Source organism: Clostridium sp. AF19-22AC, assembly GCF_003479085.1.
Lineage (GTDB): Bacteria > Bacillota > Clostridia > Lachnospirales > Lachnospiraceae > Faecalicatena_A > Faecalicatena_A orotica.
Map to the genome: position 1 here is coordinate 1 of NZ_QUGN01000002.1, position 57,671 is coordinate 57,671.

Below are 57,671 nucleotides of genomic sequence, written 5' to 3' on the forward strand. Positions count from 1 at the left end.
CCGGGGAATAGGGGAGTGGAATTTAAAATTTCATTTTAGGAATAGGAAAGAGTAATAAAAAAGGTATTGCAAAAAATTGTCGGATATGATAAGATAAAATTCGGTTTGAAGAGCAGAAGGATTTCTGCTTCTTACAGACCGGGTAAGCGGCTGTGGCGGAATGGCAGACGCACAAGACTCAAAATCTTGCGGGGGTGACCTCGTGTGGGTTCAAGTCCCACCAGCCGCATAAGAGCGTGAAACTGAGTGAATCAGGTTTCACGCTTTTTGTGATTTTATACAGTTTATATTTTGAAGCGGATGGGGAAGATAAGATATCATGGCAGCAGAATAGGAGAGACGGATGATGAATGAAAAAGTATATGAATTCGATGCAATATTAAAGAAAGTGCCTGATATCGACGGCGCATATATTGATTTTCCTTATGATGTCAAAGAAGAATTCGGCAGGGGCAGGGTTAAGGTCCGGGCTACTTTTGACGGAGTGCCATATGATGGAAGTTTAGTCAGAATGAAGACGCCGAACCACATCATAGGTGTAAGGAAAGATATTAGACAAAAAATAGGGAAACAGCCGGGAGATATGGTACATGTAACGATATGTGAACGGATAACAAGTATTTAGAAAAACATCTAAATACTTGTTGATTTTTTGTGCCTGTTATGATATAAAGTAATTAGAAAGATTTCTAAATAGATTTTCTGAGAAAAAGGAGGGATGCAGATGAGCTTTGCGGAAACATTTAAGGCACTCTCTGATCCTGTCCGGCGGGAGATTCTGGTACTGCTTAAGGACGGAACCATGCCGGCAGGAGAGATCGCAAGTCATTTTGAGATGACGGGAGCAACAATTTCTTACCACCTCAGTGTGCTGAAAAAGGCGGATCTTGTAAGTGAGACAAAGATAAAGAACTATATTTATTATGAATTAAATACGTCTGTTGTGGAGGAAATTATGCTTTGGCTGTCGGAACTGAAAGGAGAGAATTGACATGAAGGAATACAAAAAACAAATCATAATAACAAGCGTGATTACGATTCTCCCGATGCTGGCCGGGATACTGCTCTGGGGCAGGATGCCTGATAAGGTTGCTGTCCACTGGGGGATGGATAATGTGGCGAATGGATGGGCAGGCAAGGCAACGGCGGTATTTGGAATGCCGGTGTTCCTGCTGGCAGTACAGCTGATCTGCGTTTTTGCGACATTAAACGATCCAAAGAAACAGAATGTCGGCCCTAAATTACTGAAATTGATCTTTTGGTTTATACCGATTATATCCTGGGTATGCTGCGGAACAATTTACATGACCGCTGTCGGTATAAAAGTGAATGTAGGATTGTGGGCGAATCTGCTCATCGGAATCTTTTTTGCTGCACTCGGAAATTATATGCCAAAAGGAAAACAGAGCTACACGGTGGGGATGAAACTTCCCTGGACACTTAACAGTGCTGAAAACTGGAACCGTACATCCAGATTCACTGGTAAGCTCTGGATAGCAGGTGGCATCTGTTTCCTGCTGAATGCCTTCTTACAGATAGGAAAACTAATTTTCCCCCTGCTTATACTTCTGGTGCTGATTCCTGCCATTTATTCCTATACACTTTATAAAAAAGGAATATAGAAAAAATTAAAAAATTTGGTTGACATTTTCAAATAACCTGTATATAATAAAGCATAATTTAATAAGCTAAACCGTTGAAGCGGAGATAAAAACATATCGTGCATTCACAGAGAGCCTGAGGTGGTGGGATTCAGGTAAACGCAGTTTGTTAAATGGACCGCTGAGGGCATGGGGGAAAGGCATAACTGCCGAGTATAGCATGACGTATGGGCGTACGTAAGTCGCCGGAGATATGATAGTATCTTGCTAAGTGCACAGAATTAGTCTGTGAATCAAGGTGGCACCGCGAATTGATGATTCAATCCGTCCTTGACATTACATGAATTGCGTAATGTCATGGGCGGATTTTTTGTTATTAAAAAAATACTCTTAAAATTCTACTATGTTCAAAAAACAGAGGGCCTTAAACACTGAATGACGATACGATAAGATTGCTTATTAAATAAAAAGGAATCTCTGACAAGTGTAAGATACGTTTAGGTACAGGGCAATCTTCACTTAGGTACAGGGCAAAACTTAATTAGGGACGTAGTAAACCTAAGAAATATTACGTCCCCAGAAAGGAGAACTATATGACTTATCCAGATTTGAAACAGGCAATTGAGTTAGCGGCAGCAGGGGATTTTCGCACGATGCCGGTCAGTATGGAGATGTTTTCTGATATGTATACTCCCATCAGTGTTTTGAGGAAGTTGAAGAATGTCAGTGAACACTGTTATATGCTGGAGAGCGCGGAGGATGCGAAGCGATGGGGGCGTTATAGTTTTCTGGGCTTTGAACCAACGATGGAAATCAGCTGCCGGAACGGGAGGCTCTGTATTAAGAATGGCGATGTTACAGAGGTTGAGACCGCCAGACCGGGAGAATATATCCGAAAGGTGATCCGGGACCACGGGGCGCCGAAGGTGGAAGGGCTTCCTTCTTTTACGGGAGGTCTTGTAGGATATTTTTCTTATGATTATATCAAGTATGTGGAACCAACACTGAAGCTGGATGCGAAGGATGAGGCGCATTTCAGGGATGTGGATCTGATGCTGTTTGATCAGGTAATTGCGTTTGACCACCTTAGGCAGAAAATTGTTTTTGTTGTGAATATGCCTTTGAATGGAAATCTTGAAAACGAGTATGAGAAAGCATGCGAAAGACTGGAGAGACTGAAAGAAATCGTGCAGGCTGGGGAAATGAAAGAGCATGTTCCGCTGCATCTGAAAAGTGGTTTTCAGCCGCATTTTACGAAAGAAAAATACTGCGGCATGGTTGAAACTGCGAAGCAGCATATCTATGAGGGGGATATTTTTCAGGTTGTTCTGTCGAACCGGCTGGAGGCGGAGATGGAAGGCAGTATTCTGGATGTCTACAGAGTGTTAAGAAGCACGAATCCGTCCCCGTATATGTTCTATTTTTCCAGTAATGATATTGAAATTGCAGGTGCATCGCCGGAGACGCTTGTGAAATTGGAGGATAAAACGCTCCATACGTTTCCTCTGGCTGGGACACGAAAGAGAGGAGAGACGATTTTGGAGGACATCAGGCTGGAAAAAGAACTGCTGGCGGATGAAAAGGAACTGGCGGAGCACAATATGCTGGTGGATTTAGGGAGAAACGACATCGGGAAGATCAGCAGGATTGGCACGGTGCAGCTTGAAAAATACCAGAGCATTGAACGCTTTTCCCATGTGATGCACATCGGCTCTACGGTCAGCGGAGAAATCAGGGATGATAAAGATTTCATGGATACGGTCGATGCAATTCTCCCGGCCGGGACTTTGTCGGGCGCTCCAAAAATCAGGGCATGTGAGATTATTAATGAGTTGGAGGATCTGAAACGTGGAATTTACGGAGGTGCAGTCGGGTACATTGACTTCACCGGAAATCTGGATACCTGTATAGCGATCCGCATGGCCTATGCAAAGGGCAGCAAGGTATATGTGTGTTCCGGCGCCGGAATCGTGGCAGACAGTGAGCCGGAGATGGAATATCAGGAGTGCATCAATAAGGCAAAAGCGGTGACAAACGCGATCGAAAGAGCGGGAGAGGGGATGGAAGAATGATATTACTGATAGATAACTATGACAGTTTTTCTTTTAACCTGTACCAGCTTCTTGGGGCGGAATGCAAAGATATACAGGTGATCCGTAACGATGAAAAGACGGTAGGGGAAATACGGGAGATGAACCCGGATTATATCGTGCTTTCCCCGGGGCCGGGAAGACCGGAAGACGCAGGAGTCTGTGTGGAAGTGGTGAAGCAGTTATACAGGGAAATCCCTGTTTTGGGTGTATGTCTTGGACACCAGTCCATCTGCCAGGCATTCGGGGCAGAAGTGACATACGCGAAGGAACTGATGCACGGAAAGACATCAAAGGTATGTTTAAACAGAGAGAGCAGATTGTTCAGAGGAATGAAGGAGCAGATTCCTGTTGCCAGATACCATTCCCTTGCAGTCAGTGAAGAAGGGTTTCCATGCATGCTGAAAGTGACTGCAAGGACAACGGACGGGGAAATTATGGCAGTTGAACATAAAGAATATCCGGTATACGGACTCCAGTTCCACCCAGAGTCCATTCTGACGCCGGACGGTTCTGAAATCATACACAACTTTTTAAATATAGAAAAGAAAAGCGGAAAGGAAGTAAGACATGATGATTAAAGAGGCAATTTTAAAGCTGGCAAAAAGAGAAAACCTGACCTATGGGGAGGCATATCAGGTGATGGATGAGATCATGAGCGGGGAGGCGAGCGATGTACAGATGAGTTCCTACCTGACAGCCATGAGCTTAAAGGGGGAGACAATTGATGAAATCACAGCATCCGCCGCTGATATGCGTGAACACTGTGTGAAACTGCTCCATAACGTGGATGCACTGGAAATCGTCGGCACCGGGGGAGACGGAGCCAATTCCTTTAACATTTCCACGACATCCGCACTTGTCATTGCAGCGGCAGGTGTGCCTGTAGCAAAACACGGAAACAGGGCGGCATCCAGTAAATGTGGTGCGGCAGATGTTCTGGAAGAGTTAGGGGTAAAGATCAACATTCCACCGGAAAAGAGTGCGAAGCTTCTGGAAAAAATCGGAATTTGCTTCTTGTTTGCCCAGAATTATCATATAGCAATGAAATATGTGGCCCCTGTCAGAAAGGAACTGGGAATCAGAACCATTTTTAATATCCTCGGACCACTTGCCAATCCGGCAGGCGCTAATATGGAAGTCATGGGTGTATATGAAGAGGCACTTGTAGAGCCGCTGGCAAGGGTATTATCCAAACTGGGGGTAAAAAATGCGATGGTTGTATACGGTCAGGACCAGCTGGATGAAATCTCCATGAGTGCCCCCACAACCGTTTGCGAGATCAAGGACGGGGAGTTCCATTCATACACCATCACCCCGGAAGAGTTTGGCTTCCGTCGCAGTGATAAAAACGAACTGTTGGGTGGAACACCAAAGATGAATGCAGAAATCACAAGGGCGATTCTGAATGGAAAAGAAACCGGTGCAAAACGAAGCGCCGTGTTGCTGAATGCCGGAGCGGCCCTGTATGTGGCCGGAAAGGCAGATACGCTCAAAGATGGCGTCAGACTTGCCGGAGAAACTATCGACAGCGGGAAGGCACTTCAGAAACTGGAAGAGTTCATTCGCTGTTCCAATGAAGAAGACTAGAGGTGGCTGATATGATACTGGAGGAAATAGCAGAAAAAACGAGGGAAAGAATCCAAAAAAGGAGGCAGCAGGTTTCCGAAGAAGAATTGAAGGAAAAGGCATACCTGCTGGCCGGGACAGAGAAGGAAAGAAACGGGGGGATATTTCCCTTCCCGTTCGAGAAGGCACTGGCCCGGGAAGGTATCTCTTTTATATGCGAAGTAAAAAAAGCGTCACCCTCCAAAGGTGTGATTGCAGAAGAATTTCCTTACAGGGAGATAGCAAGAGAATACGAGCAGGCAGGCGCATCTGCACTCTCCGTGCTGACAGAACCGTTTTATTTCCAGGGAAGCGACGATTATCTGAAAGAGATAGAGCGTGTGGTTAATATTCCAATCCTGAGAAAAGATTTTACAGTAGATGCGTATATGCTGTATGAGGCAAAGTGTATCGGGGCATCCGCAGTCCTGCTGATCTGCGCCATATTAGATGACAGGCAGCTTATGACATATATGGAAATAGCACAGGAACTGGGACTGTCCGCTCTGGTAGAGGCGCATACAGAGGAAGAAGTAAGAAGGGCACTGGCATGCGGGGCCAGAATTATCGGTGTCAACAACCGGGACCTGAAGACATTCCAGGTTGATATCCATACGAGTGAGCGGCTCAGAAGACTGGTGCCCAAAGACGTACTGTATGTATCCGAAAGCGGAATCAAATCGCCGGAAGATGTCAGACGCCTGAAGGAAAACGGAACAGATGCCGTGCTGATCGGAGAAACACTGATGCGGTCAGACAATAAGAAAAAAATGCTGGGTGAATTTCGTGGATAATGGAAGAACCGCAAAGGGGTCTGACCCCTCTGCAGGAGGGTCAGACCCCTTTGCGGTCCATATTCAGAATATTCTGATTTTAGTAGTCAGGGAGGCTTTATGAAGATTAAGATTTGCGGCTTGAGCCGCCCGGAAGATATTGATGCGGTGAATGGAAACCGCCCGGATATGATTGGATTTGTTTTTGCCCCGAAAAGCCGGAGGTATGTCTCTCCCCAGACGGCCCTTGAGTTAAAAAATCGGCTGGATCAGGGGATTCGCGCGGCGGGCGTGTTTGTGGATGAGACACTGGAGAATATTGTGGATCTGGTGCAGAAGCAGGTGATCGATCTTGTACAGCTCCACGGCTCAGAGAGTGTGGCGTTCATGGAGAAGTTAAAGTACCGCTGTGATGTCCCTGTGGTGAAGGCAGTTTCTATGACAGGGGACCGCTTTTCGCAGGAACTCCGTATGTGGGATGCAAGCCGGGTTGATTTTCTGCTATTGGACAGCGGGGCAGGAGGGACTGGGCAGCAGTTTGATTACGGCAGGATTACACGGGTTGAAAAGCCTTTCTTCCTTGCAGGAGGGCTGACCCCGGAAAACGTGGCCGAAGCGGCTCTCAAGGTGCACCCTTATGGTGTGGATATGAGCAGCGGGGTAGAGACAGATGGGAAAAAGGATAGGAAAAAAATAGAAGAAGCAGTCAGGAGGATTCGAAATGTCGAAAGGAAGATACGGTGAATTCGGAGGGCAGTACATCTCCGAAACATTAATGAATGAATTGATTCATCTGGAGGAACAGTACGAGTATTACAAAAAGGACCCACAGTTCAAACAAGAACTGAAAAAATTACTGAATGAGTATGCAGGACGCCCGTCTCTCTTGTATTATGCGGAGAAGATGACGAAGGATCTGGGCGGGGCGAAAATCTACCTGAAACGGGAGGATTTAAACCACACAGGCTCCCATAAAATCAATAATGTGCTCGGTCAGGTGCTTCTCGCGAAAAAGATGGGTAAGACCCGCGTGATTGCTGAGACCGGTGCAGGACAGCACGGGGTAGCCACGGCGACGGCTGCAGCGCTTCTTGGGATGGAATGTGAAGTGTTCATGGGAAAAGAGGATACAGACCGTCAGGCGCTGAATGTATACAGGATGGAACTCTTAGGGGCAAAAGTCCATGCAGTGACCAGCGGCACCCAGACACTGAAAGATGCAGTCAATGAGACGATGCGTGAGTGGACGAACCGGGTATCCGATACGCATTATGTGTTAGGTTCCGTTATGGGGCCGCACCCTTTCCCAATGATCGTCAGAGACTTCCAGAGCGTCATCAGCCAGGAGGCAAGGGCCCAGATTTTATCTGCGGAAGGAAAACTCCCGGCGGCAGTGCTTGCCTGTGTTGGAGGCGGCAGCAATGCGATGGGAATGTTCTACAACTTTATCAGGGATGAGAGTGTGAGGCTGATCGGCTGTGAGGCGGCCGGAAAGGGAATCGACACAGACCAGCATGCGGCTACGATGGCAAAAGGGACACTGGGTGTATTCCACGGGATGAAATCCTATTTCTGTCAGGATGAGTACGGGCAGATTGCCCCGGTATACTCCATTTCCGCTGGTCTGGACTATCCGGGGATCGGACCAGAACATGCCTACTTAAGAGATTCCGGCCGTGCCGAGTATGTGCCGGTGACGGATGACGAGGCAGTCGAATCATTCGAGTATCTGGCAAGAACAGAGGGCATCATCTGTGCGATTGAGAGTGCACATGCAATCGCATATGCAAGAAAAATCGCACCGCTGATGGGGAAAGATGAGTCTATGATCATCTGTCTGTCAGGACGCGGAGACAAAGATGTTGCGGCAATCGCAAGATATAAGGGGGTAGATATTCATGAGTAAGATAAAAAATGCATTTGCCGGCGGAAAAGCATTCATAGCATTCCTGACAGCGGGCGACCCATCAGCCGAAAAAACAGCAGACTACATTCTGGCAATGGAAGAAGCCGGTGCAGATCTGATTGAAATCGGAATCCCGTTTTCCGATCCTACGGCAGAGGGGCCAGTCATACAGGAAGCGAACATCCGCGCATTAAGAAAGGGAATGACGACGGACGGCGTCTTCGGTATTGTGGAGGAAGTGCGCAGGAAAAGCCAGATCCCGCTTGTCTTTTTGACCTACTTAAACCCGGTTTTCCATTACGGGTACGAGGCGTTTTTCGAAAAATGTGAGGAACTGGGAGTGGACGGCATCATCATCCCGGACCTCCCCTACGAGGAAAAGGGGGATCTTGCTGAAATCGCTAAAACCCACGGGGTAGATGTGATTTCCATGATTGCACCGACATCCAGACAGCGGATACAGATGATTGCAAAAGAAGCAAAGGGCTTTCTGTATATCGTATCATCGATGGGCGTGACCGGCGTGAGAAACAATATCGAGACCGATATCCCGGCCATCGTTTCTTCTATTAGAGAAGTGACCGATATTCCGGCAGCAGTCGGGTTCGGCATCAGCACGCCCGATCAGGCAGAAACAATGGCTGCTGCCTCCGACGGGGCAATCGTCGGCAGCGCGATCGTGAAATTAATAGAGAAACATAAAGACCATGCCGAAGAAGCACTGCGGGAATATGTAAAAACAATGAAAGCGGCCGTAAAAAGCGCAGAGTAATGAAATGCGGAATCCATTCCCGGCAGATTAGGATGAAACAAAAAGGGATTGCCTGAAAGTCATGACAAACATTTCAGCAATCCCTGGCTGCTCTATAAGAGAGAGAATAAAAAAGTTTTAAAAACGTGACAGCAGTTCCGCAATCCTGCTTATTCTGTCATCTGCCTGAGGAACCTCACCGAAGCCATATTCCGCGAAGATAAAAGGAATCCCGGCCTCTTGGCATGCCTGGTAATCCCCCAGGGTATCCCCCACATAAACAACATCCTTCAGCCCGTGGCGGCCCATCAGTGTCAGGATTGTCTGGCCTTTGGAAGTAAGTGTGTCACCGAAACAGAGATGGTCCTTAATTACATCCTCAAGGCCGGAAGTCTTCATAAACACTTCGATATAGCCGCACTGACAATTGCTGACGATATAAAGATCCGTTTTTTCAGAAAGAGCCCGCAGCGTTTCAGCAACGCCTTCGTACAGAATCCCGGGCTTTGTCTCCAGAAGCTTATTTTCATACTCAAAACAGAGATCTCCGAGTTTCTGCTGCTCTTCTTCGGAGAGCTCGGGGAAAACGGCATCGTATATTTCATCCATTGGTTTTCCAAACAAATTTTTCAGCATATCACCGTCAATCCTGACATCCAGATTGGAGTGCGCGGCAATAGCCTGATTCCATGATTCGGCTACAGTATCCGTGGAATTCCACAGTGTGCCGTCTACATCAAAAATAATTCCGTCCATATAGATTCGATTCCTTTCTGTCACTAAAATTGAATGGTACTGTGTGCAGGGAAAAGCATTCTGCAGCACCTATTAAAAAATCTACTTTTCATCATAACATAAAAATGGCCTTTTAAAAAGAAAGATTTTAGTGTATACTCTAATATGATAATGTCAGGGTCAAAAGGATTTTGCCCCCAACATCATATGATTAATGAAGATTTCCGGTAAAGTACAGGTACCGGATAATGGAGAATAAAGAAGATGAGAGAAAAGATAGTATTGATAGATGGCCACAGCATTTTAAACAGAGCGTTCTATGGGGTACCGGACCTGACGAATTCGGAAGGACTCCATACGAACGCTATTTATGGTTTTTTAAATATCCTGTTCAAGATTCTGGACGAGGAGAAACCGGAGTATCTCACGGTGACATTTGACGTACATGCCCCCACATTCCGCCATGAGATGTATGCGGAATATAAGGGGACGAGGAAGCCGATGGCGGAGGAACTCAGACAGCAGGTTCCCGTGATTAAGGAAGTGCTCAGGGCAATGGATGTCGAGATCATCGAGAAAGCAGGTCTGGAAGCAGACGACCTTCTCGGAACGATCTCCAGAATCTGCGAGGAAAAAGGGATGGACGTTGCGATTATATCAGGTGACAGGGATACCCTGCAGCTGGCAACAGAGCATGTCAAGATCCGCATTCCGAAGACAAAGCAGGGCAGGACAGAGGTTGAGGATTACTATGCTTCGGATGTAAAAGACAAATACGGGGTGACCCCGGTTGAGTTTATTGATGTTAAAGCACTGATGGGAGATGCATCCGACAATATCCCGGGTGTTCCGGGAGTCGGGGAAAAGACAGCGACAAAGATCATCATGGAGTACGGGAACATCGAGAATGCGTATGCCCATGCTTCGGAGCTAAAACCGCCCAGAGCCAGCAAGAACCTGCAGGAATACTGGGACCAGGCGTGCATGAGCAAGACACTGGCTACGATCAATACCCATGCGGACATCGAGTTCCATCTGGAAGCCGCAAAACACGGCGACCCGTATACAAAAGAGGCGCACGATTATTTTCAGAAATTACAGTTTAAAAATCTCCTGAGCCGTTTTGATGTCGAGGCATCCTCCAATAAAATCGAGTCCCATTTTAAAGAGATTACCGAAAAAGACAGGGCAGAGAAAGTCTTTAAGGAGGCAGAAAAGGCCAGTACAGTGGGAGCGGCACTGACAGAAGATAACGGGAATGTACTTCCGCTGTTTGCGCACGCATCCGGCTATGGGAGGCTGACTATTGCATATGGAAAGGACAAGATCTATTCTATCGTCTGCGGCCCTGATATGGAGATGGATTATCTCTTTGAAAGGCTGGCGCATCTTGCAGAAAACGTGCAGACATTTTCTATGTTTGATTTGAAAAAATATCTTCCGGTTGTTAAAATAACAAAGCAGGAGAACTGTTTTGATGCGACTGTGGCCGCCTATCTTTTAAATCCTCTGAAGAACGATTACACATATGAGGATGTGGCCAGAGAACAGTTAAACCTGATGATAGATGAGAAGGCTGACCCGATGACAAAAGCCTGCTACGAGGCTTATACGGCATATGCCGCTGCAGGCTCCCTGACGGAGAAAATGCAGGCAGAGGGGATGTACCATCTCTTTACAGATATTGAAATGCCGCTTGTATTTACCTTATTCGATATGGAACAGGCGGGAATACAGGTTGAGGCAGAGGCGCTGAAGTTTTACGGGGAACAGCTTGGCGCACGTATCGTAGAACTGGAAAAAGAGATTTATGAAATGGCGGGGGAAACATTTAACATTAACTCGCCAAAGCAGCTTGGTGTCGTTTTGTTTGACCATATGCAGCTTCCGAACGGGAAGAAGACAAAGACAGGATACTCCACGGCCGCTGATGTGCTTGACAAACTGGCACCGGATTATCCTGTTGTGGAAAAGGTGCTGGAGTACCGGCAGCTATCCAAACTGAAGTCAACCTATGCGGACGGACTGGCGGTATATATATCCTCCGATGGCAGAATCCACGGAAAATTCAACCAGACAATCACGGCTACGGGACGGATCAGCAGCACGGAACCCAATCTGCAGAACATTCCGGTGAGAATGGAACTGGGGCGCCTGATCAGAAAGGTATTCGTACCGAAGGAGGGCTGTGTCTTTATTGATGCCGATTATTCCCAGATCGAACTGCGTATACTGGCCCACTGTTCCGGGGACGAGCAGTTGATCCAGGCATACAAAGAGGCAAGGGATATTCACCGGATGACGGCATCACAGGTATTCCACACACCATTTGATGAGGTGACCGACCTGCAGCGCAGGAATGCGAAGGCAGTAAATTTTGGGATCGTATATGGGATCAGCTCCTTCGGACTGAGCCAGGATTTGAGTATCACGAGGAAAGAGGCTGCCCAGTATATCGAGAATTACTTTGAAACCTATCCGGGCATCAAACGTTTTCTGGATGATACCGTGGCCCACGCCAAAGAAGAGGGCTATGTAGTAACGCTTTTCGGCAGGAGAAGACCCGTGCCGGAGCTGAAATCAAGTAATTTTATGCAGCGCAACTTCGGAGAGCGTGTTGCCATGAACGCCCCGATTCAGGGATCTGCGGCGGATATCATGAAAATTGCCATGATCGGGGTAAACAAGGAGCTGAAAGAAAAGGGCCTGAAGTCAAAACTGATCCTGCAGGTACACGATGAGCTTTTAATCGAGGCTGACAAGGAAGAGCTTGAGACTGTACAGGAGATTCTGAAACGGCAGATGGAACAGGCCGCAGATCTGGATGTGCCCCTGATCGTGGACATGCACACAGGTGAGAACTGGTATGAAGCAAAATAAACATCATTTTGCGGCCGCAGGCAGTGCAGGAGAACGCATATGAAAGTCTTAGGAATCACAGGAGGTGTAGGCTCGGGAAAGAGTGAGGTCCTGCACTATTTAGAGAAAGAATACAAGGCGGTTGTCTGCCAGCTGGACGAGGTAGCCAAAGAACTCCAGAAGCAGGGCGGCATATGTTATCAAAAGATTATAGAAGCGTTTGGAACCGGAATTCTGGGTGAGGACCGGGAACTGGACAGGCAGAAGCTGGCCTCCATTATTTTCCGGGATGAGGAAAAACGGAAGATTTTAAACGAGATCGTCCATCCTGAGGTAAAACGCTGGGTGGAACGGGATATGATAGAAAAAGAAGAGAGGAAGGTGCCGCTTTACGTGATTGAGGCGGCCCTTCTGCCGGAAGCAGGTTATGAAGACATCTGTCCGGAGTTATGGTATATTTATGCACGGGAAGACGTCAGGAGGAAAAGATTAAAAGATTCCAGGGGGTATTCCGATGAAAAAATCAGCCATATGATGGCGGCCCAGTCCAGTGAGGATGTGTTCCGCCAAGCCTGCAGGACGGTGATTGACAACAGCGGGACATTTGAAGATACAAAGAAACAAATAGGAGAAAGAATATGAGATTATGCAGCATTGCGAGCGGCAGCAGCGGGAACTGTATTTACGTGGGAAGTGACCAGACACACCTGCTCGTAGACACGGGGATCAGTAAAAAAAAGATTGATGCCGGCCTGAAAGAACTGGATATTAAAGGAGATGAACTGAAAGGGATTCTCATTACCCATGAGCATTCGGACCATATACAGGGACTGGGCGTTTTTAGCCGGAAATATGAGATTCCGATCTATGCAACACCGGGAACAATCGCGGGAATCCGGTCCTACGGCCCGCTGGGGAAGATGCCGGAAGGACTTCTCAACCCGATCCATACGGATGAAAGTTTCACACTGGGGGATATTACCATAGATCCGTTCCGTATTTCGCATGATGCAAACGAGCCGTCCGGCTACAGGATGAACTGTGGGGGCAAATCGGTTGCAGTGGCGACGGACCTGGGAATTTATGATGAATACACGGTAGAAAAGCTCCAGAATCTGGATGCAGTGCTTCTGGAGGCAAACCATGACATACATATGCTGGAAGTCGGTTCCTACCCATATTACCTGAAACGGAGGGTAATGGGAGATAAAGGGCATTTATCGAATGAATTGTCAGGACGGCTTCTTTGTGATATACTACATGATAATTTGAAGCACATCGTGCTTGGACATCTCAGCAAGGAGAACAATTATGCGAAGCTTGCCTATGAGACAGTGAAACTGGAAGTAACTCTCGGCGACAATGATTACCGTGGTGAAGACCTCGATATGGCGGTTGCCAACAGAGATATGATTTCAGAGATTATTACCGTTTAAATGCTTAGGAGGAAGAGAAAATGAAGAAGTGTATTGTAACAGTTTTAGGAAAAGATACGGTGGGAATTACTGCAAAGGTATGCACATATCTGGCAGAACATAAGATCAACATTCTGGATATCTCCCAGACGATCATCCAGGGATATTTTAATATGATGATGATCGTGGACGTGACCAGCCTCGAGAAAGATTTCAAACTGGTCTGCGATGAGATGGAAGCACTCGGTGAGGAGATCGGTGTAAATATCCGCTGTCAGAGAGAAGAGATATTTGAGAAGATGCACAGACTGTAAGAGGAAACTGATAAGAAGTGTAGAATGCGAGGATAAAGTACTATGATTAACATGTATGAAGTGTCTGAAACCAATAAAATGATTGAGCAGGAGAATCTGGATGTCCGTACCATCACTCTGGGGATCAGCCTGCTTGACTGTATCGACTCTGATCTTAACGAACTGAACCGTAAGATATATGAAAAGGTTACCGGGCTGGCGAAGAACCTGGTATCTACAGGAAATGACATTGAAAGGGAGTTTGGCATCCCGATTGTAAATAAAAGAATCTCCATCACCCCGATCTCGCTGATAGGTGCCGCGGCATGCAAGAGCCCGGAAGACTTTGTGACGATTGCAAAGACACTGGACCGCGCGGCAAAAGAGGTGGATGTCAATTTTATCGGCGGATATTCCGCACTTGTTTCCAAAGGAATGACAAAAAGTGATGAGAACCTGATCCGTTCAATCCCTCAGGCCCTGGCAGTGACAGAGAGAATCTGCAGTTCTGTCAATGTAGGTTCCACAAAAACAGGAATCAACATGGATGCAGTGCGCCTGTGCGGGCAGATTGTGAAGGATACGGCCGAGGCAACGAAAGAAAATGATTCTTTAGGCTGCGCAAAGCTCGTGATTTTCTGTAATGCACCGGATGATAACCCGTTCATGGCTGGTGCGTTCTTAGGTGTTACAGAGGCGGATGCGGTTATTAATGTTGGTGTCAGCGGTCCCGGAGTTGTCAAAAAGGCTCTGGAAAAAGTACGTGGAAAGGGGTTCAAAGAACTCTGTGAGACGATCAAAAAGACTGCCTTCAAGGTAACCCGCGTCGGCCAGCTTGTTGCAGGGGAAGCGTCCAAGAGACTGGGTGTCCCATTCGGAATCGTAGACTTGTCCCTGGCCCCGACTCCGTCAGTGGGAGACAGTGTGGCAGAGATTCTTGAGGAGATCGGTCTGGAGAGAGTTGGTGCACCCGGAACAACAGCGGCGCTGGCCATGCTCAATGACCAGGTGAAAAAGGGCGGCGTTATGGCGTCTTCCTACGTGGGCGGCTTAAGCGGTGCATTTATCCCGGTCAGTGAAGACCAGGGCATGATTGACGCGGTTAATGTAGGCGCCCTGACGCTTGAAAAGCTGGAGGCCATGACATGCGTATGCTCTGTCGGATTAGATATGATAGCAATTCCGGGGAAAACAACAGCAGGTACCATTTCCGGCATCATTGCGGATGAGATGGCGATCGGTATGGTGAACCAGAAGACGACGGCAGTACGCCTGATCCCGGTAATCGGAAAAGATGTGGGAGAGACAGCAGAGTTCGGCGGCCTCCTCGGTTATGCTCCGATCATGCCGGTAAACGAATTCAGTTGTGAGGAGTTTATAGGCAGGGCAGGCAGAATCCCTGCACCAATACACAGTTTCAAAAACTAAAACAGGGGAAATAATTATTTATGAAGAAAATTGCCATTGTAACAGACAGTAATAGTGGAATTACACAAAAACAGGGAAAAGAGATGGGAATCTATGTCCTGCCGATGCCATTTTTCATTGACGGCGAACTGTTTTTAGAAGATATCACTCTTTCTCAGGAAGAGTTTTATCAAAAGCTTGGCGACGATTCCGATATCTCCACATCTCAGCCGGCTCCGGGGGACCTTCTGGATCTTTGGGATAAACTGCTCAAGGAACATGATGAGGTGGTGCATATCCCGATGTCCAGCGGTTTAAGCGGAAGCTGTGAAAACGCAGTTATACTTTCAGCAGATTATGAAGGCCGGGTACAGGTCGTTGACAACCAGAGGATTTCTGTCACACAGGTACAGTCGGTTCTTGACGCACTCAAACTGAGGGAGGAAGGAAAATCTGCCCTTGAGATCAAACAGATTTTGGAAAAGGAAAAACTGGAAGCCAGCATCTATATTACAGTGGATACTTTGAAATATCTGAAGAAGGGCGGAAGGATCACACCTGCCGCTGCGGCACTCGGTACAGTGCTGAACCTGAAGCCGGTCCTGCAGATCCAGGGAGAAAAACTGGACGCTTTCGCGAAGGTGAGAGGATGGAAGGCGGCAAAGCGCACCATGCTCAAAGCGATCGAAACAGATTTGAAGGAACGTTTTGCAGGAAAGGAAGACCAGATGGTTCTGGGAATGGCTTATACCTGTGGCAAAGAAGAGGCACAGGCATGGAAGCAGGAAATCCATGAGAGGTTTCCACAGTATGAGATTATTGAGGGACCGCTATCCTTAAGCGTAGCCTGCCATATCGGGGCAGGGGCAATGGCGGTGACCTGTATGAAGCGGTTATAAAGACAGTACTGATTCAAAAAGAAAAAGGTGCCGGGGCCTGAATCATTCTTGCCCCGGCACCTTTTTTTGCACGGCCGGACTGCCAGATGTAAAACAGGAGCCGGATGCAGGAACAGGCAGACCCACGTCTGTTCCCGGGTCAAACTTTCAGGATCGGCTGACTGTATTCGTTCTGGAAGGCAGTCTTATATTTATCGGTTATGACGGATTTATACAAGTTTGAAGCAAGAATGTCGTGATGAAGCATTTTCCTGCCGGCTTCCGGAAGCTCCTCCGTATCATAGAGATTGGTGAGAAGGGGCAGGGTCCCATTCTTAACGACGCTGCCCAGAACCCTTTCCCGGTCTTTCCGTACGCCCAAAAGCCGGGCATAATAGTGGTAACCGCCGTCTATATATTCCTCCACGTTACTTTTCTTGAGCCCGAGCATAATGTGCAGCAGTGCGCGGTTGATGCGCGTCTGTGTAACCTCTTTCGTCTTAAGCAGCTCGCAGAACTGTTTGTAATTGAAGAAGTTGTTCAGCTGGTTGCTGATCCGGTTTGCCAGTTCTTCGGATACATCCATATAACGGTCCAGGTCCCGGGCAGTTTTATTTAAAAGTTTATACTTCATGATCAGGGAAAAATCGTTCTGATACACGGGATACATGACATGGTGGTAATCCTTCAGGATTTCCAGGCAGCAGGCCGGCACCTGATCCTCCAGTTCGTTCAGGATATTTGAAAAGTGTGTGTTCTCAAACGTGCCCCCGCCCGAACGCGTGCTCAGCGCGGAACCAGAATAGGCGAGCAGGGAACGGATTGCGGACGCAGAACTGTAATTGGACTGGAGCTGCGTATCATGGTAACCGGACTCCTGACGTCTGATAGTGTAAGGCTTTATAGAACTGCCCAGCTTTTTCAACGCCTTTAAATATTCGATGCCGAGAATGTTGTTCGGATCGTCCAGCAGGTGCGAATATGCGGTGTTTCTCATATAGGCGGAAAATGCCTCCTGTCTTGCGGCAGGAAAGGAAAGGCCGGCTTTCAGATTTGTCTGTAGAAAATTTTTGTATTCGGCCGGTTCCTCGCAGAGCACACCGGCGACGGTCTGTAGTCCTTCCAGATCGTTGCATTCACTGCCGAAGCAGATGGAATCTACAATTCCGAGGCTGTCTAAGAAGGATACGGCGCCCATCGCGAAAAGTTCGGCGCTCCCGGTAGCATAGCAGACTGGGAGTTCGAACACCGCGCCAGCACCACACTCCAGCGCCATTTCCGCCCGGATATATTTAGGCATGATGGCCGGAGTCCCCCGCTGCACATAATCTCCGCTCATAATCACGAGTACCGTGTCGGCGCCTGTGACCTCTTTTGACTTCTCGATATGATATTGATGACCATTGTGAAATGGATTATATTCAGTAATTAAGCCGACAATTTTCATAAGAATCTCCTTGTATATCAATTTATTAACCATTATACTATAAAAAGACGGGATGTTATAGAGTGAGTTTTTTGTTTATAAAAGACGGTTTATGTGAAAGATAAAGAAGAGCAGAGAAAAACAAAAGAGGGTGTATGGCATGGAAAAAGAAATGATACTTGAACTGCTGGAACAGCGGAAATTTAAAGAACTAAAAGAAGAATTGGAATCCATGCATCCGGTCGATATCGTGGAGATGCTGGAGGACTTTGACCAGAAGCAGCAGATGCTGGTATTCCGTCTGCTTGCCAAGGAAGAGGCGGCAGAAGTATTCACGGATATGAACAGTGATATGCGTGAGGACCTGATCAATGCCCTGACTGATTCCGAGCTGGAAGAGGTCATGGATGAGATGTATGTCGATGATACCGTTGACGTGCTCGAGGAAATGCCGGCGAACGTTGTCGACCGTCTGCTGATGGTGACGGACGAGGAGACGCGGCAGAAGATCAATATACTTCTGCAGTATCCGGATGACAGTGCAGGAAGTATTATGAATGTGGATTACATCAGCCTCAGGAAAGAAATGACGGTTGCCGATGCAATCCTTAAGATCAGGCAGGTCGGGATCAACAAAGAGACTATCTACACCTGTTATGTCACGGAAAAGAAAAAACTCATCGGTGCCGTCGATGTCAAAGATCTTCTGACAGCAGGTGAATCCAGACTGATAGAAGAGATCATGGATGAAAATGTGCTTTGTGCAAAGACGCTGGATGATAAGGAAGATGTCGCGATTACGATTAAAAAGTACGGCCTTGTTGCGATTCCGATCATCGATCATGAGAACTGCCTTGTCGGTCTGGTAACGGTTGATGACGCGATGTTTGTCCTGCAGGATGAGACCACGGAAGATATCAGTATCATGGCCGGTGTCAGCCCGAATGAAGACTCCTATTTCGGGACTTCCGTATTCAAACATGCAAAGAACAGGACGCTCTGGCTGATGCTGCTGATGCTTTCCGCGACGGTAACCGGGGAGATTCTCGGACATTATGAGGCCGCGATGGCGGTCATGCCCGTGCTGATCACATTTATCCCCATGCTCATGGGAACCGGCGGTAACTGTGGGTCACAGAGCTCGACGCTGATCATACGCGGGCTTGCGGTCGGCGAGATTCAATTCAAAGATATATTCAGGGTCATTTTTAAAGAGATACGTGTGGCCTTTGTTGTAAGCTGCCTTCTGGCTGTTGTAAACGGAATCCGTATCTATATTATGTATGATCAGAACCTGACGCTTGCGTTTGCGCTGGGACTGACGATGATGGCAGTTGTTGTTATGGCAAAATGCATCGGCTGCACCCTGCCCCTCCTGGCAAAGAAACTGGGGCTGGACCCGGCCATCATGGCGGCCCCGCTTATCACGACGATACTGGATACCTGTACGATTCTTGTTTATTTTAACATTGTAACGGCGGTTTTCCACCTGTAAGGGAAGAATCCCGCTGAGATATAGCAGAAATTGGAGTTAATATTCACGGGGCCGTGCACCGCGCTGCACGGCATCCGAGCCAATAAAGTGATGGCTTCGAGCATCTGGTTCTTCGCCTTTAGGCGACTTAAAATGAACCAGATGCCGTTACTATGCATGGCCTCTGGCCGTGAATAGTAACGAATTGGAGATTGTACTTAAAAATGCACATGCAATCTACTTGTATACAAAATTTCTTTGCGTTATAATGAAAGAAGTGAGAAAAAATGAAAGGTGGCTTTAAATCATGGGATTTATTGATGAAATCAAGGCAAGAGCAAAGGCTGATAAGAAGACGATTGTACTTCCGGAAACAGAAGACGCAAGAACTTACAAGGCTGCAGAAGCAGTTTTGAAGGAGGGGACCGCTGACCTGATCCTCGTGGGAAGTAAGGAAGAGATCGAGAAGAACGGCGCAGGATATGATATTTCCGGCGCAACGGTTGTAGACCCTGCCACAAGCGACAAGACAGATGCTTATATCGCGAAACTGGTAGAACTCAGACAGAAAAAGGGAATGACAGAGGAGCAGGCAAGAGAAATCCTTCTGACAAATTACCTGTACTATGGTGTTATGATGGTGAAGATGGGGGATGCAGACGGAATGGTATCCGGTGCGTGCCACTCCACGGCAGATACGCTCCGCCCATGCCTGCAGATCCTGAAGACAAAACCCGGAACTAAACTGGTTTCCGCATTCTTCGTAATGGTAGTGCCAGATTGTGATATGGGGGCAGACGGAACATTTATCTTCGGAGATTCCGGTCTGGAGCAGAACCCGGATCCGGAGAAGCTTGCAAATATCGCAGTTTCTTCCGCAGAGTCTTTCAGAACACTGACAGGAAAAGAACCTATCGTAGCAATGCTTTCACACTCTACAAAAGGAAGTGCAAAGCATGCGGATGTGGATAAAGTAGTTGAGGCAACCCAGATTGCAAAAGCACTGGCACCGGAATTAAAGCTTGACGGAGAACTGCAGCTGGATGCAGCGATCGTACCTTCTGTTGGGGAATCCAAGGCTCCGGGAAGCCCGGTTGCAGGACATGCCAACGTATTGATCTTCCCGGATCTGGATGCCGGAAATATTGGGTACAAGCTGGTTCAGAGACTGGCAAAAGCAGAAGCGTACGGACCTCTTACACAGGGAATCGCAGCTCCTGTTAATGATTTATCACGTGGCTGCAGCGCTGAAGACATCGAAGGCGTTGTCGCAATCACAGCAGTGCAGGCACAGGCACAGTAAATCATCAGGTTATGTTTAAGAGAGGCAGATGCCGCTGCGGACGCCCGAAGCGTGCAGGCAGCATCAACGATGCCCCTTATATATACAATTTCAGGAGGGTAAAGAAAATGAATGTATTAGTAATCAACTGTGGAAGTTCTTCTTTAAAATTCCAGTTAATCAACTCTGAATCAGAAGAAGTACTTGCAAAAGGTCTCTGCGAAAGAATCGGAATTGATGGCAGCCTTACTTATCAGCCTGCCGGCGGAGAGAAAGTAAAAACTGCAAAGGACATGCCTACCCATACAGAGGCAATCCAGTTTGTAATCGATGCGCTGACAGATGAAGCGACAGGCGTGGTAAAGAGTCTGGACGAGATCGGCGCTGTCGGGCACCGTCTGGTACACGGCGGAGAGAAGTTTGCATCTTCCGTTATCATCACAGAAGAAGTTAAGAAAGCAGTAGAAGAGTGTAATGACCTTGCACCTCTGCACAATCCTGCCAACTTAATCGGTGTAAACGCATGTGAGAAGCTGATGCCGAACACACCTATGGTTGCAGTATTTGACACCGCATTTCATCAGACCATGCCGGAGAAAGCATACATGTACGGACTTCCGTATGCTTACTATGAGAAATATAAAGTTAGACGTTACGGCTTCCACGGAACAAGCCACAGCTATGTTTCCAAAAGAGCTGCAGAGATTCTTGGCAAGCCATACGATGCTACGAAGACAATTGTCTGCCACCTTGGAAACGGTGCAAGCGTATGTGCAGTCCTGAACGGGAAATCTGTCGATACATCAATGGGATTAACACCACTTGAAGGTCTTGTAATGGGAACACGTTCCGGAGATATCGACCCGGCCATTCTGGAATTTATCGCAAAGAAGGAGGATCTGGATATCGAAGGACTGATGAAGGTCCTGAATAAAGAGTCCGGCGTATACGGACTTTCAAACGGACTCTCCAGTGATTTCCGTGACCTCTGCGCTGCAGAAGAAGACGGCAACCAGCAGGCAAAGGTAGCTCTTGAAGTATTTGCCTACAGAGTTGCAAAATACGTAGGAAGCTATGTGGCAGCCATGAACGGTGTAGACAACATCGTCTTCACAGCCGGAATCGGTGAGAACGACGGCGCAATCCGTGCAGAAGTATGTAAATATCTCCAGTTCCTTGGAATAGAGATCAATAAAGAAGCAAACGCAGCAAGAGGAGAGGAAGTCATCATCTCCACTCCGGATTCAAAAGTAAATGTACTCGTAATCCCTACAAACGAAGAACTGGCAATCGCAAGAGAGACAGTAGCACTCGTAAAATAAGTCTGTCAGGGAAATCAAAGAGTTCCATAAAAGTGAGCGGGTCATAAATCCGCTCACTTGCTTTGTCAGAATATTCTGAATATGGACCGCAAAGGGGTCAGACCCCTTTGAAAGATGATATTTATGCCAGAATCTGTATTTTTCTTGTTGACAAACTATTTTTACATGATATAATAATTTAGGTATGAATAGGAGTTATGAAGATGTTAATTAACCTATCAGACGTTCTGTCAGAACAGCACAAGACAGTTGAAGAGACAGTGCCGCTCAATCTGGAGTCGATGGATTTAAAGTCCGGGTCATATCCGATTGTCAGTAAGGAACCTGTACACGTTGTCGTTTCACATGTGAAGGACAAGGAATTACAGATCAAGGCCGAGAGCAAGGTGTGTGTAATCATTCCCTGTGACCGCTGCCTGGAGGATGTAAAGCAGGAGATTGTACTGGATTTTACCAAGCATGTGGATCTCAACATTCCAGACGCTGATCTGCCGGAAGGATTAGATGAATCAAATTTCATTGACGGATATCATCTTGACGTGGACAAATTGCTCTTTAATGAGATATTGATAGGATGGCCGACGAAAGTTCTATGCAGGGAAGACTGTAAAGGCATTTGCAACGTTTGTGGTCAGAACCTAAATCTGGGGACCTGTAACTGTGAAGACACAGGACTTGACCCGAGAATGTCAGTTGTCCGTGATTTGTTTAAGAATTTTAAGGAGGTGTAACCTATGTCTATCTGTCCAAAGAATAAATCTTCTAAAGCTAGAAGAGATAAGAGAAGAGCTAACTGGAAGATGAGTGCTCCGAACCTTGTGAAATGCAGCAAGTGTGGAGAACTTATGATGCCTCACAGAGTATGCAAAGCTTGTGGCTCTTACAACAAAAAAGAAATCATTTCTGTTGACTAATGAAGACAGGACAAGGCTTTCCGGGAGACCGGGAAGCCTTTTTTCGTGGGTTTACACCAAATTACCGAGGATCAGGTACTGCCGGATAAGAATAGCCTGTTTTGTCTATATTGTATAAAAATGTAACATAGTCTTTGTGTTTATTGTAGAAAATACAAATACCCCTTGCATTCTTAAATCAGGCATGGTAGTATTTAGACATAAAATGAATCGATTCATATTTAGAGAAACCCAGTAAATTAAAGGAATAAATCACACTTTTGTGAATTGATTTTATTCCATCATTTCCAAAACGAAGGAGGAAAAGGAATGAAAAAATTTGTGGTGTTAATTTTAACGGTATGTATGGTATTTTCACTTGCTGCCTGCGGAGGAAGTAAAGACAGTGACAGTAAAACCGACAGTGGGGACAGTAAGACGGAAGATACTGTTGATAAGAAGACAATTGCACTTGTACCTCCGGCAATGATTTCTCCTTATTATAAGTCCGTAATTTCAGGCGCTCAGGAGGCTTGTGACGATCTGGGATATGAATTGAAAACACTGGCCCCGGAATCTGAATCAGATTATGCGGCACAGGTTCAGATAGTTGAAGATATGATTACACAGAAGGTTGACGGTATCATTCTCTGTGCGATTAACAGTGATGCGATTGTGGCAGCAGTAAAGAAGGCAAACGAGGCTGACATCCCGGTGATTATGTTTAATACACAGAATGAACTGGCTGGCGGAGAAGTTGCATGCTATGTAAGATATGACCAGTATGAAGCGGGCGGAAAAGTATGTGATTTCGTGGCAGAACAGTTTGGGGACAAGTTAAAGGTTGCGATTGTAGAAGGACTTCCATCTGACCATACAACAGAGAGAATGGGCGGGTTTGTAGATAAGGCAAAGGAGAAATACCCTGACATTGAAGTCGTTGCAAGCCAGGCCGGCGACTGGGAACGTGAAAAAGGAATGAATGCCGCAGCAAATATGCTTCAGGCAAATAAGGATATTAATGTAATCTTCGCTTTATGCGACGAGATGGGCCTTGGAGCAGTACAGGCAGTCAAAGAGGCCGGATCTGACGCAAAAGTAGTAAGTTTTGACGGTAACCCGAATGCAGTGGCAAGTATTCAGGCGGGTGAGCTTGTATCAACAGTATCCATCGGAGGACCCGGAACAGGCACGGAGTGCGTGGAAGCACTGCATAAGATCTTTGAAGGAGAGACGGTGGATAAGATTGTAAATGTAGACACTGAGATTGTCTGGAAGGAGAATGCAGACCAGTTCCCGTCAGATGCTGATTAGAACTGCCGGCCGGCAGAGTGCACAGCACGGTCTGAACGGTAACTAAATATCAGCCACAGTAAAGGGACAATAGGTTTTAAGGGGCTGCCGGTACGCAATCAGATATGTTCAATCTGCGCTGCGGTGTATATCCGGAAGGAATACAGTATCAGCCGCCCCTTCCCTGAGCGTGTATGATAAATCATCGGTATACATGATTTATCATACATGCTCTAAGACAAGTCAGGAGGAAGCAAATGGCAGATCAATATATTTTGAAAATGTCAGACATTACAAAACGTTTCCCCGGAGTACTGGCACTGGACCATGTGAGCCTTCGTGTAAAGAAAGGGGAGGTACACGCTCTGCTGGGTGAAAACGGAGCGGGGAAATCTACACTGATGAAGATCCTTTCAGGTGCATACGTGAAGGATGAAGGTGAGATAGAAGTATTCTCACAGAAGTCGGAGCTGGGGAATCCGAAGGCGGCCGAAGATTTAGGAATCAGTATTATTTATCAGGAACTGAATCTAATCCCTACGCTGACCGTAGCGGAAAATATATTTCTCGGATGCTATAAGATGAGTAATCCGGTGAAAGTGAACTGGAAAGCGGTTTATCAGGAAGCGGACAGATTACTGGAAGATCTGGGGGTAGATGTAAAGAGCACGGATTACATAAGGGATCTGGGCATTGCAAAGCAGCAGATGGTAGAAGTTGCAAAAGCACTTTCTAAAGATGCGAAAATCATCATCATGGACGAACCTACGGCTCCTTTGACAGAGCGGGAAACGAAAAATTTGTTCCGCATCGTGAAAAAGCTGAAGGAAGAACAGGTCTCTATCATTTATATATCCCACAGGCTGGAAGAAGTAATGGAAATCTGCGACCGGGCTACAGTTATGCGGGACGGGTGTACGATAAAAGAACTGGATATTGCAAACGTCACGATGGATGAGATTATCCGTCTGATGGTAGGCCGGGAACTGAAAGAGAAATTTCCAAGGATTGAGAAACAAATCGGAGATGAAGTCATACGGGTGGAGAATCTGTGTGCAGGTTCCAGAGTGCAGAATGTCAGTTTCTCTGTAAGGGCGGGAGAGGTGCTCTGTGTGGGAGGACTGGTCGGCGCGGGACGGACAGAAACAGTCCGGGCGGTTTTTGGCCTGGATGCCAGGACAGACGGGCGTATATATATTGACGGCAAGGAATGCAATATCCGGAATCCGAAGGATGCGATCAGCGCGGGGATCGGGTACGTGACAGAAGACAGGAAAGGCGAAGGACTGATCCTGAAACTGGGGGTAGGCGAGAACGTGACGCTGGCCGCACTGGATGCATTCAAAACGGGGATACATCTGAATTTAAGCAAAGAGAAGAACACCGTAAAAGAGTATGTCAGTAAACTAAATATCAAAACTCCGTCTGTTTATCAGAAAGTGGAGAACCTTTCGGGAGGGAACCAGCAGAAAGTCGTTCTGGCAAAATGGCTCCTTTCCAAATGCCGGGTGCTGATACTGGATGAACCGACCCGCGGAATAGACGTAGGTGCGAAAATAGAAGTTTACAGTCTCATTAATGAGCTGGCAAAGGAAGGAAAGGCGATTCTTGTTATTACATCCGAGATTCCGGAACTGCTTGGTATCTGTGACCGTGTCGTTGTCATGGCAAGAGGAAAGGTGAGTGGTTCCCTGAGCAGAGAAGAGGCAGACCAGGAATCCGTTATGACACTGGCGGTCGGAGCAGAGGAAAGGGGAAAACAGCATGAAGCTTAAAGGAAAAGAAAGAAAAGGGACAAGTTATCTGGGGATTTTGATTGCACTGGTGGCACTATGCGTAGTACTTACGTTTGCCAGCGACAGCTTTCTTACGGCGTCCAACCTTCTGAATGTCTCCCAGCAGATATCCACAAACTTCCTGATTGCCATCGGGATGACGTTCATCATTCTGCTTGGCGGGATTGACCTTTCGGTAGGCTCCATCATAGCAGTTACAGGACTTATGATGGGACTGATGATGAAGAACTGGAATATGCCTGTGATCTTAAGCCTTCTGCTTGGCGTCGCATTTGCCTCGGCAGTCGGACTCGTGACAGGACTATTGATCACCGGGTTTGAGCTGCCTCCGTTCATTGCAACCCTGGGCATGATGTCAATCGCCAGAGGGGCGGCATACACCATTACAGAGGGACAGCCGATTTATACCTTCCCGAAGGGATTTCTGGCTATTACAGGACGGTACGGCGGGATACCGGTTTTTACCATTCTGATTATGGTGGTTATGTTCGCAGTCGCGGCATATGTGCTGAAATATACAAAGTACGGCCGCTACATTTATGCAATCGGCGGCAATGAAAACTGTGCAAAGCTTTCCGGCATAAATGTGAAAAAAATCAAATGCATCGCCTATGTAATCAGCGGCTTCTGCTGTGGTGTTGCGGCAATCGTACTGACCTCCAGGCTGGATTCGGCGGTACCGACCAATGCAGACGGTGCGGAGCTGGATGCCATCGCGGCAGTCGTAATCGGCGGGACATCCATGACAGGCGGGGAAGGGACACTCGTAGGCACAATCATTGGCACCATGATCATCGGCGTGGTTGCCAACGGGCTGAACCTTTTGAATGTACCGCAGGGAGCACAGAGAATGGTGAAAGGCGGCATTATTGTGCTGGCCGTTATTGTAGACGTAATAAGAAGAAAGCGGAGCCAGAAGGCCTGATACAGGAGGAGATAATATGGGCAGAGGTATGGGGCATAAGAAATGGTGCATCCCCGACTTATATATGAAAGAAAAAGGGGACAGGCCGACCCCCTCACATGAAAGCATTACACTGCTGAACACGGGAGACGGGCCATGTGAGGTATGTATAGACTTATTATTTGACAATGGAAGAGAGCCCGCAAGGCTGGACGGGATTCTGGTAGCACCCATGTCGGCGCGTCATATCCGTATGGACCAGTTGGAAGAGTGGAATCTGACAGTGCCTGTATCGACCTGCTACAGTGCGGTTCTGACAAGCAGTGACAATATTGTTGCGGAATATGCAAGATTTAACTGGATTGACGGTGCTGCCCAGTCATTTGCGGTGATTCCGTATTTTGAAGATTAAGATTCCTGTGCACGCCCGCAGGGCAGGGGGTGAACAGGAATACATAAAGAGAAACGGCGGCATGAAAAGGAGGGCGAGACGATGGAAGAAAAAAGAGTAGCAGTTGTAACCGGGGGAACCCGCGGAATGGGGCAGGCGATCAGTATTGAGCTTGCAAGGCGGGGGAATATTGTATGTGCAGTATACAGGTCCCATGAAGAGAGCGCGCAAAAGACACTGGAAAGCCTCAAAGCATTTGAACCGGAAAGCGGTATTTACAAGGCGGATGTTTCAAAGGAAGAAGAAGTAAAACAGCTGATAAAAAAGATCGGGGAGAAGTTTGGACGGATTGATATTCTGGTGAACAATGCGGGGATCTTTGATTTCTGCTTTATAGATGAAATGGATTCTGCTTATCTGGACAGGGTGCTGGATACGAATTTTAAAAGCCAGTTTTATATGCTTAAGAGTGTATCGGAATATATGAAGAAAAATAACTACGGGAGAGTTGCCAATGCGTCCTCAATCTCAGGACATTTTGCAGACTGCGGGCTTGCGGCATATGCGGCAAGCAAGGCAGGGGTGGACATGCTTACAAAAATAAGCGCGGCAGAGCTTGGACCGTACCATATCAGCGTCAATGCATATGCTCCCGGGATTATCCACACAGACATGACAGACGCCATGATACAGGAACGGGGGGAAGAACAGGTGAAGGACCTGTGTCTTAACCGTTTCGGGACAGGCGAAGATGTGGCTGCGCTGGTCGGTTTTTTAACTTCACCGGAGGGTGGATATGTGACAGGCGAGATCATCGGGATCGACGGGGGGATGTTTAAGGTACAGAATACATATCTGGCATATGAACATGCAAAGAGAATGGAGGAGGCCAAATGAAAGGAAATATGAAAGCATTAGTATCCTACGCGCCATATGATAACAGGCTGGAAGAAACCGGCATCCCGTCGGCGGGACCCGGTGAGCTCGTTTTGAAGGTCCTTGGCTGCGGAATCTGTGCAGGGGATGTGAAATCTTACCACGGGGGGATCAGAATCTGGGGGACGAGTGAAGAAAACCGTTACATCGAGGCTCCAGTAACAGGCGGGCATGAATTTTTTGGCGAGGTCGCAGAGGCAGGGGAAGGCATGGACGCATATAAGACCGGAGACAGGGTATGTGCGGAACAGATTGCCCCGTGCGGCGAATGTGATTTCTGCAGACAGGGAAAATACTGGATGTGTACCGGTTCGGCGGTATATGGGTTCAAACAGCATATCCAGGGAGGTTTTGCCGAGTATATCAAACTGCATAAAAATAGTATTATACATAGAATCCCGGATACATTTACGAATGAGCAGGCAGTCCTGATTGAACCGATTGCCTGCGGGATGCATGCGGTCGAACTTGCGGATATCAGACATGATGATGTCGTGGTAATTGCAGGCCTCGGCGCTATCGGAACCTCTATGGTAAACCTTGCCAGACTCTGCCTGCCAAAGATGGTGATCGGAATCGATATAAAAGAATTCCGTCTGGATATGGGCAGAAAATATGGCGCAGATTATGTACTGAATCCGGCAGAATGCAATGTGGCCGAAGAAATACACAGGCTCACAGGTGGGGATGGGTGTGATGTATATATAGAAGCATCAGGAAGCCCCAGAAGTGTATCACAGGGACTGGAATCACTGAAAAATCATGGCAGGTATGTGCAGATGGGCGTATTTGCGGAGGAAGTAAAAGCAGACTGGAATGTAATCGGGGATGGAAAGGAACTGAGCATCAGGGGCTCCCACCTGTCTGCGCTTACCTTTCATTCAGTCATAGAAGGGATTGAGAGCGGCCTGATAAAAACAGACGGGCTAATCTCTCATTCCTTTGAACTGAAAGACTGGGAAAAGGCATTTCGTACGGCAGAGGAAGAGCCGGCAGCAATGAAGGTTATGCTGGTTCCTTAGCCAAAAGGACGAAGGAGGGGAAGAAAAAAATCACATCTGATGAAAAAATCAAAGATTTCTGGTATAATATAACAAGCTATCCATGCGGGGTAAAACAAGGCGTGGTCATCGATTTTCTACAGCCGGGCGGCATAATTTATATCGATGGGAAAGGAAATACTTGTGGCGGTTATAAAAGATGTTGCAAAATTAGCCGGAGTTTCAGTTGGGACAGTTTCCAAATACCTGAATACACCGGAGCTATTAAGAGAAGATAAAAGGGAAGCTGTTGAGGATGCGATTCAAAAGCTGAACTACAGACCCAATTTATTTGCCAGAAATTTAAGAGTACAGGATTCAAAGACAATTGCGGTTATTGCGCAGGAGATACGGAATCCATTTCATGCGGCACTGTTCAATACAATCAGGAAGGAGGCAATGAAGTACAATTATTCCGTTGTGCTGTACTCTATTAATGATGTGAACGGGAACATTGACACCCTGTTTGAATCACTGCCCCTCCACTATTTCAGCGGGCTGGTTTTGTGCTACTTTCATGATATGGAACAGTCGATCGCCTTTGCAAAAAGGCATGACAAAGTACCGATGGTCATTATGAGTAATTCAGACCGGTATTTTAATGAGTATGACTCTGCGAAGATCATCCATGCAGATTTTACTCTCGGGATTGAAAAAATATGTGAATATCTAATCAGCCGGGGCAATAAGAACATAGCCTACATAGGCTGCAAGACGAAGGATACGGCCCACGAGCCGAAGCTGAAAGGCTTTCTTATGACAATGGAAAAATATGGCCTGAAGCCCCACAGCATCACGAGACTCGAGAAAGAATATACAATGGAGACCGGGTATGAGTCCGCCGGACAGATTCTAAAGTGCGATACTTTGCCGGACGCTATTTTAAGCGATACAGACATCATGGCGGTAGGTGCCCTGAACTGCCTGAGGGATCATAATATCAAAGTGCCGGATGACCTGATGCTGGCCTCCTGTGACAATATTGAATTTGCCAGGTACTGCTGTCCAAGACTGACGACCGTGAATGTCCCCATAGAAGCAATGAGCATAAAAGCGGTAGAGCTCCTTGTGGCCCAGATGGAGGACAAACCCCACCTAAGCACAGGCACTTCCTTCGAGCTGGAGCTGATCATCCGGGAGTCTACAAAATAAAATATCAAAGAGGAATCTGCGGCCCCCGGCCTTTCACTTGCTGATTGGCCGGGGGCCTTCTTGTCACAAGCCTGTTACAAGTTCGTCCTATAATTCCCAATTTGTTATTGATTTTTGGATTGAGGTTTAGTAGAATGAATGCAGTAGCGTTAGGAGGAATAGAAATGTCTGATATTACAAGAGTTGCCCTGGATGCAATGGGCGGCGATAATGCACCGGGAGAGATGATCAAGGGTGCGGTGGAAGCCGTGAAGCAAAGGGGCGATATCAAGATCCTGTTGACAGGGCAGGAAGAACTGCTGAAGAAGACGTTATCAGAGTACACATATCCGTCAGACCAGATTGAGATTATAAATGCATCTGAAGTAATCGAGACTGCCGAACCACCTGTTGTGGCGATTCGCAGGAAGAAAGATTCTTCCATTGTGGTAGCTATGAATCTGGTGAAAAAAGGAGAAGCTGATGCGTTCGTATCTGCAGGAAGCTCCGGGGCGATTCTGGTCGGCGGCCAGGTGATCGTCGGAAGAATCAAGGGGGTGGAGAGACCGCCGCTGGCGCCGCTGATTCCCACAGCCAGAGGTGTATCTTTACTGGTAGACTGCGGTGCGAATGTAGATGCAAGGCCTTCACACCTTGTGCAGTTCGCAAAGATGGGTTCCATCTATATGGAGAATGTCATAGGGAAGAAGAACCCGACCGTAGGAATCGTGAATATCGGTGCGGAAGAAGAAAAAGGAAACGCACTGGTCAAGGAGACATTCCCCCTGCTGAAGGAATGCAGCGACATTAACTTTGTGGGAAGCGTGGAGGCCAGGGATATTCCGGCAGGAGCCGTAGACGTTGTCGTGTGCGAGGCTTTTGTGGGTAATGTAATCCTGAAGCTGTATGAAGGCGTGGGAGGTACACTGATCAGCAAGATTAAGGCCGGCATGATGACATCACTTAGGACCAAGATCGGGGCACTTCTCGTCAAACCGGCGCTGAAAAGCACACTGAAGGACTTCGATGCCAGTGAGTACGGCGGAGCGCCGCTTCTGGGATTGAACGGGCTGGTTGTCAAGACACATGGAAGTTCTACTTCGAAAGAAGTATGCAATTCAATTATCCAATGCGTGACATTCAAGGAACAACGGATCAATGAAAAGATCAGAGACGTAGTATCCAAAACGCAGGAAGAAAAAAAAGAAGACTAATGTAACAAAGAAAGGGAAGAGGACAATGGAATTTGAAAAATTACAGGAAATTATTGCAGACGTATTAAACGTACAGAAGGATGATATCAATCTGGAGACGACATTTGTGGATGATTTGGGAGCAGATTCATTAGACATTTTCCAGATAATCATGGGGATTGAAGAAGAATTCGACATTGAGATTGACAATGACGAGGCAGAGAAGATTGCGACAGTAGGTGATGCGGTTTATCAGATTAGAAAGGCTGTAGAATAATAGGTTACTTATGAAAAAGCCCCCTATGGGCTTTTTCATTTTAACTGGATTGATAAAAAGAAGGAGGGCAGTAAGCCGGCTTAAGTGCGGACATGCTTTCCGGAAGGTGGGGGTTATGAGCGATCGTTTAAAAGAACTCGAGAAGAAAATAGGATATAAATTTCAGGATTTTTCTCTGCTTAGGCGTGCAATGATGCACAGCTCCTATACAAATGAGAAGCATCTGGAAAAGTACCATTGTAATGAACGCCTGGAATTTCTCGGAGATGCAGTGCTGGAACTTGTTTCCAGTGAATTTTTATTTTTAGAGTCACCCAAGGTGTCAGAAGGGGAACTTACGAAGACACGGGCAAGCATGGTATGTGAACCTGCGCTCGCTTTCTGTGCACGCGATATCGATCTGGGAAGTTATCTGCTGCTCGGAAAAGGAGAAGAGGCGACCGGCGGGAGAAAGCGTGATTCCATCACGTCAGATGCATTGGAAGCCCTGATCGGGGCGATCTATCTGGACGGTGGTTTTACTAATGCAAAAGAGTTTATCCATCGCTTTATACTGACGGATTTAGAGGATAAGAAGCTCTTTTTTGATAGCAAGACTATTTTGCAGGAGATCGTACAGGCAAAGATGGAAGGCGCTATTTCATACCATTTGGTAAAGGAAGAAGGGCCGGACCATAATAAGTCCTTCTTCGTAGAAGTACTGATCGGTGAAAAAGGGTTCGGAATCGGGGAAGGCAGAACCAAAAAAGCCGCAGAACAGGAGGCCGCATATAAGGCAATTCTGGAAATTAGAAAATAAAGCAGGTGTTATATGTATTTAAAGAGCATAGAGGTACAGGGCTTTAAGTCTTTTGCCAATAAAATTAAATTCGAATTCCACAACGGGATCACCGGTATCGTGGGCCCGAACGGCAGCGGGAAGAGCAATGTTGCCGATGCAGTGCGGTGGGTTCTCGGAGAACAGCGTGTGAAGCAGCTTCGCGGCGGCACGATGCAGGATGTCATATTCTCCGGAACAGAGAACAGAAAACCGCTCAGCTATGCATCCGTTGCCATTACACTGGACAATTCGGATCACCAGCTGCCCGTGGAGTACGGGGAAGTGACAGTCACCAGAAAGCTGTACCGCTCCGGGGAGAGTGAATATCTTATTAACGGTGCAGGATGCAGGCTGAAAGATATCAACGAGATGTTTTACGACACCGGGATCGGGAAAGAAGGGTATTCTATCATCGGTCAGGGACAGATTGATAAAATTCTGAGTGGAAAGCCGGAAGAACGCCGTGAATTATTTGATGAGGCGGCCGGAATCGTGAAGTTTAAACGGCGTAAGAATCTTTCTTTAAAGAAACTGGAGGATGAACGACTGAATCTGACCCGTGTCAACGACATCCTCTCAGAGCTGGAAAAACAGATCGGGCCTTTAAAGAGGCAGTCAGAGGTGGCAAGAGAGTATCTGAAGAAAAAGGAAGAACTGAAGACTTATGATATTAATATGTTCCTGCTGGAAACGGAACGTATCAGGGACCAGATCAGAGAACTGGACGATAAGCTTAAGATTGCCGGCGATGAACTAGAGGAGACAAGCGTCAAGTATGAAAATATGAAGACGGAATATGAGGCCATCGAGGAAGAAGTGGACGAGATTGATTTTTCGATCGAAAAGGCGAAGGGCCAGCTCAATGAGACCACCCTTTTAAAGCAGCAGCTGGAAGGCCAGATCAATGTCCTGAAGGAACAGATTAACACGGTCCGCATGAATGACGAGCATTACGATAACCGCCTGAATACCATTCGTGTGGAGATCGATACAAGACAGGCACAGCAGGAAGAGCTTCTAAAAGAACAGGCCGCCGTAAAGGCAAAGCTTGCGGAGGTGACCAGAAGTGACACAGAGGCCAAAGAAGCCCTGATCGATATCCAGACGCGTATTGCGTCTCGGACGGCGGAGGCGGAACAGAGCAAGGCCGAGATCATGGAGCTCTTGAACAGCAGGGCATCTACAAAGGCAAAGATCCAGCATTATGATACCACTCAGGAACAGATTACAACGAGGAAGGCCGAGCTGGGGAGAAAGATCATAGAAGTGTCTTCTGAAGCGGAAAAGCAGAATGCAGTGCTTGCCTCATATGAGAATGAGCTGAGGCAGATATCAGAGGAAATCAACGGATATACGGCACAGGTCAATGAAAATGAGCAGGAGATTGAGACACTCCAGAAAGTCCTGTCAGAGAAGCAGGAACAGCTGCGCATCGGACAGACTGCATATCACAGGGAATCATCGAGACTGGAGTCTCTAAAGAATATCACGGAGCGGTACGATGGTTACGGCAACAGTATCCGTAAAGTGATGGGCAATAAGGACCGGGAAAAGGGCCTGATTGGTGTTGTTGCGGATATCATCAAGGTTGATAAGGAATATGAGATTGCCATTGAGACCGCGTTAGGCGGAAATATCCAGAACATCGTGACAGATAATGAGGAGACTGCGAAACGTATGATCTCCTACCTGAAACAGAATAAGTTCGGGCGTGCCACTTTTCTGCCGCTCACAAGCATGCACAGCGGCGGGGGACTGCGCCAGCCGGAGGTGTTAAAAGAACCAGGGGTAGTGGGGCTTGCCAATACACTGGTACATGTGGAGGCGCAGTTCCAGGGGCTGGCCGACCAGCTTTTAGGAAGAACAATCGTCGTGGAAAACATTGATCATGGGGTGCAGCTCGCCAGAAAGTACAGGCAGTCCCTGCGCCTTGTGACACTGGAAGGGGAACTGATTAATCCGGGCGGTTCCATGACAGGAGGAGCTTTCAAGAATTCCAGCAACCTTTTGAGCAGGCGGCGCGAGATCGAAGAGTTCGAGCAGACGGTCAGAATGCTGAAGAAGGATATGGACGACTGCGAGAAGGCAGTCAACGAGGTGAAGGCAAAGCGTGCCGCGTGCTACAGCGTCATTGACGAGATCCAGCAGAAGCTGAGGAAGGCATCCGTAGTCGAGAACACCGCTAAGATGAATCTGGAGCAGGTGATTACAAGACAGAAAGAGGCGAAGGACCGCTATGACAGCTACCTGAGGGAACAGGAGACACTGGAGCAGCGCCTTCAGGAGATTCTGGACAATGAGGATTCCATCCAGATGGAACTGGAAGCTTCGGAAGCACTGGAAAAAGAACTGAATGAAAAGATTGAAAAACTGCAGAAAAATCTGGAAACAGATAAGGTGCAGGAGTCTATACAGTTAAAGCGTTCAGAGGAAGTACATCTGGCGCTTGCCAGCCTGGAGCAGCAGAATGTGTTTATCCATGAGAACACGAGCCGTATCAAAGAGGAAATCGAGAAGTTTGAAGCAGAGCTGAAAGAACTGGATATCAACAAAGGGAATGCGTCAGAAGAGATTCAGGAAAAAGAAAATAAAATACAGGACCTTAAGGATACGATAGAGCAGTCAAAGGAACTGTTTGCAGAGATTGATACGGAGATTAAGAGCCAGGTGGCGAAGAGAGACGAACTGAACCAGAAGCATAAAGCATTTCTTGGAAAAAGAGAGGAACTCTCCAGACATATGTCAGAACTGGACAAGGAGTGTTTCCGCCTCAACAGCCGGAAAGAGTCTTATGAGGAGGCATCGGAAAAGCAGATTAACTACATGTGGGAGGAATATGAGATCACCTATAATCATGCACTGGATCTGCGGAACGAAAACCTGACGGACCTCGCCTATATGAAACGCCAGATCCAGAACTTAAAAGGAGATATAAAAAAGCTGGGCGATGTCAATGTCAATGCTATCGAGGATTACAAGAATGTCTCAGAACGTTTTGAATTCCTGAAAGGACAGCATGACGATCTGATCGAGGCAGAGGCCACACTGATCAAGATCATCGAGGAGCTGGATGCGGCGATGCGTAAGCAGTTTGAAGAACAGTTTGCACTGATCTCAAAAGAATTTGACAGCGTATTCAAGCAGCTCTTCGGAGGCGGAAAGGGTACACTGGAGCTGATGGAGGATGAAGATATCCTGGAGGCGGGGATCCGGATCATCGCACAGCCGCCGGGGAAAAAACTACAGAATATGATGCAGCTGTCCGGCGGGGAGAAGGCACTGACGGCTATTTCACTGCTGTTTGCCATCCAGAACCTGAAGCCTTCCCCATTCTGCCTTCTGGATGAGATTGAGGCGGCGCTGGATGACAGCAATGTAACCCGCTTTGCCCAGTATCTGCATAAGCTGACAAAGAATACACAGTTTATCGTAATCACGCACAGAAGGGGCACCATGACCGCGGCAGACAGACTCTACGGTATTACCATGCAGGAGAAAGGGGTTTCCACCCTTGTATCCGTAGACCTGTTGGAGAATGAACTGGATAAATAAGAATGGAGGAGTAAGATGGAAGAAAAACAAGGCTTTTTTAAACGGCTTGTGTCCGGCCTGACAAAGACGAGAGACAATATTGTATCCGGCATGGACAGTATTTTCCACGGCTTTTCGAAAATAGATGACGACTTCTATGAGGAACTGGAAGAGACCCTTATCATGGGGGACTTAGGCGTGAATACGACGATGGAGATCATAGAAGACCTGAAAGGGAGAGTCCGGGAACAGCATATCAAAGAACCTGTGGAATGCAGGCAGCTTTTGATTGACAGTATCAAGGAACAGATGGATGTAGGCGAGACAGCCTATGAATTCGAAGAAAAGACATCCGTTGTGTTTGTAATCGGCGTCAACGGGGTCGGTAAAACGACGACGATTGGCAAGCTGGCAGGGAAATTCCATGACCAGCATAAAAAGGTGATTCTGGCAGCGGCGGATACATTTCGGGCGGCAGCAGGTGAGCAGCTGAAAGAATGGGCAAACCGCGCAGAGGTGGAGATGATCGGCGGGCAGGAGGGCGCAGACCCGGCATCCGTCGTATATGATGCGGTAGCCGCCGCGAAGGCGAGGGAAGCAGACATACTCCTGTGTGACACAGCAGGAAGGCTCCACAATAAGAAGAATCTGATGGATGAGCTGAGAAAGATCAGCCGTGTGATCGAGAGAGAATATCCCGAGGCATATAAGGAGACACTTGTCGTACTCGATGCCACGACCGGACAGAATGCCCTCGCACAGGCAAAGGAATTCAATGAAGTAGCAGATATAACGGGAGTCATCCTGACAAAGATGGACGGCACGGCAAAAGGCGGAATCGCCGTTGCCATACAGGCCGAGCTCGGTATCCCGGTAAAATATATCGGAGTCGGTGAGACGATTGAGGATTTACAGAAGTTTGATGCAGATGAATTTGTAAATGCATTATTCTACAGCGGGCAAACGGAAGAGGAATAGCCAAAAAGAAAGAAGGGGTAAAATGTTAACGTTAGAGAAGTTTGAAGAAGCAAGTGAACTCGTAAAACAGGTAACCAACCCGACCAAGCTGGTTTTTAGTGATTATCTGAGTGAACTGAGCGGCGGGAAAGTGTATCTGAAGCCAGAAAACATGCAGCACACAGGTGCATATAAGCTGCGCGGCGCGTACTACAAGATCAGCACACTGTCCGAGGAGGACCGGCAAAAGGGGCTGATCACGGCATCAGCCGGCAACCATGCCCAGGGCGTGGCATACGCGGCAAAGAAATACGGCTGTAAGGCAACCATCGTCATGCCCACGGTTACTCCGCTGATTAAGGTGAACCGTACTAAGAGCTATGGCGCCGAAGTTATTCTTTACGGGGACGTTTATGATGATGCCTGTGCTTATGCATATGAACTGGCGGAGAAGGAAGGGTATACGTTTGTACACCCGTTTGACGATCTCGATGTCGCAACAGGGCAGGGAACGATCGCAATGGAGATTGTGCAGGAACTTCCCACAGTAGATTACATCCTTGTCCCGGTCGGAGGGGGCGGACTTATTACAGGCGTGGCCACACTCGCCAAAATGCTGAACCCGAAGATTAAAGTGATCGGCGTGGAGCCGTCTGAGGCTGCCAGCATGACGGCGGCTTTAAAGGCCGGGGAAGTCGTGGAGCTTGAGAGTGCCAATACGATTGCAGACGGTACTGCCGTGAAGGCGGTCGGTGTCCAGAACCTGCCTTACGTACAGGAAAACGTTGACGATATCCTTCTGGTTGACGATGACGAGCTGATTGGCGCCTTCCTCGATATGGTGGAGAATCATAAAATGATCGTGGAAAACTCAGGCCTTTTATCCGTTGCGGCACTTAAGCAGCTGGACTGCAAAGGAAAGAAAGTAGTCTGTATCTTAAGCGGCGGCAACATGGATGTGATTACGATGTCTTCAATCGTGCAGCACGGCCTGATCCAGAGAGACAGGATATTCTCCGTATCTGTCCTGCTTCCGGATAAGCCGGGTGAGCTGGTGAGCGTCGCTTCCACGATTGCAGACCAGCAGGGTAACGTAATCAAACTGGAGCATAATCAGTTTGTAAGCACGAACAGAAACGCGGCTGTGGAATTGAGGATTACAATGGAAGCCTTCGGGACAGAACACAAACATAAAATACTGGATGCACTGGAAGCAAAAGGATTCCGTCCGAAACTAATCAGTGCGAAGTTATATTAATCAGGAGCTGGATATGGAACGTAAAAAGCCGCAGTCAGGGGAAATCTATACACACTTTAAAGGCAGGCAGTACAAGGTGCTGAATGTAGCTATACACACGGAAACGGGGGAAGAACTGGTCATATACGAGGCAATGTACGGCAGCCGGGGAATTTACGCCCGCCCGCTTGCCATGTTTTTAAGCCCTGTTGACAGAGAAAAATATCCCGATGCCGGTCAGAGATACCGGTTCGAACTGGCCGGAAGAGATGAGGGACAGAAAGCAGCTTCTGAAACAGAAGGCGAGGGCAAGAAAGCAGAGCCGTCATTGATTATGCAGTTTTTAGACTGCAGGTCAAATGAAGAAAAACTGAGGTTCCTCTATCAGCACCGTACTGAGGTAAAAGAGTCCTTCCTGACAACGGCAGCAGAGAGTCTCGGCAGTGTTCTGACGGAAAAGACGACAGAACTCAGATACGAAGAACTCATGAGTTATCTACGGATGAAGATCAAATATGAGACAGGCAGATTAAGATAAAAATCAAAGAACCGGATCACTAAATGAGGAAGTGATCCGGTCTTTTTTAAACTCTTTCGGAATTTCTCTTTTTTTCAAGCAGAGCGTGAATCTTATCAGTTGGGTTAAGAACAGCTCCGATCGTTGTATCGTGGTTCAGTGAATCAATAATCAGTGCAAGGAATTTACTCATATCCGCTGTTACGAAATAAGGCTTTTCCTTCACAACCGGAGGCAGATACGTAAGATTTGTTGCGATAACCCGGTCCAGATAGCCTTTTTCATAATACTCATCAAATTTGCCAAACCCTTCGGTAAACAGTCCGAATGTTGTACACACAAAAACACGTCCGGCCTTTCTGTCCTTGAGCTGCTTAGCAACATCCAGCATACTCTCACCGGATGAGATCATATCATCTACAATGATAACATCCTTGCCCTCGACATCATCCCCGAGGAATTCATGGGCAACAATCGGGTTCTTTCCGCCTACGACAGTAGAATAGTCGCGTCGCTTGTAGAACATCCCCATGTCGACACCGAGAATATTAGAAAAGTAGACTGCACGATGCATTGCACCCTCATCGGGGCTGATAATCATCAGGTGCTCCTTGTCTACCTTTAAGTCTGGTACGGAGCGGAATAAAGCCTTCATAAACTGGTAAGGCGGGTTAAAGCTGTCGAATCCATTCAGTGGGATTGCATTTTGCACCCTTGGGTCGTGTGCATCAAAGGTAATGATATTGGATGCCCCCATGTCAATCAGCTCTTTCAGTGCGATTGCACAATCCAAAGACTCTCTTTTCGTGCGCTTATGCTGACGGCTTTCATACATAAATGGCATAATAACGTTAATGCGGCGTGCTTTGCCTGTGGCGGCGGAAATAATTCTTTTCAGGTCCTGGTAATGGTCGTCCGGGGACATGTGGTTAACATGGCCGTTGAGGGTATAGGTCAGGTTATAGTTGCATACATCTGTCATAATGAATAAATCAGTCCCGCGGATAGTTTCTTTGAGAATCCCTTTGGCTTCACCGGAGCCAAAGCGCGGACAGCAGCAGTCTACGAGGTAATTATGGGATTCATAATTGACATAGAGGGGGGAAGGCTTTACTTCACAAATTGTATTTTCGCGGAAAGATACAATATAGTCATTTACCTTTCTCCCCAGTTCTTTACAGCTTTCCATAGCAGCGATCTTAAGCGGCGCGACAGGAAGTGTCTTTTCTAACAGTTCGATGTTTGACATGATTTTCTCCTATGTTCGACGAAATTAAGACCGGAAAATCCCAGTCTCTTACATATAGGTTATATCATTTTTTTTAATGAAATTCAAGCATGGCTTTCGCAGGGGAGGGTTTTATGATATAATAAGGTTACTGTGCGCATAACAGTAAATATGATACAGCAGGAAAATAAGGAGTTAAGAAATATATGAAACATGTACACGTTGTAAGCCAGGTAGAACCGGGGAGCATCGGTGAAGAAATGGGGATCGGGCCCGGGGACAAGCTTCTGGGCATCAACGGCAATGAAATTTCGGACGTATTTGATTATTATTACTATATGGAAGCGGAAGAAGTTCTATTGTTAATAGAGAAACCCGATGGAGAACAGTGGGAGCTGGAGATTGAAAAGGATGAGGATGAAAGTCTGGGACTTCAGTTTGAGCAGAGTCTGATGGATGAGTACCGTTCCTGCAGGAACAAGTGCATGTTCTGCTTTATAGACCAGATGCCGGAAGGAATGCGTGATACCTTGTACTTTAAGGATGATGATTCAAGGCTTTCTTTCCTGCAGGGAAACTATATTACACTGACCAATATGAGTGAGGAAGACGTAGAAAGGATCGTAAAATACCATCTGGAGCCGATTAATATATCATTCCAGACGACGAACCCGGAACTCAGGTGCAGGATGCTCCATAACAGGTTTGCAGGAGATGCACTGAAAAAGGTGGACATCCTGTATCAGGGCGGAATCCAGATGAATGGGCAGATCGTGCTCTGTAAGGGCGTGAATGACAAGGATGAGCTGGAGAGAAGCATCCGTGACCTGACAGGCTACCTGCCGTTTTTACGGAGCGTATCTGTCGTTCCGGTAGGACTGACAAAGTACAGGGATGGCCTGTATCCTTTGGAGCCTTTTACAAAAGAGGACGCAAGGGAAGTTTTAAAAACGATCCATGCGTGGCAGGATAAAGTCTATGAGGAATATGGAATCCATTTTATCCATGCGGGAGACGAATGGTATATTCTGGCCGAAGAGGAACTCCCGGAGGAGCAACGCTATGACGGCTATTTGCAGCTGGAGAATGGCGTGGGAATGCTGCGTCTCTTATTCGATGAATTTGAAGAAGGATTAAAGGCGCTTGAAGGAGATTTGCGAAAAAGAGAGATATCACTTGCAACCGGCAGGCTTGCATACCCATATTTAAAGCGGATGCTGGGAAGACTAAGAGAGAAGTTCCCAAATGTCCTCGTCCGTCTCTATCCGATCGAGAATCATTTCTTCGGGGAGCGCATCACAGTTTCCGGACTGATCACCGGACAGGACCTGACGGAACAGCTGAAAGGGAAGGAACTGGGGGCGGCACTTTTGCTTCCCTGCAACATGCTCCGCATCGGGGAAGAAGTGTTTTTGGATGATTTTACGGTCCAGGATGTGGAGAATGCTTTACAAGTTCCGGTAGATATTGTAAAATCAAGCGGGCAGGATTTCATAAATGCTGTATTGGGCCCGCATACAGATTAAGAAAGGTAGTTATATAATATGAGTAAACCAGTAGTAGCGATTGTAGGAAGGCCGAATGTTGGAAAATCTACACTATTCAATGCTCTGGCAGGAGAGATGATTTCAATTGTCAAAGATACACCTGGAGTGACAAGGGACCGTATTTATGCGGATGTCAGCTGGCTGGACAGAGAGTTCACCCTGATTGACACAGGTGGTATCGAACCGGACAGTAAAGACATTATCCTTGCACAGATGAGGGAACAGGCGCAGATTGCCATTGATACGGCGGATGTTATTATTTTTATTACAGATGTAAGACAGGGGCTGGTAGATTCTGACTCTAAAGTGGCAGATATGCTGAGGAGGTCAGGAAAGCCGGTTGTACTTGTCGTAAATAAGGTAGACAGCTTCAATAAGTTTATGCCGGATGTATACGAGTTTTATAATCTGGGAATCGGGGACCCGGTTCCGGTTTCCGCATCATCACGGCTCGGGCTCGGGGACATGCTGGATGCAGTGGCAGCATATTTCCCAGAGGGGTCAGGAGAAGAGGAGGAAGACGACAGACCGAGGATTGCAATCGTCGGGAAACCGAATGTCGGAAAGTCTTCTATTATTAATAAGCTCTTGGGCGAAAACAGGGTGATTGTCTCTGACATCGCAGGAACTACGAGGGATGCCATTGATACAGACATTGTACACAATGGAAAGGAATATATTTTCATTGATACGGCTGGCCTGCGCAGAAAGAATAAGATCAAAGAGGAACTGGAGCGTTACAGTATCATCCGTACGGTAACGGCGGTTGAACGTGCCGATGTCGTGCTTATGGTGATTGATGCCGAGGAGGGCGTGACAGAACAGGATGCGAAGATCGCGGGAATCGCACATGAACGAGGAAAAGGGATCATTATTGTCGTAAATAAATGGGATGCCATAGAGAAAAATGACAAAACAACGAGAGAGTACGAGTCAAAGATCAGACAGGTCCTGTCTTATCTTTCTTATGCCGAGGTAATGTTCGTGTCTGCAAAGACAGGGCAGAGGCTGACGAAGCTTTACGATGTGATTGATATGGTCATTGAAAACCAGACACTGCGTGTTGCAACGGGAGTCTTAAACGAGATCATGACCGAGGCAGTTGCGATGCAGCAGCCGCCGTCTGACAAGGGAAAGAGGCTGAAGCTGTATTATATTACGCAGGTTTCCGTGAAGCCGCCGACCTTCGTCATCTTTGTGAACGACAAAGAGCTGATGCATTTCTCATACACCAGATATCTGGAAAATAAGATCAGAGAGGCGTTCGGTTTCAGAGGAACATCACTGAAGTTCTTTATCAGGGAAAGAAAGGAAAAGGAGCAATAGTTATGGAACGTTTAGTCTGCCTTGTAATCGGTTATGTCTTCGGTCTTCTGCAGACAGGTTACCTCGTAGGGAAACTGAATCATATCGATATCCGGAAAGAAGGAAGCGGCAATGCCGGTTCGACAAATGCAGTGCGTGTCATGGGATGGAAAGCCGGCCTCATGACATTTGCAGGGGATGTATTGAAGTGCGTTCTGGCAATTTTTCTTGTACGTTATCTGTACCGCGGCAGTGAATATCTGCCGCTCCTTGCCATGTATGCCGGTATGGGCGCAACGCTGGGACATAATTTCCCGTTTTACCTGAAGTTCAAGGGAGGAAAAGGAATTGCTGTTCTTGCCGGCCTGGTCGTATCAACGAATCCGGCTATGGTCCCGATTCCGCTGGCTGCATTTTTAATCGCGGTTATATTTTCGAGATATGTATCCCTCGGGTCACTCCTTGCATCTACGCTGTTTTTTATAGAGGTAGCGACCTTTGGACAGTATGGGATTTTTAAAATGGCAGCTCCGTATCTTTATGAAATGTACATATTAGTCCTGCTTCTCACGATTCTGGCATGGTACCGCCACAAGGAGAATATTAAGCGCCTGCTTGCAGGAGAAGAGAACCGGTTCGGATCAGGAAAAAAGAAGTAGTAAAAGTGGAGTAATAAAACAGATTCATGTGTAAAGGAGAAGAAATTATGGCAAATGTAGGTGTGTTAGGAGCCGGAAGCTGGGGAACAGCACTTTCCGTCCTGCTGTATGAGAATGGACACCAGGTGACTGTATGGTCTATTGATAAGGCTGAAGTGGAGATGCTCACGCTGAAAAGAGAGCATGAGACAAAACTGCCGGGAGTCAGACTGCCGGAGGACCTGATGATTACAAATGATCTTGAGGAAGCAGTAACAGGCAGGGATTTTCTTGTACTTGCGGTGCCATCTCCATTTACGAGGGCTACGGCAAAGAGCATGAGTCCTTATATAAAAGAGGGGCAGATTATTGTGGATGTGGCGAAGGGAATCGAAGAGACTACCCTGATGACACTCTCCCAGCAGATCGAAGAAGAGATCCCACAGGCCGATGTTGCAGTTCTTTCCGGGCCGAGCCATGCCGAGGAAGTGGGAAGAAAGCTTCCGACGACGTGCGTGATCGGTGCGAAAACGAGAAAGACGGCAGAATACCTGCAGTCCATGTTTATTAGCCGTGTATTCCGCGTATACACGAGCCCGGATATCTTAGGGATTGAGCTTGGCGGTTCTTTGAAGAATGTCATTGCCCTGGCAGCAGGAATCGCGGATGGCCTCGGATACGGTGATAATACGAAGGCGGCCCTGATCACCAGGGGGATTGCGGAGATAGCAAGGCTTGGTGTTAAGATGGGCGGTAAGATTGAAACCTTCACCGGTTTGACAGGAATCGGAGATCTGATTGTTACATGTGCCAGCGTCCACAGCCGTAACCGGAAAGCCGGTTATCTGATCGGACAGGGCAGGACAATGGAAGAAGCGATGGAAGAAGTCAAGATGGTCGTAGAAGGTGTTTATTCGGCAAAGGCAGCGGCAAAGCTGGCAAGAAAATACGACGTATCCATGCCGATCGTCGATCAGGTTAATGCAGTCCTCTTCGCGGGCAAGAACCCGGCAGAGGCGGTAGACCAGCTGATGCTCAGGGAACTCAAGAGTGAACATTCGTCCCTTCCCTGGCCGGATGAAGTATAAGCAATGAGACATCCGTCAAATATTTTTCAGGATTGATTCATAAACCCCCTTTTCTGTGCATACATTGGTATCAGCAGAACAAGGGGGTATTTCTATGGATTCATTTCAGTTATACAAAGACATGAAAGCAAGAACAAACGGAGAAATGTATATCGGAGTCGTTGGTCCTGTTCGGACAGGCAAGTCAACCTTTATTAAGAGATTTATGGACCTGCTGGTGCTTCCGAATATGGCAGACGAACATGCAAGAGAAAGAACAAAGGATGAACTTCCCCAGTCCGCATCCGGTACAACGATCATGACAACAGAACCGAAGTTTGTGCCGAAGGAGGCAGCCACGATCAAGCTGTCCGATGATGCAGAAGTAAAGATACGCCTGATAGACTGTGTGGGATACATGGTTGACGGCGCATCCGGGCATATAGAAAACGATGCAGAGCGACAGGTAAAAACGCCCTGGTTTGAGTATGAAATACCATTTACAAAGGCAGCCGCGATCGGGACACAGAAGGTCATCCACGACCATGCGACAATAGGGATCGTCGTGACCACAGACGGAAGCATTGGTGACCTTCCGAGAGAAAATTACATAGCAGCGGAAGAAAAGACAATCAAGGAGCTCCAGTCCATCGGTAAACCGTTCATTGTCCTTCTAAACACAAAAAAACCATACACAGATGAAGCAAAATCACTCAAGGAGGAACTGGAGGAAAAATATAAAGTATCTGTCCTCCCGGTCAACTGTGAACAGCTTCGGACAGAAGATATCCATAACATTATGAGACAGGTGTTATTTGAATTCCCAATATCAGAGGTGGAATTCTATATTCCAAAGTGGGTGGAAATGCTATCCAGAGAACACAGGATCAAGGCAGACCTGCTCCAGAACGTAAAGGATATCATGGCTTCACTCAAAGATATCCGGAGTGCGTCAGGAGAGGCACCGCAGACAGACAGCCCCTATATAGAAAAAGTGAATGTAGACAAAATCGAGATGGACACCGGGAAAGTAAAGATACGGATCGCGTTCGCAGAACAGTACTACTATGAAATCTTAAGTGAATTGACCGGGACGGACATCAAAGGAGAATACGAACTAATCACGGCTATGAAGGAACTTGCGGCCATGAAAGAGGAGTATACCCAGATCAAGGATGCTTTCGCAGATGTGAAGATGAAAGGATACGGTGTCGTAAGTCCGAAGAAGGAAGAAATCATGCTGGATGAACCGCAGATCATCAAGCAGGGAAATAAGTACGGAGTCAAGATCCACTCGGAGGCGCCTTCGATCCATATGATACGTGCCAATATAGAGACCGAGATCGCACCGATCGTCGGCAATGAGAAACAGGCACAGGATCTGGTAGAATACATCAAGGCCGAGAGTGAGACGCCCGAAGGGGTCTGGGGAACGAATATATTCGGTAAATCCATTGAAGAACTGGTCATGGACGGAATGCGCAATAAGATTACAATGATTAACGATGAGAGCCAGGTAAAACTGCAGGATACCATGCAGAAAATCGTAAACGACAGCAACGGGGGGCTGGTCTGCATCATTATTTAAGGATGCTGGATACAGGACGCCGATGGCAGGACGTGTCCCAAAGCCGGCGGCACAGCGCCTGCTGGCTTAAAGTCCGGGGCGTTTCGCTTAGAAGCTGTAGACGAAAAAGGTGGGAAAAGAGAGGGATATGCCGCATTCGGCCCAAAAACTGATGTTTTTGCTCCTCAGGCGGCAACAGAATTTACTTCGGAAGTAAATTCTGCCCTCTCTTTCCCCACCTTTTTCGTCAACATCTTCTACTGCTTACTTTACGGACTTTTCACCAGCAGGCGCTGTGCCGCCGGCTTTGGGACATGTCCTGTCATCGGCTGGTGCATCCGTGCGCCATCCGGCAAGGAGGAGAGTGCAGGTGGATAGTTTGATAGGAAAGTTCGGTGTTTCATGAGCTTCTTATTTGTGTTATAATAATTCCCAGATGTATATCTATAATTTAAGGAAATAAAATAGGAGGGTACGATGAGCAGGCAGTATGAGAAGCTGGTGAAATGTTATGAATATTATCAGTCTGTGACGGATTTTTCCCCTCGTGTGGGGTTGATTCTTGGTTCGGGACTTGGAAATTATGCTAGAAATATGAAGGTGGTATGTGAAATCCCGTATGGTGATATTCCGGGGTTCCCTGTGTCTACGGTTGAAGGGCATGACGGGCGTTTTCTGCTGGGATATATTGGTATGGTGCCGGTTGCTGTCATGAAGGGACGTGTCCATTATTATGAAGGGTATTCTATCGAAGACGTTGTGCTTCCGGTGAGGCTTATGAAGATGATGGGGATTGAGAAGCTGTTCCTGACGAATGCCTCGGGCGGGATCAACCGGAATTTCCACGAGGGTGATTTTATGATGATCACAGATCAGATATCCAGTTTTGTCCCCTCTCCACTGATTGGTGAGAATGTGTCTGAACTTGGAACCCGTTTCCCGGATATGACGCATATTTATGATGTGGAGCTGATGGGGCTGATACGGAATGTGGCACAGGAAGAACAGATCCAGATCCAGGAGGGAGTTTATGTCCAGACGACCGGGCCGAATTTTGAGAGTCCCGCGGAGATCCGTATGTTTGCGGCAATCGGGGCGGACGCAGTAGGCATGAGTACGGCTTGTGAAGCAATCGCTGCCCGCCATGCCGGTGTGAGGGTGTGCGGGATATCCTGTATATCGAATATGGCGTGCGGTATCACGGGGGAAGAGTTAAGCCATCTGGATGTGCAGGCAGTTGCGGACAGGCGGTCAGAGGAATTTGAACGTCTTGTAACGTGCATTATTGAAAAGATGTAGAAGGCCTGCGGTTACTATCTGCATGGTTTTGGGAAAGGATAGTTGAATGAATACTAGAATATATAATGTAAGAATTTTAACAATGGAGGCAGGTAAGAGTATTTTCCGGGGCGAGGTCTGGGTAAAGGGTGATACGATTGCTTATGTGGGCCCGTCTGTATTGGATGCTAAGGAGAAATGGGACAGGGAGATTGACGGTCAGGGGAATCTGCTTATGCCGGGTTTTAAGAATGCACATACGCACTCGGCGATGACGTTCCTTCGTTCCCATGCCGATGATATGAAACTGGATGAGTGGCTGCATAACAGGGTGTTCCCGGCGGAGGCAAAGCTTTGTGAAGAGGACATCTACTGGCTGAATAAGCTTGCGATCATGGAATATCTGACAAGCGGTATCACATCCGTGTTCGATATGTACCTGAGTAAGCCGGCAACACTCAGGACTGTGGTAGATACAGGATACCGCATGGTAATCTGTGAGAGTATCAATGACTTTGGAGGGACAATCCGCGAAGTGGAAGACGACTATAAAAGATATAATCAGGACCCGGACAGGCTGATCTCTTACCAGCTCGGCTTCCACGCAGAATATACAACCGGAAGGCCTCTTATGGAGGAACTTGCGGGGCTCTCAGAAAAATACGGGATTCCGGTTTATGTGCATTGTTCAGAGACAAAAAAAGAGGTGGAAGACTGCAGGAGACGGACAGGTATGACTCCGGTAGGTTATATGGATTCGCTTGGTCTTTTCCGTCAGGGAGGCGGTATATTCCACGGTGTGCATATGGATGATGCGGATTTTGACATTCTAAAGCAGAGAAACCTTTATGTTGTGACGAATCCGGCTTCGAATCTGAAGCTTGCCAGCGGCATTGCACCGGTAAAACGTTATCTGGATATGGGAATTCCGGTGGCTATCGGAACGGACGGACCTGCAAGCAACAATTGTCTGGATATGTTCCGGGAGATGTTTTTGACGACAGGTCTCCAGAAAGCCATATGTGATGACCCGGAGGCAGTGCCTGCAATGGAGGTCCTGAAAATGGCGGTTGTGAACGGAGCACATGCAATGGGGCTGCCGGAATGTGATATTCTGGCAGAGGGCAGGAAGGCAGATATGATATTAATCGATCTGCAGCAGCCTAATATGCAGCCTCTGCAGAATATTGAGAAGAATCTTGTTTACAGTGGAAGCAAGCAGAATGTAAAGATGACGATGGTTGCAGGAAAGGTCCTTTATCAGGACGGGGAATACAATCTGGGGTCATCAAAGGAGGAAATATTTGCAAGGGCGAATGAGTCAGCCCGGCGCATTTTAGGGTAAATACAGGATTGTCCGGGAACACATTCTGAGGGGAAAGCGGATTCCGGATATGGGATGAAATGACAAGATACAGTGAGTTTATAATTAGAAAGGGGTACAATAGATGAAGGCAGCAATTTTTACAATAGATTCAGGCTTATATAAGGCAAAAAAAGAGAGTGCGGCAGCAAGTGCACTGAAGAGGATACTCGGACAGGTTGGTTTTGAAGTAAAGGCGGCAGGAGTCCTGCCCGAAGATAAAAAAGTACTGGCGGCGGTTATGAAGAGACTGGCGGACACACAGAGCGTAGATCTGATCCTGACAACAGGAGCTACGGGAATCCGCAGGCGGGACTGTGCACCGGATGTTGTGGAGGAGATATCCGACCGGCTTCTTCCGGGCATTCCGGAGGCGATCCGTGCCTATAATATCCGCTATACAAAGAAGGCGATCCTGAACCGCTCGGCCGCGGGAATCAGGAAGAATACGCTGATAGTGAATCTGCCGGACAGCGCGAAGGCTGCGAAGGAAAGTCTGGAATATATCCTGCCGGAATTAGTACAGGTTGTGGAGATATTAAGTTTATGATAAGAGTCACATATTTAAGCCACAGCGGGTTCCTCGTGGAGCTCGAACAGGTATATTTATTATTTGATTATTACAAAGGAGAACTGCCGGAGATAAAGGCGGGAAAACCGTTCTTTGTCTTCGTCAGCCATGCCCATTACGACCATTTCAGAAAGGATATTTTTAAACTCAGGGAATATATTCCGGAGATTTACTATATTTTATCGAATGATGTAGATGCCCCGAAGACAGAGGATACCCTCCTGGCCGGTCCGAATGAAGAACACATAATCGGCAGTCTGAAGGTGCGCACACTGCGCTCCACGGACGAGGGGGTTGCGTTTCTGGCCGTGTGCGGGGACTGTACTGTTTACCATGCAGGCGACCTGAACTGGTGGCACTGGGAGGAAGAGGGGAAAGCCTACAATACGATGATGCGCAGGAATTACCAGTATGAGATTAATAAACTGCACGGCGTGAAAATCGATGTGGCATTTGTCCCTGTTGACCCCAGACTGGGGGAACAGTATTTCTGGGGACTGGACTGTTTCATGAAACGGACGGATACACAGGCAGTATTCCCCATGCATTTCTGGGATAATTATGGTATATTTGACCGGATTGTACTCGAAAAAAGTGCAGAAGAGTATGTAGATAAGATATACAGGATTACAAAAGAAGGACAGACGTTTGAACTGGAGAAGAGGGAAGAAAAATCTTTTGCCGACAGCGTGAAAGAAATGATGGATTAGCAGATTGGAGAGTTGGAAAGTGATGCAGGTAAAGTTATATACAGACGGCGCGGCGAGAGGAAATCCGGACGGGCCGGGAGGATACGGTTCTGTGCTCGAATATGTGGACCAGAAGGGGACACTTCACACGAAGGAATTGTCACAGGGGTATGTGAAGACGACGAATAACCGGATGGAACTGATGGCTGTGATTGCCGGCCTGGAGGCACTGAACCGGTCCTGTGATGTCGAGGTGTATTCCGATTCGAAGTATGTAGTGGATGCATTTAACCAGCACTGGGTGGATGGATGGCTGAAAAAAGGATGGAAGCGCGGCAAGAATGAACCGGTGAAGAATGTGGACCTCTGGAAGCGCCTGCTTGCGGCAAAGGAGAAGCACAATGTTGTGTTCCACTGGGTAAAGGGACATGACGGGCATCTCCAGAATGAGCGGTGTGATGAACTTGCGACAACGGCGGCTGACGGCAGTGGACTGATTGTTGATGAAGGGCTTGCCAGATGAGTGAATACATAGTATAATGTACATCTGAGTTAAGTAAGACAGACAATCGCGGCTGCATGCGCCGAAAGGCCGCAGACGAGGAAAGTCCGGGCTTCACAGGGCAGGATGCCGGATAACGTCCGGTGGAGGTGACTCCAAGGCCAGTGCAACAGAAATAAACCGCCGGGAGGACATATCTGACCCAGTGCCAGATATAATTTCCGGTAAGGGTGGAAAGGCAGTGTAAGAGACTACCGCCTCGCTGGTAACAGAGAGGGCACATGTAAACCCCATCCGAAGCAAGACCGAATAAAAGCGATGTGGCGGCCCGTCACGCTTTAGGTAGGTCGCTTGAGCCTGATGGCGACATCAGGCCTAGATAGATGATTGTCCAATGACATAACCCGGCTTATCGTCTTGCTTAACCAGGTGAATTGAGAGAAGAATATGTATGGTGCCGCAGTTGACTTTGCAGCATCATTTTTTGTACGATAAAGGAAAACTTTATAATAATAGCAGATACGGAAAGGCTGATGAAAAAATGGGAATGAGAATCAATGCACAGCTGCCCCTGCCGGCAGATTTAAAGGCGGAATACCCGCTGTCAGATACAGTAAAGAAACTTAAGAAGAGAAGAGACCGGGAAATCCGGGATATTTTTACCGGGGAGTCTGATAAATTTATCGTACTGGTAGGTCCCTGTTCGGCAGACAACGAGGATGCCGTATGCGAGTATGTGGACAGACTGGCAAGAGTCAATGAGGAAGTCTCTGATAAACTGATGATTATTCCGCGTATCTATACGAATAAGCCCCGTACAACCGGAGAGGGATATAAAGGGATGCTGCATCAGCCGGAGCCTGATCAGGCGCCGGACCTTCTGGCAGGAATTATAGCCATCAGGAAGATGCACATCCGTGCGATCCAGCAAAGCGGCCTGACGGCAGCGGATGAGATGCTGTATCCTGAGAACAGGAGTTATCTGGATGACATTCTTTCTTATGAGGCGATCGGGGCCCGTTCTGTTGAGAACCAGCAGCACCGCCTGACGGCTAGCGGCATGGATATCCCGATCGGCATGAAGAATCCGACCAGCGGTGATTTTTCCGTGATGCTGAACTCCGTCGTTGCAGCGCAGAGTTCCCATACGTTTATCTACAGGGAGATGGATGTGACAACGGACGGAAATGATCTGGCACATGTCATCCTGCGTGGCGGTGTGGATAAATATGGTACCTGTATACCGAACTATCATTATGAGGATTTGATGCGCCTTCTTGAAATGTATGGACAGAAAGGCCTGAAGAATCCGGCGGCAGTGATTGATGCCAATCATTCAAATTCTAACAAGCAGTACAAAGAGCAGATCAGGATTGTGAGCGAGGTACTCCACAGCAGGAACTATAATCCGGATCTGAAGAAGCTTATCAAGGGTGTAATGATAGAGAGCTATCTGGAAGAAGGATGCCAGAGCATCGACAGTGAACGGGTATATGGAAAGTCTATTACAGACCCGTGTCTCGGATGGGAGGATACGCGCCGGCTTATCTATAAAATTGCAGAGAATATTTAACACAGGAACGAATTGACAAGAGTGGGAAAGATACAGGCGAACTATGTACAGCAGAATACTTCGTGCAATCTATAAAATAGAGAATAACCATGTGTTTTCAGCAGTGAAGAAGGGATTTACACTTTTAATCCCTGTTCTTCTCGTGGGTTCTTTTGCGCTTTTATTCCTTAATTTCCCAATTCCTGTGTTTCAGAAATTTATTGCAGAATGGGCGGGGGGAGTCTTATCGACATCCCTGCACTTTCTCTTTGATTCAACGGTTGGTTTCATGTCTATATATCTTGTGGTCAGCATCAGTTATTATTATTCCTCTGAAATGAAGGAACGTGATGGGTTTCTTCAGGTGATGGCTATGGTAGTATCTGTGGTTTGCTTTGCGGCTTCTTTTGGAGCGGCTGGTGGTTCTATGGAACTAAGTGACTTAGGTCCTGTCGGGGTATTTACAGCGATGTTTTCTTCCGTGGCTGCGACTAAGCTGTTCTACTTTTTTTATGGAAAGATCTCAGCAGCACACAGATTCCGGTCCAGAGGGGCGGACGTGGATTATAGAAATTCACTTTCTGCAATTTATCCCCTTCTTCTGTGTGCGCTTATTTTTATCGGAATGAATCTGACTATCCAGACAGTCTTTAAAGTAGATAACTTAAACGATCTTGTGACAGATGGCATAGTATTTTTGTTCCACAATATCAATGATGGGTTAGGCGCCGGAATCCTGTATGTTGTTGTACTGGATATTCTGTGGGTATTCGGTATACACGGGGGCAATGCGCTGGAGCAGGTGGCACAGACGTATCTGGTCCCGAATGACAATGCAGCGGGAGTGATTATATCCAAATCTTTTTTGGACAGCTATGCATTGATAGGGGGCTGCGGGGCGGCAATCTGCCTCCTGGCGGCGCTGCTCATCTTTTCCAAAGGAAAGGATAACCGGCAGCTGGCTTACTCCGCATCCGGTGCGGTTTTGTTCAACATTAATGAGATCCTTGTGTACGGACTTCCCGTTGTGCTGAATCCGGTTCTGATCATTCCATTTATTCTGACCCCGGTAATTTCCCTCCTCATCGCGTATGGTTTTGCCACAATGGGATTTCTGCCGATACTGGGAAGGACTGTGACATGGACGACACCTGTTTTATTTAGTGGGTATTTATCCTCCGGTTCATGGAGGGGCGTGGCCGTGCAGCTGGTGATTCTGGCAGCAGGGACAGGGGTTTATGCCCCCTTTGTATGCCTTGCACAGAAAGTAAAAGAACAACAGGCAAAGATGCTTTTAAATGAGCTGACTGCTTATTTTAAACTGGTGCAGCAGGAGGGGCGGGACGTCCATCTTATGGAACAGCATGACAGCAAAGGACTGCTGGCTCGGAATATGGCAGAGCAGCTTCGGATCGATGTCGAACAGGAGCGGCTGACGATGGGGTATCAGCCGCAATATCATAAAGAGCATGGTCTGACAGGTGCAGAGAGTCTGCTTAGATGGAGATATATGGACTACCCGGTTTACCCTCCTCTGGTAGTGGCTCTGGCGAAGGAGGATGGTTTCTTTGACCGGCTGACACAGGTTGTGGTAAAAACATCCATGAAAGCATGTAGTGAACTTTTAAGAGAGGGCAGTGCATTGACGATATCGGCAAACATATCGGCTGACCAGATGGATTCAGAACAGTTTATCAATCGTGTTATCCGTATGGCGGAAACATATGGAGTATCGGGGCATTATTGCCTCGAGGTGACAGAAGAGTCAGCGGTTGACCGGATGGAAGAGATTCCGCACCATATCAGCAGGCTGAAGTCGGCAGGGATTCTGGCAGCAGTCGATGATTTCAGCATGGGCAGGACCAGCCTTATGTATCTACAGACATCCAGTTTTTACGCTGTAAAACTGGATGGAAGACTGGTACAGGGGCTTCTGGAAAATGAGCGGAATCAGGAGATCATTGCATCAATTGTAACTCTTGGAACCAATCTTGGATTTGTTGTGATGGCAGAATACGTAGAGACAGAAGAGATCCGTGAAAAGTTAGAGTCTCTGGGATGTAATCTATATCAGGGATATTTATACAGTCCGGCGGTTCCGCTGGAGCGGCTGAAAGAAATTGTGAAAGGCAGTCAGCCAAAAAAATAGTAGCATTTGTAAGGTCAGAGTGTGCAGGCAGGTCAGGATGGGAAATGCAAATCCAAAGCAGCCTGTACACTTTTTTTATTTACAAATGTTACAGTAGGAGTTATACTGGTAACAGAAAGATAGTTCCGCTTCGCGGATTTACGAACAAGAGGGAGGAGGACTATATGAAAAAACAAGATACCGAAGTCGTTAAACTTGAGATTTGGGATGAATTTGTAAAGCATTTCAGAAATGAGAGAACAGCCGCAGCTTATCTGACTGAGATAGCGGAATTTGAACGAATCAGCAAAAAGTCCTTTTTCGCCAGTGGTGCAAAGGAGGCGGAAAGATATTACAAATGGCTGAAGAACAGAGAAGAATGCGGTGAAATAAGCGGAAGTACGCTAGGAAAAAAGTTCTGGGAATTACATTCTTTTGCATCCTTTGCAGAAAAATGGAGTGGGATGTACGGGGTACAGCCGGGGTTCGAGGACTGTTTTTTCCCTTGGCTGAGGGAAGCAGGGCATCAGGAAAAGCTGGTACACAGTATCCCGGTAGAAGATATGGATGCTTTATACCGGGCGGCGCAGGAGGACAAAATGGCTTATACAATCATTACCATCATCCACAGAGTCGGGTTATCGTCCAGAGAAATCTCGGAATTAAGACCCGGCGATTTTGCCTCTTATGACAATGGTGTATTCGCACATATAAGAAGCAGGGAAGAACTTTGTTTCATTCCGGCGGACGTTGTACAAATACTGAATCAGTTTCTGGAAGAAAGAGAGGATTTCGAATTCCTTTTTTACAATAGAAAAGGAGATCCATTAAATAAAATGTTCATCAGCAGGATGCTGAAAAAATATACGGGACTGGCAGGAATACCATCTTACAGTGCCGAGAAGATACGGACGACCTGTGGCGTTACAATGTCCGCATATGGTGCAACAGCGCGACAGGTTGCCAGACAGATGGGGATTACAGGGACACAGATTCGAAAATATCAGAACAGGCAGTATAAGGATAATCTGAGAGTCAGGGCAAATGAACTGGTAAAGATACGGATAGAACCGCCAGTGTAGATGAATTGGTAAAATATTCTGAAAATGAAGGTGCATAGGGGTCAGACCCCTATGCACAATGTTGGTACTACTTATTATCGTTATATTTTTCCTCACAGTATTTACAACGGTATATCTGATTTTCTTCGTCTGTCAATACGAAGACATGTTCCAGCCCCTGCTCAATGGAAGTGATGCAGCGGGGATTTCTGCAGCGCAGGACATTTCGGATTTCTTTTGGAAGTGTCAGGCGCTTTTTCTCTACAATCTCTTCGTTTTGGACGATGTTGACTGTTATTTTATGGTCGATGAAACCGAGAATGTCTAAATCCATGAAATCGATCGGGCATTCTATTTTCATGATGTCTTTCTTGCCCATTTTGCTGCTTTTTGCATTCTTTATGATTGCCACGCAGCAGTCTAATTTATCAAGATGTAAGTATTTATAAATTTCCATGCTTTTGCCGGCTTCGATGTGGTCGAGTACAAAACCTTCGGAGATACGGCCAACGTTCAAAGTGTTTTTCAACATAATGTTCCTTCTTTCTTCTAATCTGGGTGTATGTTAGTCTACATGAATATCCAGCAGAGTGAGGATCAGTGCCATGCGGACATAGACTCCGTACTGCATCTGCTTAAAATATGCTGCACGCGGGTCATCGTCTATTTCCACGGATATCTCGTTCACCCTCGGAAGTGGGTGAAGTACATACATATCCTCAGGTGCAAGCTTCATTTTCTTCTTATCTAATATATAGAAGTCTTTCATACGCACATAGTCTTCTTCATTGAAGAAACGTTCTTTCTGGACTCTTGTCATATACAGGATGTCGAGTTCAGGCATTGCATCTTCCAGACGGACGACTTCTTTATAGGAAATGTTCTGTTTGTCCAGTACATCATGGCGCATATAGTCAGGAAGTCTCAGTTCTTCAGGTGAAATCATGACGAATTTGATGCCGGTGTAGCGCACAAGTGCATGAATCAGTGAGTGTACGGTACGCCCGAATTTCAGGTCGCCGCAGAGGCCAATTGTCATATTGTTCAGACGGCCTTTGACGTTTAAAATTGTCAGCAGGTCAGTCAGTGTCTGGGTCGGATGCTGATGCCCGCCGTCACCGGCATTGATGACCGGGATGAAAGAATGCTGGCAGGCAACCATCGGTGCGCCTTCTTTTGGATGACGCATGGCACAGATATCTGCATAGCAGGAAATCGTCCGGATCGTATCAGAAACGCTCTCTCCCTTGGCAGCAGAACTGGAATCTGCGGAAGAAAATCCCATGATGCTTCCCCCCAGGTTCAGCATGGCAGCCTCATGGCTCAATCTTGTCCGGGTACTTGGCTCATAAAATAAAGTAGCCAGTTTTTTCCCGTCACAGGCATGTGCATATTTGTCAGGATGTGCCTCTATATCCTGCGCAAGAGTTAAAAGTTCGTCAAGTTCCTCTACGGAAAAATCCAGAGGACTCATTAAATGTCTCATAAAAAACCTCCTCGTATGCCCCAGGGCATATTAATCTTATCAGTATTTCAGCCATTTTAGAGATTATTGGGATAGTACACTAATAATTCCCGGGCCGACTTGCGTTTTGGCGGTTCCGGCTCTGATTCCGGATAACCAATTGCAATTAATGAAGCAAGTTCCTGATCTTCTGGTATGTTTAGAAGTTCTGTGATACCATCTTCATCAAAAATCCCCATGATTACCGTGCCGAGCCCATATTCTTTAGCGGCAAGGCAAAACGTCTGGCATGCAATCCCCACATCACACATCTGCCATCTGTCGCCCTTTTTAGTCGAATAAGAACCATCGCGCTCGAAACCACACCGTCCCTTTATGAAGGTGACAGCGATCAGCATTGGTGCCTGCCGGATAATATTCGCATTGTGCTCACGGGTGAATTCATCGGCAATCTTTCCGAGAAGGGAAGAATCTTCGATTGCGATATAACGGGTAATCTGAGTGTTTTTCCAAGATGGAGAATAGGATGCTGCATCCACAATTGAATTAATAATTGAATGGTCAATCGGGTCCGGCTTGTATTTACGGATACTTCTCCGGGTTTTGATGCAATCAATCACGTTCATTTGTATACCTCCCTGTCTGAAATTGTGTTACTGTGCATGTCCTATGGGCGAACACAGTAACCTGAAATTCTCTTCAACTAATCATATACTAAAACAGGGTGATTTTCAACAAGAAATTTATGAGTTTTTTTAGAGGCATATCTGGTTGTTACTGTTCACACCCTGCGGGCGTGCACAGTAACGGCATCTGCCCATTAAAAGTCGCCTGCGGCGAGGGGCAGATGCCCCGACACCATCACTTTATCGGCCCCGATGCCGTGCAGCTGGGTGCACGGCACGGTGTGAACAGTAACATCTGGTTAACGCAGGATTTTTTCAAACAGCAGTCCTGCACCGAACCATAAGGGG

The 57,671-nt window shown here is 47.2% G+C and carries 55 protein-coding genes, 1 tRNA gene and 1 other RNA gene (1 of these 57 running past the window's edge); 50 read left to right on the plus strand and 7 right to left on the minus strand.

Annotated features, from left to right (window positions below):
• The first annotated feature begins 146 nt into the window (after nucleotides 1–146).
• The 11 genes from DWX43_RS02070 to trpA all read left to right on the plus strand — a co-directional run bounded on the left by DWX43_RS02070 (nucleotide 147) and on the right by trpA (nucleotide 8,750).
• Nucleotides 147–229, plus strand: a tRNA-Leu gene (locus DWX43_RS02070).
• A gap of 117 nt (nucleotides 230–346) precedes the next feature.
• A complete protein-coding gene (locus tag DWX43_RS02075; RefSeq protein WP_109729154.1) occupies nucleotides 347–625 on the plus strand; it encodes a DUF1905 domain-containing protein in 279 nt (92 codons plus the stop codon).
• A 99-nt stretch (nucleotides 626–724) separates the two neighbouring features.
• Nucleotides 725–991: an autorepressor SdpR family transcription factor gene (locus DWX43_RS02080; protein ID WP_146203241.1), complete on the plus strand. Its 267-nt coding sequence runs from the start codon at nucleotides 725–727 to the stop codon at nucleotides 989–991.
• A 1-nt stretch (nucleotide 992) separates the two neighbouring features.
• Complete coding sequence (locus DWX43_RS02085; protein ID WP_118618535.1) at nucleotides 993–1,622, plus strand: SdpI family protein; 630 nt, start codon at nucleotides 993–995, stop codon at nucleotides 1,620–1,622.
• 572 nt (nucleotides 1,623–2,194) lie between these two features.
• Nucleotides 2,195–3,673, plus strand: a complete 1,479-nt coding sequence (trpE, locus tag DWX43_RS02090; protein ID WP_118618537.1) for an anthranilate synthase component I — start codon at nucleotides 2,195–2,197, stop codon at nucleotides 3,671–3,673.
• Entirely contained in the window at nucleotides 3,670–4,272 is a 603-nt protein-coding gene (locus DWX43_RS02095) for an aminodeoxychorismate/anthranilate synthase component II (protein ID WP_109729158.1), read from the plus strand. Before trpE ends, DWX43_RS02095 begins: the two co-directional genes overlap by 4 nt.
• Nucleotides 4,265–5,281 (plus strand): anthranilate phosphoribosyltransferase, encoded by a 1,017-nt coding sequence (trpD, locus tag DWX43_RS02100; RefSeq protein WP_109729812.1) that lies wholly within the window; start codon nucleotides 4,265–4,267, stop codon nucleotides 5,279–5,281. Before DWX43_RS02095 ends, trpD begins: the two co-directional genes overlap by 8 nt.
• A gap of 11 nt (nucleotides 5,282–5,292) precedes the next feature.
• Nucleotides 5,293–6,093, plus strand: a complete 801-nt coding sequence (trpC, locus tag DWX43_RS02105) for an indole-3-glycerol phosphate synthase TrpC (protein WP_118618900.1) — start codon at nucleotides 5,293–5,295, stop codon at nucleotides 6,091–6,093.
• Between the two features lie 99 nt (nucleotides 6,094–6,192).
• Nucleotides 6,193–6,816: a phosphoribosylanthranilate isomerase gene (locus tag DWX43_RS02110; protein ID WP_109729159.1), complete on the plus strand. Its 624-nt coding sequence runs from the start codon at nucleotides 6,193–6,195 to the stop codon at nucleotides 6,814–6,816.
• Nucleotides 6,794–7,978 carry a tryptophan synthase subunit beta gene (trpB, locus tag DWX43_RS02115; protein WP_118618539.1) on the plus strand — a complete coding sequence of 395 codons (1,185 nt, stop codon included), beginning with the start codon at nucleotides 6,794–6,796 and terminating at the stop codon, nucleotides 7,976–7,978. The genes DWX43_RS02110 and trpB overlap by 23 nt, the downstream gene beginning before the upstream one ends.
• A complete protein-coding gene (gene trpA, locus DWX43_RS02120; RefSeq protein ID WP_118618541.1) occupies nucleotides 7,971–8,750 on the plus strand; it encodes a tryptophan synthase subunit alpha in 780 nt (259 codons plus the stop codon). Before trpB ends, trpA begins: the two co-directional genes overlap by 8 nt.
• A gap of 117 nt (nucleotides 8,751–8,867) precedes the next feature.
• Here trpA and DWX43_RS02125 read toward each other — a convergent pair whose 3' ends face one another.
• The gene (locus DWX43_RS02125) at nucleotides 8,868–9,485 is read right to left on the minus strand and encodes an HAD family hydrolase (RefSeq protein ID WP_118618543.1); all 618 of its coding nucleotides are present in this window, start codon (nucleotides 9,483–9,485) and stop codon (nucleotides 8,868–8,870) included.
• Nucleotides 9,486–9,728: 243 nt separating this feature from the next.
• Between DWX43_RS02125 and polA the strand changes: the two genes are divergently transcribed.
• Genes polA through DWX43_RS02155 form a run of 6 tightly spaced genes read left to right on the plus strand, consistent with a single transcriptional unit; the run spans nucleotide 9,729 to nucleotide 16,337 of the window.
• Nucleotides 9,729–12,344 carry a DNA polymerase I gene (gene polA, locus DWX43_RS02130; protein WP_118618545.1) on the plus strand — a complete coding sequence of 872 codons (2,616 nt, stop codon included), beginning with the start codon at nucleotides 9,729–9,731 and terminating at the stop codon, nucleotides 12,342–12,344.
• A gap of 39 nt (nucleotides 12,345–12,383) precedes the next feature.
• Nucleotides 12,384–12,965, plus strand: a complete 582-nt coding sequence (gene coaE, locus DWX43_RS02135) for a dephospho-CoA kinase (RefSeq protein ID WP_118618547.1) — start codon at nucleotides 12,384–12,386, stop codon at nucleotides 12,963–12,965.
• Nucleotides 12,962–13,759, plus strand: a complete 798-nt coding sequence (locus DWX43_RS02140) for an MBL fold metallo-hydrolase (RefSeq protein WP_109729165.1) — start codon at nucleotides 12,962–12,964, stop codon at nucleotides 13,757–13,759. Before coaE ends, DWX43_RS02140 begins: the two co-directional genes overlap by 4 nt.
• A 20-nt stretch (nucleotides 13,760–13,779) precedes the next feature.
• The gene (locus DWX43_RS02145) at nucleotides 13,780–14,052 is read left to right on the plus strand and encodes an ACT domain-containing protein (protein ID WP_109729166.1); all 273 of its coding nucleotides are present in this window, start codon (nucleotides 13,780–13,782) and stop codon (nucleotides 14,050–14,052) included.
• Nucleotides 14,053–14,094: 42 nt separating this feature from the next.
• On the plus strand, nucleotides 14,095–15,459 hold the full coding sequence (locus DWX43_RS02150) for a PFL family protein (protein WP_109729167.1): 1,365 nt from the start codon (nucleotides 14,095–14,097) through the stop codon (nucleotides 15,457–15,459).
• 20 nt (nucleotides 15,460–15,479) lie between these two features.
• Nucleotides 15,480–16,337 carry a DegV family protein gene (locus tag DWX43_RS02155; protein WP_109729168.1) on the plus strand — a complete coding sequence of 286 codons (858 nt, stop codon included), beginning with the start codon at nucleotides 15,480–15,482 and terminating at the stop codon, nucleotides 16,335–16,337.
• Between the two features lie 139 nt (nucleotides 16,338–16,476).
• On the opposite strand, the gene DWX43_RS02160 is transcribed toward DWX43_RS02155, so the two are convergent.
• Nucleotides 16,477–17,763: a nucleotidyltransferase gene (locus tag DWX43_RS02160; protein ID WP_118618549.1), complete on the minus strand. Its 1,287-nt coding sequence runs from the start codon at nucleotides 17,761–17,763 to the stop codon at nucleotides 16,477–16,479.
• A 139-nt stretch (nucleotides 17,764–17,902) separates the two neighbouring features.
• Here DWX43_RS02160 and mgtE point away from each other — a divergent pair, with 139 nt between their 5' ends.
• The 19 genes from mgtE to DWX43_RS02255 all read left to right on the plus strand — a co-directional run bounded on the left by mgtE (nucleotide 17,903) and on the right by DWX43_RS02255 (nucleotide 38,757).
• Nucleotides 17,903–19,237 (plus strand): magnesium transporter, encoded by a 1,335-nt coding sequence (gene mgtE, locus DWX43_RS02165; RefSeq protein WP_109729170.1) that lies wholly within the window; start codon nucleotides 17,903–17,905, stop codon nucleotides 19,235–19,237.
• A gap of 286 nt (nucleotides 19,238–19,523) precedes the next feature.
• Entirely contained in the window at nucleotides 19,524–20,519 is a 996-nt protein-coding gene (gene pta, locus DWX43_RS02170) for a phosphate acetyltransferase (protein WP_118618551.1), read from the plus strand.
• Between the two features lie 107 nt (nucleotides 20,520–20,626).
• Nucleotides 20,627–21,820: an acetate kinase gene (locus DWX43_RS02175; protein ID WP_109729172.1), complete on the plus strand. Its 1,194-nt coding sequence runs from the start codon at nucleotides 20,627–20,629 to the stop codon at nucleotides 21,818–21,820.
• A 203-nt stretch (nucleotides 21,821–22,023) separates the two neighbouring features.
• Nucleotides 22,024–22,551, plus strand: coding sequence for a DUF177 domain-containing protein (locus tag DWX43_RS02180; RefSeq protein ID WP_109729173.1), 528 nt, complete (start codon nucleotides 22,024–22,026; stop codon nucleotides 22,549–22,551).
• 3 nt (nucleotides 22,552–22,554) lie between these two features.
• Nucleotides 22,555–22,734 carry a 50S ribosomal protein L32 gene (gene rpmF / locus DWX43_RS02185; RefSeq protein WP_004068723.1) on the plus strand — a complete coding sequence of 60 codons (180 nt, stop codon included), beginning with the start codon at nucleotides 22,555–22,557 and terminating at the stop codon, nucleotides 22,732–22,734.
• A 309-nt stretch (nucleotides 22,735–23,043) separates the two neighbouring features.
• Nucleotides 23,044–24,027, plus strand: a complete 984-nt coding sequence (locus DWX43_RS02190; RefSeq protein ID WP_118618553.1) for a sugar ABC transporter substrate-binding protein — start codon at nucleotides 23,044–23,046, stop codon at nucleotides 24,025–24,027.
• A 236-nt stretch (nucleotides 24,028–24,263) separates the two neighbouring features.
• Entirely contained in the window at nucleotides 24,264–25,781 is a 1,518-nt protein-coding gene (locus tag DWX43_RS02195) for a sugar ABC transporter ATP-binding protein (RefSeq protein WP_109729175.1), read from the plus strand.
• Nucleotides 25,771–26,727: an ABC transporter permease gene (locus DWX43_RS02200; protein WP_109729176.1), complete on the plus strand. Its 957-nt coding sequence runs from the start codon at nucleotides 25,771–25,773 to the stop codon at nucleotides 26,725–26,727. Before DWX43_RS02195 ends, DWX43_RS02200 begins: the two co-directional genes overlap by 11 nt.
• Nucleotides 26,728–26,743: 16 nt before the next feature.
• Nucleotides 26,744–27,118, plus strand: coding sequence for a sensory rhodopsin transducer (locus DWX43_RS02205; protein ID WP_109729177.1), 375 nt, complete (start codon nucleotides 26,744–26,746; stop codon nucleotides 27,116–27,118).
• 81 nt (nucleotides 27,119–27,199) lie between these two features.
• Entirely contained in the window at nucleotides 27,200–27,994 is a 795-nt protein-coding gene (locus DWX43_RS02210; protein ID WP_118618555.1) for an SDR family NAD(P)-dependent oxidoreductase, read from the plus strand.
• A complete protein-coding gene (locus DWX43_RS02215) occupies nucleotides 27,991–29,055 on the plus strand; it encodes an alcohol dehydrogenase catalytic domain-containing protein (protein WP_118618557.1) in 1,065 nt (354 codons plus the stop codon). The genes DWX43_RS02210 and DWX43_RS02215 overlap by 4 nt, the downstream gene beginning before the upstream one ends.
• Nucleotides 29,056–29,199: 144 nt before the next feature.
• Nucleotides 29,200–30,225: a LacI family DNA-binding transcriptional regulator gene (locus DWX43_RS02220; protein ID WP_118618559.1), complete on the plus strand. Its 1,026-nt coding sequence runs from the start codon at nucleotides 29,200–29,202 to the stop codon at nucleotides 30,223–30,225.
• Nucleotides 30,226–30,389: 164 nt separating this feature from the next.
• Complete coding sequence (gene plsX / locus DWX43_RS02225; RefSeq protein WP_109729181.1) at nucleotides 30,390–31,418, plus strand: phosphate acyltransferase PlsX; 1,029 nt, start codon at nucleotides 30,390–30,392, stop codon at nucleotides 31,416–31,418.
• 25 nt (nucleotides 31,419–31,443) lie between these two features.
• Nucleotides 31,444–31,674 (plus strand): acyl carrier protein, encoded by a 231-nt coding sequence (gene acpP, locus DWX43_RS02230; RefSeq protein WP_109729182.1) that lies wholly within the window; start codon nucleotides 31,444–31,446, stop codon nucleotides 31,672–31,674.
• Nucleotides 31,675–31,789: 115 nt separating this feature from the next.
• On the plus strand, nucleotides 31,790–32,473 hold the full coding sequence (rnc, locus tag DWX43_RS02235; protein WP_109729183.1) for a ribonuclease III: 684 nt from the start codon (nucleotides 31,790–31,792) through the stop codon (nucleotides 32,471–32,473).
• 12 nt (nucleotides 32,474–32,485) lie between these two features.
• On the plus strand, nucleotides 32,486–36,046 hold the full coding sequence (gene smc / locus DWX43_RS02240) for a chromosome segregation protein SMC (protein WP_118618561.1): 3,561 nt from the start codon (nucleotides 32,486–32,488) through the stop codon (nucleotides 36,044–36,046).
• A 15-nt stretch (nucleotides 36,047–36,061) separates the two neighbouring features.
• Complete coding sequence (gene ftsY / locus DWX43_RS02245; RefSeq protein ID WP_118618563.1) at nucleotides 36,062–37,003, plus strand: signal recognition particle-docking protein FtsY; 942 nt, start codon at nucleotides 36,062–36,064, stop codon at nucleotides 37,001–37,003.
• Between the two features lie 22 nt (nucleotides 37,004–37,025).
• Nucleotides 37,026–38,240, plus strand: coding sequence for a threonine ammonia-lyase (ilvA, locus tag DWX43_RS02250; RefSeq protein WP_109729186.1), 1,215 nt, complete (start codon nucleotides 37,026–37,028; stop codon nucleotides 38,238–38,240).
• A gap of 13 nt (nucleotides 38,241–38,253) precedes the next feature.
• Nucleotides 38,254–38,757, plus strand: a complete 504-nt coding sequence (locus DWX43_RS02255; RefSeq protein ID WP_109729187.1) for a DUF1653 domain-containing protein — start codon at nucleotides 38,254–38,256, stop codon at nucleotides 38,755–38,757.
• Between the two features lie 46 nt (nucleotides 38,758–38,803).
• Here DWX43_RS02255 and DWX43_RS02260 read toward each other — a convergent pair whose 3' ends face one another.
• Nucleotides 38,804–39,985 (minus strand): ribose-phosphate pyrophosphokinase, encoded by a 1,182-nt coding sequence (locus DWX43_RS02260; RefSeq protein WP_109729188.1) that lies wholly within the window; start codon nucleotides 39,983–39,985, stop codon nucleotides 38,804–38,806.
• Nucleotides 39,986–40,170: 185 nt separating this feature from the next.
• On the opposite strand from DWX43_RS02260, the gene DWX43_RS02265 reads away from it, so the two are divergent.
• The 14 genes from DWX43_RS02265 to DWX43_RS02330 all read left to right on the plus strand — a co-directional run bounded on the left by DWX43_RS02265 (nucleotide 40,171) and on the right by DWX43_RS02330 (nucleotide 55,253).
• Nucleotides 40,171–41,490: a DUF512 domain-containing protein gene (locus DWX43_RS02265; protein WP_118618565.1), complete on the plus strand. Its 1,320-nt coding sequence runs from the start codon at nucleotides 40,171–40,173 to the stop codon at nucleotides 41,488–41,490.
• 18 nt (nucleotides 41,491–41,508) lie between these two features.
• Nucleotides 41,509–42,837, plus strand: coding sequence for a ribosome biogenesis GTPase Der (gene der, locus DWX43_RS02270; RefSeq protein WP_109729190.1), 1,329 nt, complete (start codon nucleotides 41,509–41,511; stop codon nucleotides 42,835–42,837).
• A gap of 2 nt (nucleotides 42,838–42,839) precedes the next feature.
• Nucleotides 42,840–43,475, plus strand: a complete 636-nt coding sequence (gene plsY, locus DWX43_RS02275; RefSeq protein WP_109729191.1) for a glycerol-3-phosphate 1-O-acyltransferase PlsY — start codon at nucleotides 42,840–42,842, stop codon at nucleotides 43,473–43,475.
• Between the two features lie 47 nt (nucleotides 43,476–43,522).
• Nucleotides 43,523–44,542: an NAD(P)H-dependent glycerol-3-phosphate dehydrogenase gene (locus DWX43_RS02280; RefSeq protein WP_109729192.1), complete on the plus strand. Its 1,020-nt coding sequence runs from the start codon at nucleotides 43,523–43,525 to the stop codon at nucleotides 44,540–44,542.
• 94 nt (nucleotides 44,543–44,636) lie between these two features.
• Nucleotides 44,637–46,109: a stage IV sporulation protein A gene (gene spoIVA, locus DWX43_RS02285; protein WP_109729193.1), complete on the plus strand. Its 1,473-nt coding sequence runs from the start codon at nucleotides 44,637–44,639 to the stop codon at nucleotides 46,107–46,109.
• A 456-nt stretch (nucleotides 46,110–46,565) separates the two neighbouring features.
• On the plus strand, nucleotides 46,566–47,387 hold the full coding sequence (locus DWX43_RS02290; protein ID WP_118618567.1) for a purine-nucleoside phosphorylase: 822 nt from the start codon (nucleotides 46,566–46,568) through the stop codon (nucleotides 47,385–47,387).
• A 46-nt stretch (nucleotides 47,388–47,433) separates the two neighbouring features.
• Nucleotides 47,434–48,711 (plus strand): amidohydrolase, encoded by a 1,278-nt coding sequence (locus DWX43_RS02295; protein WP_118618569.1) that lies wholly within the window; start codon nucleotides 47,434–47,436, stop codon nucleotides 48,709–48,711.
• A gap of 103 nt (nucleotides 48,712–48,814) precedes the next feature.
• Complete coding sequence (locus DWX43_RS02300) at nucleotides 48,815–49,279, plus strand: molybdopterin-binding protein (protein ID WP_109729196.1); 465 nt, start codon at nucleotides 48,815–48,817, stop codon at nucleotides 49,277–49,279.
• The gene (locus DWX43_RS02305; protein WP_118618571.1) at nucleotides 49,276–50,010 is read left to right on the plus strand and encodes an MBL fold metallo-hydrolase; all 735 of its coding nucleotides are present in this window, start codon (nucleotides 49,276–49,278) and stop codon (nucleotides 50,008–50,010) included. The genes DWX43_RS02300 and DWX43_RS02305 overlap by 4 nt, the downstream gene beginning before the upstream one ends.
• Nucleotides 50,011–50,032: 22 nt before the next feature.
• The gene (gene rnhA / locus DWX43_RS02310) at nucleotides 50,033–50,512 is read left to right on the plus strand and encodes a ribonuclease HI (protein ID WP_109729198.1); all 480 of its coding nucleotides are present in this window, start codon (nucleotides 50,033–50,035) and stop codon (nucleotides 50,510–50,512) included.
• A 30-nt stretch (nucleotides 50,513–50,542) separates the two neighbouring features.
• Nucleotides 50,543–50,919, plus strand: an RNA gene (gene rnpB / locus DWX43_RS02315) — RNase P RNA component class A.
• Between the two features lie 113 nt (nucleotides 50,920–51,032).
• A complete protein-coding gene (locus tag DWX43_RS02320) occupies nucleotides 51,033–52,064 on the plus strand; it encodes a 3-deoxy-7-phosphoheptulonate synthase (protein ID WP_118618902.1) in 1,032 nt (343 codons plus the stop codon).
• A 43-nt stretch (nucleotides 52,065–52,107) separates the two neighbouring features.
• Nucleotides 52,108–54,192: an EAL domain-containing protein gene (locus DWX43_RS02325; protein ID WP_118618573.1), complete on the plus strand. Its 2,085-nt coding sequence runs from the start codon at nucleotides 52,108–52,110 to the stop codon at nucleotides 54,190–54,192.
• A 164-nt stretch (nucleotides 54,193–54,356) separates the two neighbouring features.
• Nucleotides 54,357–55,253 (plus strand): tyrosine-type recombinase/integrase, encoded by an 897-nt coding sequence (locus tag DWX43_RS02330; RefSeq protein ID WP_182440601.1) that lies wholly within the window; start codon nucleotides 54,357–54,359, stop codon nucleotides 55,251–55,253.
• A gap of 67 nt (nucleotides 55,254–55,320) precedes the next feature.
• Here the strand turns inward: DWX43_RS02330 and DWX43_RS02335 are convergent, their stop codons facing one another.
• The 4 genes from DWX43_RS02335 to DWX43_RS02350 all read right to left on the minus strand — a co-directional run.
• The gene (locus DWX43_RS02335; RefSeq protein WP_109729201.1) at nucleotides 55,321–55,764 is read right to left on the minus strand and encodes an aspartate carbamoyltransferase regulatory subunit; all 444 of its coding nucleotides are present in this window, start codon (nucleotides 55,762–55,764) and stop codon (nucleotides 55,321–55,323) included.
• A 33-nt stretch (nucleotides 55,765–55,797) separates the two neighbouring features.
• Entirely contained in the window at nucleotides 55,798–56,718 is a 921-nt protein-coding gene (gene pyrB / locus DWX43_RS02340; RefSeq protein ID WP_118618577.1) for an aspartate carbamoyltransferase, read from the minus strand.
• 56 nt (nucleotides 56,719–56,774) lie between these two features.
• Nucleotides 56,775–57,323, minus strand: a complete 549-nt coding sequence (locus DWX43_RS02345; RefSeq protein WP_118618579.1) for a nitroreductase family protein — start codon at nucleotides 57,321–57,323, stop codon at nucleotides 56,775–56,777.
• 299 nt (nucleotides 57,324–57,622) lie between these two features.
• Nucleotides 57,623–57,671: the final stretch of a hypothetical protein gene (locus DWX43_RS02350; RefSeq protein ID WP_109729204.1), read on the minus strand. Its footprint extends 329 nt past the window's final position; the window shows 49 of its 378 coding nt (coding positions 330–378); the start codon falls outside the window, past its right edge; its stop codon occupies nucleotides 57,623–57,625.

Coding starts and splice junctions, on each gene's coding strand:
- pyrB (WP_118618577.1), bottom strand. CDS start 56,718: ATGAGACATTTAATGAGTCCTCTGGATTTTTCCGTAGAGGAACTTGAC.
- DWX43_RS02300 (WP_109729196.1), top strand. CDS start 48,815: ATGAAGGCAGCAATTTTTACAATAGATTCAGGCTTATATAAGGCAAAA.
- DWX43_RS02085 (WP_118618535.1), top strand. CDS start 993: ATGAAGGAATACAAAAAACAAATCATAATAACAAGCGTGATTACGATT.
- DWX43_RS02330 (WP_182440601.1), top strand. CDS start 54,357: ATGAAAAAACAAGATACCGAAGTCGTTAAACTTGAGATTTGGGATGAA.
- DWX43_RS02195 (WP_109729175.1), top strand. CDS start 24,264: ATGGCAGATCAATATATTTTGAAAATGTCAGACATTACAAAACGTTTC.
- DWX43_RS02260 (WP_109729188.1), bottom strand. CDS start 39,985: ATGTCAAACATCGAACTGTTAGAAAAGACACTTCCTGTCGCGCCGCTT.
- DWX43_RS02140 (WP_109729165.1), top strand. CDS start 12,962: ATGAGATTATGCAGCATTGCGAGCGGCAGCAGCGGGAACTGTATTTAC.
- mgtE (WP_109729170.1), top strand. CDS start 17,903: ATGGAAAAAGAAATGATACTTGAACTGCTGGAACAGCGGAAATTTAAA.
- trpE (WP_118618537.1), top strand. CDS start 2,195: ATGACTTATCCAGATTTGAAACAGGCAATTGAGTTAGCGGCAGCAGGG.
- DWX43_RS02095 (WP_109729158.1), top strand. CDS start 3,670: ATGATATTACTGATAGATAACTATGACAGTTTTTCTTTTAACCTGTAC.
- DWX43_RS02190 (WP_118618553.1), top strand. CDS start 23,044: ATGAAAAAATTTGTGGTGTTAATTTTAACGGTATGTATGGTATTTTCA.
- DWX43_RS02155 (WP_109729168.1), top strand. CDS start 15,480: ATGAAGAAAATTGCCATTGTAACAGACAGTAATAGTGGAATTACACAA.
- DWX43_RS02325 (WP_118618573.1), top strand. CDS start 52,108: ATGTACAGCAGAATACTTCGTGCAATCTATAAAATAGAGAATAACCAT.
- trpA (WP_118618541.1), top strand. CDS start 7,971: ATGAGTAAGATAAAAAATGCATTTGCCGGCGGAAAAGCATTCATAGCA.
- polA (WP_118618545.1), top strand. CDS start 9,729: ATGAGAGAAAAGATAGTATTGATAGATGGCCACAGCATTTTAAACAGA.
- DWX43_RS02280 (WP_109729192.1), top strand. CDS start 43,523: ATGGCAAATGTAGGTGTGTTAGGAGCCGGAAGCTGGGGAACAGCACTT.
- DWX43_RS02075 (WP_109729154.1), top strand. CDS start 347: ATGAATGAAAAAGTATATGAATTCGATGCAATATTAAAGAAAGTGCCT.
- rnc (WP_109729183.1), top strand. CDS start 31,790: ATGAGCGATCGTTTAAAAGAACTCGAGAAGAAAATAGGATATAAATTT.
- DWX43_RS02160 (WP_118618549.1), bottom strand. CDS start 17,763: ATGAAAATTGTCGGCTTAATTACTGAATATAATCCATTTCACAATGGT.
- ftsY (WP_118618563.1), top strand. CDS start 36,062: ATGGAAGAAAAACAAGGCTTTTTTAAACGGCTTGTGTCCGGCCTGACA.
- DWX43_RS02150 (WP_109729167.1), top strand. CDS start 14,095: ATGATTAACATGTATGAAGTGTCTGAAACCAATAAAATGATTGAGCAG.
- DWX43_RS02255 (WP_109729187.1), top strand. CDS start 38,254: ATGGAACGTAAAAAGCCGCAGTCAGGGGAAATCTATACACACTTTAAA.
- DWX43_RS02110 (WP_109729159.1), top strand. CDS start 6,193: ATGAAGATTAAGATTTGCGGCTTGAGCCGCCCGGAAGATATTGATGCG.
- DWX43_RS02215 (WP_118618557.1), top strand. CDS start 27,991: ATGAAAGGAAATATGAAAGCATTAGTATCCTACGCGCCATATGATAAC.
- der (WP_109729190.1), top strand. CDS start 41,509: ATGAGTAAACCAGTAGTAGCGATTGTAGGAAGGCCGAATGTTGGAAAA.
- DWX43_RS02345 (WP_118618579.1), bottom strand. CDS start 57,323: ATGAACGTGATTGATTGCATCAAAACCCGGAGAAGTATCCGTAAATAC.
- DWX43_RS02205 (WP_109729177.1), top strand. CDS start 26,744: ATGGGCAGAGGTATGGGGCATAAGAAATGGTGCATCCCCGACTTATAT.
- DWX43_RS02290 (WP_118618567.1), top strand. CDS start 46,566: ATGAGCAGGCAGTATGAGAAGCTGGTGAAATGTTATGAATATTATCAG.
- spoIVA (WP_109729193.1), top strand. CDS start 44,637: ATGGATTCATTTCAGTTATACAAAGACATGAAAGCAAGAACAAACGGA.
- smc (WP_118618561.1), top strand. CDS start 32,486: ATGTATTTAAAGAGCATAGAGGTACAGGGCTTTAAGTCTTTTGCCAAT.
- DWX43_RS02295 (WP_118618569.1), top strand. CDS start 47,434: ATGAATACTAGAATATATAATGTAAGAATTTTAACAATGGAGGCAGGT.
- DWX43_RS02305 (WP_118618571.1), top strand. CDS start 49,276: ATGATAAGAGTCACATATTTAAGCCACAGCGGGTTCCTCGTGGAGCTC.
- pta (WP_118618551.1), top strand. CDS start 19,524: ATGGGATTTATTGATGAAATCAAGGCAAGAGCAAAGGCTGATAAGAAG.
- DWX43_RS02125 (WP_118618543.1), bottom strand. CDS start 9,485: ATGGACGGAATTATTTTTGATGTAGACGGCACACTGTGGAATTCCACG.
- DWX43_RS02320 (WP_118618902.1), top strand. CDS start 51,033: ATGGGAATGAGAATCAATGCACAGCTGCCCCTGCCGGCAGATTTAAAG.
- rpmF (WP_004068723.1), top strand. CDS start 22,555: ATGTCTATCTGTCCAAAGAATAAATCTTCTAAAGCTAGAAGAGATAAG.
- DWX43_RS02180 (WP_109729173.1), top strand. CDS start 22,024: ATGTTAATTAACCTATCAGACGTTCTGTCAGAACAGCACAAGACAGTT.
- ilvA (WP_109729186.1), top strand. CDS start 37,026: ATGTTAACGTTAGAGAAGTTTGAAGAAGCAAGTGAACTCGTAAAACAG.
- trpC (WP_118618900.1), top strand. CDS start 5,293: ATGATACTGGAGGAAATAGCAGAAAAAACGAGGGAAAGAATCCAAAAA.
- trpB (WP_118618539.1), top strand. CDS start 6,794: ATGTCGAAAGGAAGATACGGTGAATTCGGAGGGCAGTACATCTCCGAA.
- acpP (WP_109729182.1), top strand. CDS start 31,444: ATGGAATTTGAAAAATTACAGGAAATTATTGCAGACGTATTAAACGTA.
- plsX (WP_109729181.1), top strand. CDS start 30,390: ATGTCTGATATTACAAGAGTTGCCCTGGATGCAATGGGCGGCGATAAT.
- rnhA (WP_109729198.1), top strand. CDS start 50,033: ATGCAGGTAAAGTTATATACAGACGGCGCGGCGAGAGGAAATCCGGAC.
- DWX43_RS02265 (WP_118618565.1), top strand. CDS start 40,171: ATGAAACATGTACACGTTGTAAGCCAGGTAGAACCGGGGAGCATCGGT.
- DWX43_RS02200 (WP_109729176.1), top strand. CDS start 25,771: ATGAAGCTTAAAGGAAAAGAAAGAAAAGGGACAAGTTATCTGGGGATT.
- coaE (WP_118618547.1), top strand. CDS start 12,384: ATGAAAGTCTTAGGAATCACAGGAGGTGTAGGCTCGGGAAAGAGTGAG.
- DWX43_RS02220 (WP_118618559.1), top strand. CDS start 29,200: ATGGGAAAGGAAATACTTGTGGCGGTTATAAAAGATGTTGCAAAATTA.
- DWX43_RS02080 (WP_146203241.1), top strand. CDS start 725: ATGAGCTTTGCGGAAACATTTAAGGCACTCTCTGATCCTGTCCGGCGG.
- DWX43_RS02145 (WP_109729166.1), top strand. CDS start 13,780: ATGAAGAAGTGTATTGTAACAGTTTTAGGAAAAGATACGGTGGGAATT.
- DWX43_RS02175 (WP_109729172.1), top strand. CDS start 20,627: ATGAATGTATTAGTAATCAACTGTGGAAGTTCTTCTTTAAAATTCCAG.
- DWX43_RS02335 (WP_109729201.1), bottom strand. CDS start 55,764: ATGTTGAAAAACACTTTGAACGTTGGCCGTATCTCCGAAGGTTTTGTA.
- DWX43_RS02210 (WP_118618555.1), top strand. CDS start 27,200: ATGGAAGAAAAAAGAGTAGCAGTTGTAACCGGGGGAACCCGCGGAATG.
- trpD (WP_109729812.1), top strand. CDS start 4,265: ATGATTAAAGAGGCAATTTTAAAGCTGGCAAAAAGAGAAAACCTGACC.
- plsY (WP_109729191.1), top strand. CDS start 42,840: ATGGAACGTTTAGTCTGCCTTGTAATCGGTTATGTCTTCGGTCTTCTG.